The sequence below is a fragment of the Streptomyces sp. NPDC050759 genome (genome assembly GCF_044456945.1).
GTDB lineage: Bacteria > Actinomycetota > Actinomycetes > Streptomycetales > Streptomycetaceae > Streptomyces.
In genome coordinates this window covers 171,729-229,399 of the sequence record NZ_JBITGI010000007.1, presented here as the reverse complement: position 1 = coordinate 229,399, position 57,671 = coordinate 171,729, and the positions used below count along the sequence as shown (strand labels likewise).

At 69.5% G+C, this 57,671-nt stretch carries 47 protein-coding genes and 1 pseudogene (2 of these 48 cut by a window edge); 35 read left to right on the top strand and 13 right to left on the bottom strand.

Annotated features, from left to right (window positions below; translation table 11 throughout):
- The 3 genes in view from ACIBJB_RS22465 to mtnK are tightly spaced (at most 35 nt apart) and all read left to right on the top strand, a layout consistent with a single transcriptional unit that may run on beyond the window.
- Positions 1-1,372 carry the 3' portion of a sugar ABC transporter ATP-binding protein gene (locus ACIBJB_RS22465; RefSeq protein ID WP_398932863.1) on the top strand. It extends 161 nt beyond the left edge of the window, so only the last 1,372 of its 1,533 coding nucleotides appear in the window; the start codon falls outside the window, past its left edge; the stop codon is at positions 1,370-1,372.
- A 35-nt stretch (positions 1,373-1,407) separates the two neighbouring features.
- Positions 1,408-2,454: an ABC transporter permease gene (locus tag ACIBJB_RS22460; RefSeq protein ID WP_398932862.1), complete on the top strand. Its 1,047-nt coding sequence runs from the start codon at positions 1,408-1,410 to the stop codon at positions 2,452-2,454.
- An 8-nt stretch (positions 2,455-2,462) separates the two neighbouring features.
- Entirely contained in the window at positions 2,463-3,632 is a 1,170-nt protein-coding gene (gene mtnK / locus ACIBJB_RS22455) for an S-methyl-5-thioribose kinase (protein ID WP_398932861.1), read from the top strand.
- Positions 3,633-3,720: 88 nt separating this feature from the next.
- Here mtnK and ACIBJB_RS22450 read toward each other — a convergent pair whose 3' ends face one another.
- From ACIBJB_RS22450 to ACIBJB_RS22435, 4 genes are all read right to left on the bottom strand, one after another.
- Positions 3,721-5,337, bottom strand: coding sequence for an FAD-dependent oxidoreductase (locus tag ACIBJB_RS22450; RefSeq protein WP_398932860.1), 1,617 nt, complete (start codon positions 5,335-5,337; stop codon positions 3,721-3,723).
- 43 nt (positions 5,338-5,380) lie between these two features.
- Positions 5,381-6,919 (bottom strand): glycerol kinase GlpK, encoded by a 1,539-nt coding sequence (glpK, locus tag ACIBJB_RS22445; RefSeq protein ID WP_398932859.1) that lies wholly within the window; start codon positions 6,917-6,919, stop codon positions 5,381-5,383.
- A gap of 48 nt (positions 6,920-6,967) precedes the next feature.
- Positions 6,968-7,768, bottom strand: coding sequence for an MIP/aquaporin family protein (locus ACIBJB_RS22440; protein WP_398932858.1), 801 nt, complete (start codon positions 7,766-7,768; stop codon positions 6,968-6,970).
- A gap of 321 nt (positions 7,769-8,089) precedes the next feature.
- Complete coding sequence (locus ACIBJB_RS22435; RefSeq protein ID WP_398932857.1) at positions 8,090-8,863, bottom strand: IclR family transcriptional regulator; 774 nt, start codon at positions 8,861-8,863, stop codon at positions 8,090-8,092.
- A 284-nt stretch (positions 8,864-9,147) separates the two neighbouring features.
- On the opposite strand from ACIBJB_RS22435, the gene metH reads away from it, so the two are divergent.
- From metH to ACIBJB_RS22415, 4 genes are all read left to right on the top strand, one after another.
- Positions 9,148-12,669 (top strand): methionine synthase, encoded by a 3,522-nt coding sequence (gene metH / locus ACIBJB_RS22430; protein WP_398932856.1) that lies wholly within the window; start codon positions 9,148-9,150, stop codon positions 12,667-12,669.
- A 118-nt stretch (positions 12,670-12,787) separates the two neighbouring features.
- Positions 12,788-13,486, top strand: coding sequence for an HAD family hydrolase (locus ACIBJB_RS22425; protein WP_398932855.1), 699 nt, complete (start codon positions 12,788-12,790; stop codon positions 13,484-13,486).
- Positions 13,487-13,920: 434 nt separating this feature from the next.
- Positions 13,921-15,525 (top strand): ABC transporter substrate-binding protein, encoded by a 1,605-nt coding sequence (locus tag ACIBJB_RS22420; RefSeq protein ID WP_398932854.1) that lies wholly within the window; start codon positions 13,921-13,923, stop codon positions 15,523-15,525.
- 82 nt (positions 15,526-15,607) lie between these two features.
- The gene (locus tag ACIBJB_RS22415) at positions 15,608-17,188 is read left to right on the top strand and encodes an ABC transporter substrate-binding protein (protein WP_398932853.1); all 1,581 of its coding nucleotides are present in this window, start codon (positions 15,608-15,610) and stop codon (positions 17,186-17,188) included.
- Between the two features lie 77 nt (positions 17,189-17,265).
- On the opposite strand, the gene ACIBJB_RS22410 is transcribed toward ACIBJB_RS22415, so the two are convergent.
- Both ACIBJB_RS22410 and ACIBJB_RS22405 read right to left on the bottom strand, forming a co-directional pair.
- Positions 17,266-17,937, bottom strand: coding sequence for a response regulator transcription factor (locus ACIBJB_RS22410; RefSeq protein ID WP_020141342.1), 672 nt, complete (start codon positions 17,935-17,937; stop codon positions 17,266-17,268).
- 14 nt (positions 17,938-17,951) lie between these two features.
- On the bottom strand, positions 17,952-18,923 hold the full coding sequence (locus ACIBJB_RS22405; protein WP_398932852.1) for a RecB family exonuclease: 972 nt from the start codon (positions 18,921-18,923) through the stop codon (positions 17,952-17,954).
- Between the two features lie 173 nt (positions 18,924-19,096).
- On the opposite strand from ACIBJB_RS22405, the gene ACIBJB_RS22400 reads away from it, so the two are divergent.
- The 3 genes from ACIBJB_RS22400 to ACIBJB_RS22390 all read left to right on the top strand — a co-directional run bounded on the left by ACIBJB_RS22400 (position 19,097) and on the right by ACIBJB_RS22390 (position 22,678).
- Positions 19,097-20,941: a site-2 protease family protein gene (locus tag ACIBJB_RS22400; RefSeq protein WP_398932851.1), complete on the top strand. Its 1,845-nt coding sequence runs from the start codon at positions 19,097-19,099 to the stop codon at positions 20,939-20,941.
- A 38-nt stretch (positions 20,942-20,979) separates the two neighbouring features.
- The gene (locus ACIBJB_RS22395; protein ID WP_057614329.1) at positions 20,980-21,882 is read left to right on the top strand and encodes a tRNA (adenine-N1)-methyltransferase; all 903 of its coding nucleotides are present in this window, start codon (positions 20,980-20,982) and stop codon (positions 21,880-21,882) included.
- Between the two features lie 217 nt (positions 21,883-22,099).
- The gene (locus ACIBJB_RS22390; RefSeq protein ID WP_398932850.1) at positions 22,100-22,678 is read left to right on the top strand and encodes a hypothetical protein; all 579 of its coding nucleotides are present in this window, start codon (positions 22,100-22,102) and stop codon (positions 22,676-22,678) included.
- A gap of 57 nt (positions 22,679-22,735) precedes the next feature.
- On the opposite strand, the gene ACIBJB_RS22385 is transcribed toward ACIBJB_RS22390, so the two are convergent.
- The gene (locus ACIBJB_RS22385) at positions 22,736-23,041 is read right to left on the bottom strand and encodes a ferredoxin (RefSeq protein WP_398932849.1); all 306 of its coding nucleotides are present in this window, start codon (positions 23,039-23,041) and stop codon (positions 22,736-22,738) included.
- A 244-nt stretch (positions 23,042-23,285) separates the two neighbouring features.
- Here ACIBJB_RS22385 and arc point away from each other — a divergent pair, with 244 nt between their 5' ends.
- The 6 genes from arc (at position 23,286) to prcA (ending at position 29,451) form a co-directional block, all read left to right on the top strand.
- Positions 23,286-25,052, top strand: a complete 1,767-nt coding sequence (gene arc, locus ACIBJB_RS22380; RefSeq protein ID WP_398932848.1) for a proteasome ATPase — start codon at positions 23,286-23,288, stop codon at positions 25,050-25,052.
- A 245-nt stretch (positions 25,053-25,297) separates the two neighbouring features.
- Positions 25,298-26,809 (top strand): depupylase/deamidase Dop, encoded by a 1,512-nt coding sequence (gene dop / locus ACIBJB_RS22375; protein ID WP_398932847.1) that lies wholly within the window; start codon positions 25,298-25,300, stop codon positions 26,807-26,809.
- Positions 26,810-26,964: 155 nt separating this feature from the next.
- The gene (locus ACIBJB_RS22370; RefSeq protein ID WP_007380863.1) at positions 26,965-27,183 is read left to right on the top strand and encodes a ubiquitin-like protein Pup; all 219 of its coding nucleotides are present in this window, start codon (positions 26,965-26,967) and stop codon (positions 27,181-27,183) included.
- A 166-nt stretch (positions 27,184-27,349) separates the two neighbouring features.
- The gene (locus tag ACIBJB_RS22365; RefSeq protein ID WP_398932846.1) at positions 27,350-27,838 is read left to right on the top strand and encodes an endonuclease VII domain-containing protein; all 489 of its coding nucleotides are present in this window, start codon (positions 27,350-27,352) and stop codon (positions 27,836-27,838) included.
- Complete coding sequence (prcB, locus tag ACIBJB_RS22360) at positions 27,790-28,635, top strand: proteasome subunit beta (RefSeq protein ID WP_398932845.1); 846 nt, start codon at positions 27,790-27,792, stop codon at positions 28,633-28,635. The genes ACIBJB_RS22365 and prcB overlap by 49 nt, the downstream gene beginning before the upstream one ends.
- Before the next feature lie 60 nt (positions 28,636-28,695).
- Entirely contained in the window at positions 28,696-29,451 is a 756-nt protein-coding gene (gene prcA, locus ACIBJB_RS22355; RefSeq protein ID WP_355750962.1) for a proteasome subunit alpha, read from the top strand.
- Between the two features lie 68 nt (positions 29,452-29,519).
- On the opposite strand, the gene ACIBJB_RS22350 is transcribed toward prcA, so the two are convergent.
- The gene (locus tag ACIBJB_RS22350) at positions 29,520-30,536 is read right to left on the bottom strand and encodes a LacI family DNA-binding transcriptional regulator (RefSeq protein WP_398932844.1); all 1,017 of its coding nucleotides are present in this window, start codon (positions 30,534-30,536) and stop codon (positions 29,520-29,522) included.
- A gap of 88 nt (positions 30,537-30,624) precedes the next feature.
- On the opposite strand from ACIBJB_RS22350, the gene ACIBJB_RS22345 reads away from it, so the two are divergent.
- The 12 genes from ACIBJB_RS22345 (at position 30,625) to ACIBJB_RS22290 (ending at position 42,927) form a co-directional block, all read left to right on the top strand.
- The gene (locus ACIBJB_RS22345; RefSeq protein ID WP_398932843.1) at positions 30,625-31,884 is read left to right on the top strand and encodes an MFS transporter; all 1,260 of its coding nucleotides are present in this window, start codon (positions 30,625-30,627) and stop codon (positions 31,882-31,884) included.
- A 9-nt stretch (positions 31,885-31,893) separates the two neighbouring features.
- Entirely contained in the window at positions 31,894-33,255 is a 1,362-nt protein-coding gene (pafA, locus tag ACIBJB_RS22340; RefSeq protein WP_020117715.1) for a Pup--protein ligase, read from the top strand.
- A 127-nt stretch (positions 33,256-33,382) separates the two neighbouring features.
- A complete protein-coding gene (locus tag ACIBJB_RS22335) occupies positions 33,383-34,390 on the top strand; it encodes an FKBP-type peptidyl-prolyl cis-trans isomerase (protein ID WP_398932842.1) in 1,008 nt (335 codons plus the stop codon).
- A gap of 88 nt (positions 34,391-34,478) precedes the next feature.
- On the top strand, positions 34,479-34,850 hold the full coding sequence (locus ACIBJB_RS22330) for an FKBP-type peptidyl-prolyl cis-trans isomerase (protein WP_020117713.1): 372 nt from the start codon (positions 34,479-34,481) through the stop codon (positions 34,848-34,850).
- A 176-nt stretch (positions 34,851-35,026) separates the two neighbouring features.
- Positions 35,027-35,980, top strand: coding sequence for a YafY family protein (locus ACIBJB_RS22325; RefSeq protein ID WP_306983960.1), 954 nt, complete (start codon positions 35,027-35,029; stop codon positions 35,978-35,980).
- Between the two features lie 18 nt (positions 35,981-35,998).
- Positions 35,999-37,045 (top strand): helix-turn-helix transcriptional regulator, encoded by a 1,047-nt coding sequence (locus tag ACIBJB_RS22320; RefSeq protein WP_398932841.1) that lies wholly within the window; start codon positions 35,999-36,001, stop codon positions 37,043-37,045.
- On the top strand, positions 37,042-37,332 hold the full coding sequence (locus ACIBJB_RS22315) for a hypothetical protein (protein ID WP_176742418.1): 291 nt from the start codon (positions 37,042-37,044) through the stop codon (positions 37,330-37,332). Before ACIBJB_RS22320 ends, ACIBJB_RS22315 begins: the two co-directional genes overlap by 4 nt.
- Positions 37,333-37,342: 10 nt before the next feature.
- Positions 37,343-37,537 carry a hypothetical protein gene (locus ACIBJB_RS22310; protein WP_398932840.1) on the top strand — a complete coding sequence of 65 codons (195 nt, stop codon included), beginning with the start codon at positions 37,343-37,345 and terminating at the stop codon, positions 37,535-37,537.
- A 258-nt stretch (positions 37,538-37,795) separates the two neighbouring features.
- The gene (gene tatA / locus ACIBJB_RS22305) at positions 37,796-38,083 is read left to right on the top strand and encodes a Sec-independent protein translocase subunit TatA (protein ID WP_069761315.1); all 288 of its coding nucleotides are present in this window, start codon (positions 37,796-37,798) and stop codon (positions 38,081-38,083) included.
- A 48-nt stretch (positions 38,084-38,131) separates the two neighbouring features.
- Positions 38,132-39,082: a twin-arginine translocase subunit TatC gene (tatC, locus tag ACIBJB_RS22300; protein ID WP_398932839.1), complete on the top strand. Its 951-nt coding sequence runs from the start codon at positions 38,132-38,134 to the stop codon at positions 39,080-39,082.
- Between the two features lie 31 nt (positions 39,083-39,113).
- Complete coding sequence (locus tag ACIBJB_RS22295; protein ID WP_398932838.1) at positions 39,114-40,004, top strand: diacylglycerol kinase; 891 nt, start codon at positions 39,114-39,116, stop codon at positions 40,002-40,004.
- A 58-nt stretch (positions 40,005-40,062) separates the two neighbouring features.
- Positions 40,063-42,927, top strand: coding sequence for a DEAD/DEAH box helicase (locus ACIBJB_RS22290; RefSeq protein WP_398932837.1), 2,865 nt, complete (start codon positions 40,063-40,065; stop codon positions 42,925-42,927).
- 93 nt (positions 42,928-43,020) lie between these two features.
- Here the strand turns inward: ACIBJB_RS22290 and atzF are convergent, their stop codons facing one another.
- The 4 genes and pseudogenes from atzF to ACIBJB_RS22270 all read right to left on the bottom strand — a co-directional run bounded on the left by atzF (position 43,021) and on the right by ACIBJB_RS22270 (position 49,784).
- Positions 43,021-44,667, bottom strand: coding sequence for an allophanate hydrolase (atzF, locus tag ACIBJB_RS22285; protein WP_398932836.1), 1,647 nt, complete (start codon positions 44,665-44,667; stop codon positions 43,021-43,023).
- Between the two features lie 61 nt (positions 44,668-44,728).
- On the bottom strand, positions 44,729-48,265 hold the full coding sequence (locus tag ACIBJB_RS22280) for a 5-oxoprolinase/urea amidolyase family protein (RefSeq protein ID WP_398932835.1): 3,537 nt from the start codon (positions 48,263-48,265) through the stop codon (positions 44,729-44,731).
- Between the two features lie 107 nt (positions 48,266-48,372).
- A pseudogene (locus tag ACIBJB_RS22275) lies at positions 48,373-48,963 on the bottom strand (urea amidolyase associated protein UAAP2); the annotation flags it as partial.
- Positions 48,960-49,784, bottom strand: a complete 825-nt coding sequence (locus tag ACIBJB_RS22270; protein WP_398932834.1) for an urea amidolyase associated protein UAAP1 — start codon at positions 49,782-49,784, stop codon at positions 48,960-48,962. The gene ACIBJB_RS22270 and the pseudogene ACIBJB_RS22275, both read right to left, overlap by 4 nt.
- 749 nt (positions 49,785-50,533) lie before the next feature.
- Here ACIBJB_RS22270 and ACIBJB_RS22265 point away from each other — a divergent pair.
- The 6 genes from ACIBJB_RS22265 (at position 50,534) to ACIBJB_RS22240 (ending at position 55,997) form a co-directional block, all read left to right on the top strand.
- The gene (locus ACIBJB_RS22265; protein ID WP_398932833.1) at positions 50,534-51,175 is read left to right on the top strand and encodes a TetR/AcrR family transcriptional regulator; all 642 of its coding nucleotides are present in this window, start codon (positions 50,534-50,536) and stop codon (positions 51,173-51,175) included.
- 273 nt (positions 51,176-51,448) lie between these two features.
- Positions 51,449-53,038 (top strand): sensor histidine kinase, encoded by a 1,590-nt coding sequence (locus tag ACIBJB_RS22260; protein WP_398932831.1) that lies wholly within the window; start codon positions 51,449-51,451, stop codon positions 53,036-53,038.
- The gene (locus ACIBJB_RS22255) at positions 53,035-53,442 is read left to right on the top strand and encodes a roadblock/LC7 domain-containing protein (RefSeq protein WP_007380839.1); all 408 of its coding nucleotides are present in this window, start codon (positions 53,035-53,037) and stop codon (positions 53,440-53,442) included. The genes ACIBJB_RS22260 and ACIBJB_RS22255 overlap by 4 nt, the downstream gene beginning before the upstream one ends.
- A complete protein-coding gene (locus tag ACIBJB_RS22250) occupies positions 53,439-53,861 on the top strand; it encodes a DUF742 domain-containing protein (RefSeq protein ID WP_398932830.1) in 423 nt (140 codons plus the stop codon). The genes ACIBJB_RS22255 and ACIBJB_RS22250 overlap by 4 nt, the downstream gene beginning before the upstream one ends.
- The gene (locus ACIBJB_RS22245) at positions 53,842-54,462 is read left to right on the top strand and encodes a GTP-binding protein (RefSeq protein ID WP_398932829.1); all 621 of its coding nucleotides are present in this window, start codon (positions 53,842-53,844) and stop codon (positions 54,460-54,462) included. The genes ACIBJB_RS22250 and ACIBJB_RS22245 overlap by 20 nt, the downstream gene beginning before the upstream one ends.
- Before the next feature lie 59 nt (positions 54,463-54,521).
- Positions 54,522-55,997, top strand: coding sequence for a cytochrome P450 (locus ACIBJB_RS22240; protein WP_398933043.1), 1,476 nt, complete (start codon positions 54,522-54,524; stop codon positions 55,995-55,997).
- Positions 55,998-56,015: 18 nt separating this feature from the next.
- Here the strand turns inward: ACIBJB_RS22240 and ACIBJB_RS22235 are convergent, their stop codons facing one another.
- Positions 56,016-56,957 carry an RluA family pseudouridine synthase gene (locus tag ACIBJB_RS22235; protein ID WP_398932828.1) on the bottom strand — a complete coding sequence of 314 codons (942 nt, stop codon included), beginning with the start codon at positions 56,955-56,957 and terminating at the stop codon, positions 56,016-56,018.
- Between the two features lie 510 nt (positions 56,958-57,467).
- Here ACIBJB_RS22235 and ACIBJB_RS22230 point away from each other — a divergent pair.
- Positions 57,468-57,671 carry the 5' portion of a hypothetical protein gene (locus ACIBJB_RS22230; RefSeq protein ID WP_398932827.1) on the top strand. 882 nt of this gene lie beyond the right edge of the window, so the window shows 204 of its 1,086 coding nt (coding positions 1-204); its start codon is at positions 57,468-57,470; its stop codon lies off the right edge, out of view.

Here is a 57,671-nt window from a genome sequence, read left to right as displayed (position 1 = left end):
GCTGATCAAGATCCTGTCGGGCGTGCACTCCGGCCACGGGGGCCAGGTGCGGGTCGCGGGGGAGACCGCGGCTCTCCAGTCCCCGCTCGCCGCCCGGCAGTTGGGCATCCAGACCGTGCACCAGCGCATCGGCGAGGGCATCGTGCCGGGCCTCTCGGTCGCCGAGAACCTGGTCTTCGAGGAGCTGGCGCAGAAGCGCGGGAACCCGTTCCTGAACGGGCGCCGGGTCCTGGCGCGCGCCCGCGAGATCCAGGCAGGTCTCGATCTCGGCTGGAGCGATGCGGTGCTGCGCCGCGAGGTGAGCGAACTCGGCATCTCCGACCGCCAGTTGCTGATCCTCGCCCGCGCCCTCGCGACCCGCCCACGACTGCTGATCCTCGACGAACCGACCTCCGCCCTGTCCGCCGCCGAGGCCCGACGCCTCTTCGCACTCGTCGAGAGGATGCGGGACGACGCCATAGCGGTCCTCTACGTCTCCCACCGCCTCGGCGAGATCGACGCGCTCGCCGACCGCCTGGTCGTCCTGCGGGACGGCCGTCTCACCGAGGACCAGGCCGAGCCCTTCGACTGGGACAGCGCCCTGCGCGCAATGCTCGCCCAGGCCCAGGAGGCGACGACGGCACGGCCGGTGCGGGAAGGCGTCGAGGGCGAGGTCGCCCTCTCGCTGCGCGGCGTGCAGCTCTTCGAGGGCCGTTCGCTCGACCTCGACCTGCGCACCGGCGAAGTCACCGGAGTCGTGGGCCTGCTGGGCGCGGGCAAGACCGAACTGGCCCGCGGCCTGTTCGGCGCCGAGCCGTTCGCGGCCGGGTCCGTCCACCTGGACGGCACACCGTACGCGCCGAAAAGGCCCTCCGACGCGATCCGCAAGCGCGTCCACCTCGTCCCCGAGGACCGGCACGCCGACGCGCTCGTCCCCGGCTGGACCCTGGCCCAGAACATCTCGCTGCCGTTCCTGAAGTCGCTGTCCAGGACGGGACTGGTGAACACGGCCAAGGAGGACGCCCTCGGCCGCCACACCATCGAGGCGCTCGGCGTCGTCGCCCGTGACGAGCACAGCACCGTGGAGGAACTCTCCGGCGGCAACCAGCAGAAGGTAGTCGTGGGCCGCTGGCTCGCCCGGACCCCTCGTGTCCTGATCCTGGACGAGCCGTTCCGAGGCGTGGACATCGGCGCCCGCCGGGACATCGGCCGCCGTGCCAGGGCCCTGGCCGCCGAGGGCGCCGCCGTCCTCGTGCTGTCGGCCGACGTCGACGAGGTCCTCGAGATCGCCGACCGGGTCGTCGTGCTCGCCGCCGGAGAGATCCACCTCGACGCCTACGGCGAGGACGCGCAACGCGACCGCGTCATCCAGACCATCTCCGCGTCCGTGTGACCGGCTCCCGCCCCGGCTCCCTGAGGAACTACCCCATGACCACCACCCAGAGCACCGAGGTCCCCACGAAGTCGGCGACCGCGTCGGCGACCTCGACCGCCGTACGCGTCCAGAACGCCGTCATCAAGTACGGCTTCATCTTCGTCACGGTCGCGCTGTTCCTGTACTTCGCGCTGAGCGAGGGCTCCTTCCGCGAGTCGGCGACCCTCCTCGACACCCTCCGCTACGTCTCCGTCGCCGCGATCCTCGGCCTCGGCGTCACCCTCACCATGGCCGTCGGCGGAATGGACATGTCCGTCGGCGCGGTCGCGGGCCTCGGCGTCTCGGTCGCCGCCCAGACGATGGTCGTCTTCAACCAGGTCGGCACGGTCGCCATCCTCGCGGTGCTGGCGGCGGGCGCCCTCGCCGGCCTCCTCAACGCCCTGCTGATCGTCGTACTGAAGATCCCCGACATGCTCGCCACCCTCGGCACCATGTTCGTCATCCAGGGCAGCAAGCTCATCCTGGTCGACGGCCAGTCCATCACCCCCGGCATGACCCTCGACGACGGCACCACGGCCCCCGGCAGGTTCACCGCCGGCTTCCTGAAGATCGACCGCGGCACGGTCCTCGGCATCCCCATCTCGGTCCTCGTCTTCGGCGGCCTGACGGTCGCCGCCTGGGTCTTCCTCGCCCGCACCCGCTGGGGCCGCGTGCTGTACGCCATCGGCGCCAACCCCGAGGCCTCCCGCCTGGCCGGCATCCGCGTCGGCGCGTACCGGGCCCTGGCCTACGTCCTCTCCGGCGTCCTCGCCTCGATCGGCGGCCTGATCCTGGCCGCCCGCATCGGCCAGGGCGACGTCTCCGCCGGAACCTCCCAGCTGCTCGAGGCGGTGGCCGTGGCGCTGGTCGGCACCTCCGTGCTGGGCCGGGGCCGCCCCAACGTCTGGGGCACGGCCCTCGGAGCGGTGCTCATCGGCATCATCACCACCGGCCTGACCATCAAGGGCCTGCCGTACTACACCCAGGACGTCGTCGAGGGCGCGGTCCTCATCCTCGCCCTGGTGTTCAGCTTCACCCTGTCCAAGCGCCGTACGTCCTAAGGAGACACATGGGCTACCGCATCCTGGAGACCGACGACATCCCGGCGTACCTGAGCGAGCGCGGCCACTGGGAGGACCTGGGCGACATCGCCGTCCGGGAGGTCTCCGACGGCAACATGAACCGCGTCTTCCTCGCCTCCTCGGCCGACGGCACCCGCAGCCTCGCCGTGAAGCAGGCCCTGCCCTGGGTGCGGGTGGCGGGCCCGTCCTGGCCGATGAACCCGGACCGCGCCGACGCCGAGGCCCGCGCCTACGAGCAGATCGCCAAGGTCGCCCCCGACGAGATCCCGGCGGTCCACGGCTACGACCCCGAGAACTACGCGCTCGTCATGGAGGACATGTCGGACCTGGAGGTCCTGCGCACCCTCCTGAACGAGGGAGCGTCGTACGGCTCCCACACCTCGGCCCGCATCGGCGAACTGGTCGCCCGGCTCTCCTTCGCCACGAGCGACTTCGGCATGCCGTCGGCGGAGCGCAAGGCGCTGATCGCGGCCTCGGTGAGCCCGGAGCTCTGCAAGATCACGGAAGACGTGGTGTTGTCGGAGCCGTACCTCGAGCACGAGCACAACCACTGGCACGAGGGCGTGGCCGACCTGGCGGTGTCCTTCCGGGCGGACCCGGAGCTCCGCACGGAGGTGGCCGAACTCAGGCACCTGTTCATGACCGGCGCCCAGGCCCTCCTGCACGGTGACCTGCACACCGGCAGCGTCATGGTCGGCACCCGTGACGGCGCCCCCGTGGTGCGGGTCTTCGACCCCGAGTTCTCCTTCGTGGGGCCCATCGGCTTCGACCTGGGCCTGTACTGGGCCAACGCCCTGGTCTCGGAGGAACGGGCCCGCGCGCTGGGCGGCCTGACGGACCACGCCGACCAACTCCGGCTGTCCTGGGAGGCTTTCGAGACGGGGTTCCGCCGCCTGTGGCCGGCCCGGGTGGACACGTTCTTCGACGACGCCTACCTGGACCGCTTCCTGAGGAAGGTCTGGACGGAGTCCCTCGGCTACGCGGGCGCGGAGATCATCCGCAGGATCATCGGCTTCGCCCACCTGACCGACCTGACGACACTGGAGGACCCGGTCCAGGCGTCACGCAGGGCACTGCTCATCGGCCGCGAACTGATCGTGAATCGCCGGGAGTTGACGGACGTGGGAGCCGTGCGGGCGGTCGTAGAGGCTGTGTAGACGGGGCCGCGTCGACTCGCGGCTCTCAAGAAAGGCTCTCAAAAAAGGGCGGCCCCTCGACGAGGAGCCGCCCTTCCCGTGTCACCGCTCACTTCTTGTCGAGCAGATCCTGAACCTTCGCCCGCACGTCGTCCGTGGCAAGCCCGCGAATCGTCAACGTGGTCCTGCGCCGCAGCACGTCGTCCGCGGTCTCGGCCCATTCGTTGTCCCGCGCGTAGACGACCTGCGCCCAGATCTCCGGCGCGTCCGGATGCACCCGCTGACCCAGTTCGGGGCTCTCGTTGGCCAGTCGGGCGATGTCGAAGGCCAACGATCCGTAGTGCGTGGCCAGATGCTTCGCCGTGTCGGCGGCCATGCGCGGGCCCGGTGCCGGGTTGTCCACCAGCAGTCGGTGCGCGATCGCGCGCGGGTTGGCGACACCGGGCAGCGGAAGCTTCTTCGGCAGGGAGGAGATGGGCTCGAAGTCGTCGCCCAGCGGAGCGCCCGGCAGCGCCTCCAGCTTCTGCATGACCGTACGGCCGATGTGCCGGAAGGTCGTCCACTTGCCGCCCGCGACGGACAGCATGCCGCCCCGGCCCTCCGTGACCACGGTCTCCCGCTTGGCCTTCGCCGTGTCACCGGGCCCGCCCGGCAGCACACGCAGACCCGCGAAGGAGTACGTGATCAGGTCGCGGGACAACTGCTGGTCGCGGACGGAGAACGCGGCCTCGTCGAGTATCTGGGCCGTGTCCTTCTCGGTGACCGCGACCTCGGCCGGGTCGCCCTCGAACTCCTCGTCGGTCGTACCGAGCAGGAGCATGTCCTCCCACGGGAGGGCGAAGGTGATCCGGTACTTGTCGATCGGGGTGGCCAGCGCGGCCTTCCACGGAGACGTCCGCTTCAGGACCAGGTGCGCGCCCTTGGACAGACGGATGGACGGAGCCGCGTTCGGGTCCTCCATCTTGCGCAGGTGGTCGACCCACGGCCCGGTCGCGTTCAGCACGAGCCGCGCGTTCACGCCGAACTCGTCACCGGACTGCCGGTCGCGCAGATCCGCGCCCGTCACCCGGCCCTTGGTGAACCTCAGGCCGGTCACCTCGGCGTGGTTGAGCACGACCGCGCCCGCCTCGACGGCCGCGCGGACGGTCATCAGCGCCATGCGCGCGTCGTTCATCTGGTCGTCGCCGTACACGGCCACGGCCTTGAGGTTCTCGGTGCGCAGCTCGGGCACGTCCTGCGCCGCCTTGGCGGGGGACAGGAGGTGACCGACGCCGTCACCGAACGCGGAGAGCGCGGAGTAGGCGAAGACGCCCGCCCCGAGCTTCGCGGCGCCGTGCGGCCCGCCCTTGTACACGGGGAGGTAGAAGGTGAGCGGGTTCGCCAGGTGGGGAGCCACCTGGCGGGAGACCGCACGGCGCTCGAAGTGGTTCTCCGCCACCAGCCGCACCGCGCCGGTCTGCAGATAGCGCAGACCGCCGTGGAGCAGCTTGGAGGAGGCGGAGGAGGTGGCGCCGGCGAAGTCGCCGGCGTCGACCAGAGCCACCCTGAGGCCGGACTGCGCGGCGTGCCAGGCGGTGGAGATGCCCAGGATGCCGCCGCCGATCACGAGAAGGTCGTACGACGCCTTGGAGAGCTGCTCCCGGGTCTCGGCGCGGCTCGGGTGGGAGCCGGAGGCCGGGCGCGTACCGAGGGCAGGCACGGACTGCAGGGTGGACTGACTGGTCATGTGGGGTTCTTACTCCTCGTCAGAGCTGTTGAGGGGGTGTCTCTCAGCTCTCGTCCTCGAGCCAGCCCATGGTCCGCTCGACGGCCTTGAGCCAGCTCTTGTACTCACGGTCGCGCTTCTCCGCGGCCATGTTGGGGGTCCACTCGGCGGCCCGGCGCCAGTTGGCGCGCAGGTCGTCGGTGCTGGTCCAGAAGCCGACGGCGAGACCGGCGGCGTAGGCGGCACCGAGGCAGGTGGTCTCGGCGACCATCGGGCGCACCACGGGGGCGTCCAGGAAGTCCGAGAGCGTCTGCATCAGCAGGTTGTTGGAGGTCATGCCGCCGTCGACCTTGAGGGCCGCGAGCTCGACGCCGGAGTCCTTGGTCATGGCGTCGCTGATCTCACGGGTCTGCCAGGCGGTGGCCTCCAGGACGGCGCGGGCGATGTGCGCCTTGGTGACGTACCGGGTGAGGCCGGCGATCACACCGCGGGCGTCCGGACGCCAGTAGGGGGCGAAGAGCCCGGAGAACGCCGGCACGAAGTACGCGCCGCCGTTGTCCTCGACCGAGAGCGCGAGCGTCTCGATCTCGGCGGCGGTGGAGATCAGGCCCATCTGGTCGCGCATCCACTGCACCAGCGAACCGGTGACGGCGATCGAGCCCTCCAGGGCGTAGACCGGTGCCTGGTCGCCGATGCGGTAGCCGACCGTCGTCAGCAGTCCCGAGTACGAGTTGATGATCTTGTCGCCGGTGTTCATCAGCATGAACGTGCCGGTGCCGTACGTCGACTTGGCCTCGCCCTCGGCGAAACAGGTCTGGCCGAACAGGGCCGCCTGCTGGTCACCGAGCGCCGAGGCGACCGGAATGCCGCCGAGCAGGTCGCCCAGCTTGCCGCCGGTGACCTCGCCGTAGACCTCGGCGGAGGAGCGGATCTCGGGAAGCATCGACAGCGGAACGCCGATGGACTCGGCGATCTTCGCGTCCCACTCCAGAGTGTGGAGGTTCATCAGCATGGTGCGGGAGGCGTTGGTGACGTCGGTGACGTGGTGACCGCCGTTCACACCGCCCGTCAGGTTCCAGATGACCCAGCTGTCCATGGTGCCGAAGAGGATGTCGCCGCGCTCGGCGCGCTCGCGCAGCCCCTCGACGTTGTCGAGCAGCCAGCGGGCCTTGGGGCCGGCGAAGTACGAGGCGAGGGGAAGACCGGTCTCGCGGCGGAAGCGGTCCTGGCCGACGTTGCGGCCGAGCTCGCGGCACAGGGCGTCGGTGCGGGTGTCCTGCCAGACGATGGCGTTGTGGACGGGCTCACCGGTGTTCTTGTCCCAGAGGAGAGTGGTCTCGCGCTGGTTGGTGATGCCGATGGCCTTGATGTCGTCGCGGGTGATGCCGGCCTTCTGGATGGCTCCGGCGACGACTTCCTCGACGTTGGTCCAGATCTCGGTGGCGTTGTGCTCGACCCAGCCCGGCTTCGGGAAGATCTGCTCGTGCTCCTTCTGGTCGACGGAGACGATACGGCCGTCCCGGTCGAAGACGATGCAGCGGCTGGAGGTGGTGCCCTGGTCGATGGCGGCGATGAACGGGCCGGCGGTGTGGGCGTCGGTCACTGTGTGCTCCTGGGGTTCCGTGAGTTGAGGTGAGGTTCTACCGGTGCTTTAAGCAAAAGCGACGTTGTAGATGCCTGCGGCGATCGCACCGCCGATCAGCGGACCCACGATCGGAACCCAGGCGTAGCTCCAGTCGGAGCCGCCCTTGTTGGGCAGGGGCAGGAGGGCGTGCACGATACGCGGACCGAGGTCACGGGCCGGGTTGATCGCGTAGCCGGTCGGCCCGCCGAGGGACAGACCGATGGAGACGACGACGAGCGCGGTGATCAGGGCGCCCAGGGTGCCCAGGCCCTTGCCGTCGCCGTTGAGACCCTGCGTGAGGACGGCGAGCACCAGCACGATCGTGCCGATGACCTCGGTGGCGACGTTCTGCCAGGCGATCCGGATCTCGGGGCCGGTGGAGAAGATGCCCAGCACCGGGCCGGCGCCCTTCTCCTGCGCCTCGACGGCCTTGGCGGTCGTGGCCTGCGCGCCCGGAGCGCCCACGATCTCCTTGTCGGTCAGGTGCGCGTGGAACTGGCCGTAGTAGGCGATCCACACCAGCGCCGCACCGATCATGGCGCCGAGCAGCTGCCCGCCCCAGTAGATCGGGACGTCACTCCAGGAGATGCCGTCCTTCTTGAGCGCGAGCGCCAGCGTCACGGCCGGGTTGAGGTGGGCGCCGGAGAGCGGCGCCGAGGTGTAGACGGCCGTCAGCACGGCGAAACCCCACCCGAAGGCGATGGCGAGCCAGCCGGCGTTGCGTGCCTTGGAGGCCTTCAGCGTCACGGCGGCGCACACGCCGCCACCGAGCAGGATGAGTATGGCGGTACCGATGGTCTCGCCGATGAAGATGTCGGAGCTGGACACCCGCGACTCCTTTGTCCTTCGTCCAGGGGACCGAACCCCGGGTCCCTCCGGAGGTTCGAGCTGCCCTCGGGGATGAGAGCGATGCCGGCCCTTGGCGTTGTCACACTCTAGCGCGTATTGCCGGTAGGTGTTCGACAATGCCGACCGATGGACGGGAGTCTTGCTCCGGGGTTACACGCACGTCAAGAGTTCTGTTGTCGAAAACACGATCGTTATTGACTGCTGTGAGTCAACGATCTTGTTTTGCCGATTTGTGCGGTTACGTCAAGGAACGGCCAAAGGCCGGCACGTCACCCGACGTACCGGCCCTGTCCTCGGTCGTCAGAACCGCCCGGCGCCCAGATCCCGCGAGACCGCGCGGGCGCAGTCCCGCACGGCCGCGATCAGCTCCGGGCGCAGCGCGCCCTCCTCGTCGGGCCGGCACAGCCGCTCCACGGCGCCCGTGATGCCGACCGCGCCGACGGGCATGCGCCGCCGGTCGTGGATGGGCGCGGCGATGGACGCGACACCCTCCCAGGTCTCCTCCACGTCCGCCGCGTACCCACGCGCGCGCGTGACGTCGAGGATCTGCTCGAACTCCGCCAGGTCGCACACGGTCCGCTCGGTGAACGCCTTGCGGTCGCTCTCCAGCGCCTCGCTGTGCGCGACCGGGTCGAACGCCGAGAGCACCTTGCCCAGCGCCGTGCAGTGCAGGGGCTGCATGGCCCCGATCTCCAGCACCTGCCGGCTGTCGTCGGGCCGGAAGACGTGGTGCACGATCAGCACGCCGTGCTGGTGCAGCACGCCCAGATGGACGCTCTCGCCGCTGGAGCGGGCCAGGTCGTCCGTCCAGACGAGCGCCCGCGCGCGCAGCTCGTGCACGTCCAGATAGGTGGTGCCCAGGCGTAGCAGCTCGGCGCCCAGCTGGTACCGCCCGGAGGCATCGTCCTGCTCCACGAACCCCTCCTGCTGGAGGGTGCGCAGGATGCCGTGCGCGGTGCCCTTGGCGAGGCCCAGGGACGAGGCGATGTCCGACAGGCCGAGTCTCCGCTCGCCGCCCGCGAGGAGCCGCAGCATCGCGGCCGCCCGTTCGAGCGACTGGATGTTCCGTGCCATCGCCGTCCTGCCTCCGTCCGCTTCGACACCCGAGTGTTACGGCGCCGCTGCCGCTGTTCGGCAATGTCGAACACTACCGGTCCATGCCGACCTCCCGCTAATGGTCGGTCGGCAACTGTTGCGTCACTGGTATCCCGTTGGTGATCTGCCCGCCAACCTCGTCCGTCCCGTGGACGTGCCGAACATCCCGGCGGGGACCCGGCTACCCTGGCGTGGTGCGCCCGGCGTGGGACGTCTCGCGGGCGCCTGAAGCCGACAGCCGTCGCAACTGAGGGAGCCCTTTCATGGCCTCGTCGCCACTGACCCCTTCCGCCGACAGCCGGACCCGTGTGTCCGCGCTCCGTGAGGCACTCGCCACCAGGGTGGTGGTGGCCGACGGAGCGATGGGCACCATGCTGCAGGCCCAGGACCCCACCCTTGAGGACTTCGAGAACCTCGAGGGCTGCAACGAGATCCTCAACGTGACCCGCCCCGACATCGTCCGCTCCGTCCACGACGCGTACTTCGCGGTGGGCGTCGACTGCGTCGAGACCAACACCTTCGGGGCCAACCACACGGCCGCGTCGGAGTACGACATCGCCGACCGCGTGCACGAACTGTCCGAGGCCGGTGCCCGGATCGCCCGCGAGGCGGCCGACGAGTACGCCGCCCGCGACGGCCGCCCGCGCTGGGTCCTGGGTTCCGTCGGCCCCGGCACCAAGCTGCCCACCCTCGGCCACATCGACTACGCCACGATCCGCGACGGCTACCAGGCCAACGTCGAGGGACTGCTCGCCGGCGGCGCCGACGCACTGATCGTCGAGACCACCCAGGACCTGCTCCAGACGAAGGCCTCCGTACTGGGCGCCCGTCGCGCGCTGGAGGCCACCGGCGCCGATGTGCCGCTTGTGGTCTCCATGGCGTTCGAGACCACCGGCACCATGCTGCTCGGCTCCGAGATCGGCGCCGCACTGACCGCGCTGGAGCCGCTCGGCATCGACATGATCGGCCTGAACTGCTCGACCGGCCCGGCCGAGATGAGCGAACACCTGCGGTACCTCGCCCGGCACTCCCGCATCCCGCTGCTGTGCATGCCGAACGCGGGCCTGCCGATCCTCACCAAGGACGGCGCGCACTTCCCGCTCGATCCCGAAGGCCTGGCCGACGCCCAGGAGAGCTTCGTCCGCGACTACGGCCTCTCCCTGATCGGCGGCTGCTGCGGCACCACCCCCGAGCACCTGCGCCAGGTCGTCGAACGCGTCCGCGACCTCACGCCCGCCGAGCGCACCCCGCAGCCCGAGCCCGGCGCCGCCTCCCTCTACCAGACGGTCCCGTTCCGCCAGGACACCTCCTACCTGGCCATCGGCGAGCGCACCAACGCCAACGGCTCCAAGAAGTTCCGCGAGGCCATGCTGGAGGCCCGCTGGGACGACTGTGTGGAGATGGCCCGCGAGCAGATCCGCGAGGGCGCCCACATGCTCGACCTCTGCGTGGACTACGTCGGCCGCGACGGTGTGGCGGACATGAAGGAGCTCGCCGGCCGTTTCGCCACCGCCTCCACCCTGCCGATCGTCCTGGACTCCACCGAGGTCCCCGTCATCCGCGCCGGTCTCGAGAAGCTCGGTGGCCGCGCGGTCATCAACTCCGTCAACTACGAGGACGGCGACGGCCCCGAGTCCCGGTTCGCGAAGGTCACCAAGCTCGCCCAGGAGCACGGCGCCGCGCTGATCGCGCTGACCATCGACGAGGAGGGCCAGGCCCGCACCCCCGAGCACAAGGTCGCCATCGCCGAACGGCTCATCGCCGACCTGACCGGCAACTGGGGCATCCACGAGTCGGACATCCTCATCGACACCCTGACCTTCACCATCTGTACCGGTCAGGAGGAGTCCCGCAAGGACGGCCTCGCCACGATCGAGGCGATCCGCGAACTCAAGCGCCGCCACCCGGACGTCCAGACCACGCTGGGTCTGTCCAACATCTCCTTCGGCCTCAACCCGGCCGCCCGCGTCCTGCTCAACTCGGTCTTCCTCGACGAGTGCGTCAAGGCGGGCCTGGACTCGGCGATCGTCCACGCGTCGAAGATCCTGCCCATCGCCCGCTTCAGCGAGGAAGAGGTCCAGACGGCCCTCGACCTCATCTACGACCGTCGCGCCGAGGGCTACGACCCCCTCCAGAAGCTGATGGCCCTGTTCGAGGGCGCCACCACCAAGTCCCTGAAGGCGGGCCGCGCCGAGGAACTGGCCGCCCTGCCCCTGGACGAGCGCCTCAAGCGCCGCATCATCGACGGCGAGAAGAACGGCCTGGAGGCCGACCTCGACGAGGCCCTCCAGTCCCGCCCCGCCCTCGACATCGTCAACGACACCCTCCTGGACGGCATGAAGGTCGTCGGCGAGCTCTTCGGCTCCGGCCAGATGCAGCTGCCGTTCGTCCTCCAGTCCGCCGAGGTGATGAAGACCGCGGTGGCCTACCTGGAACCGCACATGGAGAAGGTCGAGGGCGACGAGGCCGGCAAGGGCACCATCGTGCTCGCCACCGTCCGCGGCGACGTCCACGACATCGGCAAGAACCTCGTCGACATCATCCTGTCCAACAACGGCTACAACGTGGTCAACCTCGGCATCAAGCAGCCCGTCTCCGCGATCCTCGAGGCCGCCGCCGAGCACCGCGCCGACGTCATCGGCATGTCAGGGCTGCTGGTCAAGTCCACGGTGATCATGAAGGAGAACCTGGAGGAGCTCAACCAGCGCGGCATGGCCGCCGACTTCCCGGTCATCCTGGGCGGAGCCGCGCTGACCCGGGCGTACGTCGAACAGGACCTGCACGAGATCTACCAGGGCGAGGTCCGCTACGCCCGCGACGCGTTCGAGGGCCTGCGCCTCATGGACGCCCTGATCGGCGTCAAGCGGGGCGTGCCCGGCGCCAAGCTGCCCGAGCTCAAGCAGCGCCGGGTGCGCGCCAGTGCCGTACAGGTGGAGGAGGAGCGGCCCGAAGAGGGGCATGTCCGCTCCGACGTGGCCACCGACAACCCGGTGCCCACCCCGCCGTTCTGGGACACCCGGGTCATCAAGGGCATCCAGCTCAAGGAGTACGCCTCCTGGCTCGACGAGGGCGCCCTGTTCAAGGGCCAGTGGGGGCTCAAGCAGGCCCGCACCGGTGAGGGACCGACGTACGAGGAGCTCGTCGAGACCGACGGGCGGCCCCGGCTGCGCGGCCTGCTGGACCGGCTGCAGACCGAGAACCTCCTCGAAGCCGCCGTCGTCTACGGCTACTTCCCGTGCGTGTCCAAGGACGACGACCTGATCATCCTGGACCAGGAGGGCAACGAGCGCACCCGCTTCACCTTCCCGCGCCAGCGCCGCGGCCGCCGGCTCTGCCTCGCCGACTTCTTCCGCCCCGAGGAGTCGGGGGAGACCGACGTCGTCGGCCTCCAGGTCGTCACCGTCGGCTCCCGGATCGGCGAGCAGACCGCCAAGCTCTTCGAGGCCAACGCCTACCGCGACTACCTCGAACTGCACGGCCTGTCCGTCCAGTTGGCCGAGGCGCTCGCCGAGTACTGGCACGCGCGCGTGCGTTCCGAACTCGGCTTCGCGGGCGAGGACCCCAGTGACGTCGAGGACATGTTCGCCCTCAAGTACCGAGGCGCCCGCTTCTCCCTCGGCTACGGCGCCTGCCCCAACCTGGAGGACCGCGCCAAGATCGCCGACCTGCTCCAGCCGGAGCGCATCGGCGTCCAGCTGAGCGAGGAGTTCCAGCTCCACCCCGAGCAGTCCACCGACGCGATCGTCATCCACCACCCGGAGGCGAAGTACTTCAACGCCCGCTGAGCCGCCGCATCCCGGCTCGCCGAGCACACTGATCGGATAAGTCGTACACTGGTCGGTCCACCGCAGGCCGGTTCCCTTCGTGGGAACCGGCCTGCTCGTCCCTCAAGGAGGTACGTGGATGACCAGCACGGTCCCCGCGCCATTGACCCGTACGGCAGACGGCTCGGCCCTCCAGGCCGTACTCCTCGACATGGACGGCACCCTGGTGGACACCGAGGGCTTCTGGTGGGACGTCGAAGTCGAGATCTTCGCGCGCCTCGGCCACACCCTCGACGACTCCTGGCGCCATGTCGTGGTCGGCGGCCCCATGACCCGCAGCGCGGGCTTCCTGATCGAGGCCACCGGCGCCGACATCACCCTTCCCGAGCTCACCGTCCTGCTCAACCAGGGCTTCGAGGACCGTATCGGCCACGCCCTGCCGCTGATGCCCGGGGCCACCCGGCTGCTGGCCGAGCTGTCCGCGCACCGGATCCCCACCGCCCTGGTCTCCGCCTCGCACCGGCGCATCATCGACCGGGTCCTCACCTCCCTGGGCCCCCAGCACTTCGCCCTCACGGTCGCCGGAGACGAGGTGCCGCGCACCAAGCCGCACCCGGACCCCTACCTGTTCGCCGCCGCCGGTCTCGGCGCCGATCCGGCCAGATGCGCGGTGGTCGAGGACACCGCCACCGGTGTCGCCGCCGCCGAGGCCGCCGGCTGCCAGGTCGTGGTCGTGCCCTCGGTCGCCCCCATTCCGCAGGCCCCCGGACGGACCGTCGTCGGCTCCCTCGAAGAGGTCGACCTGACATTTCTGCGCGGCCTGATCACCCTTCGATGACGGAAATGCCTCGGCTGTTCACCCAGCGTGCAGCGCGGATAACGCGGTAATTCCCCAGGTCCCTGTCGCAGGAATTCGAAGCGCGCCGGATGGCCGAATTCCGGTCCGGCGCCCTCCCGTTACGGGTGTGAGGTTCCCCACTCGGCGGGGCCTCGACAGGTGGCCGAGGCTGTGCCGGACACCCCGCTTCGAAGGGTGCGGACGCGCCCATGTGTCCCGATTGATGAAACCCTGCACCAATCCTTCCCCTGAGGGGTTTTCGGTGCGTCCACACCCGGTTCCGCTGTGTGATGGAGGCCCAACTCCGGTGGCCGCGAACCCTCCTGCAGGTGCGGACTAATCTCCTGGTGAGAACATCGCCCTTACCCCGTGATCCGCCGCACCACCCATGCATGCCGGGTACACGGACTGAACAGCTGTGGAGAAACTCGAGCATGAACCGCAAGACTTTGGTGCTGCCGGCCGTCATCGGTCTGCTCGCGCCGGTGCTCGCCGCCTGCGGCGCCTCCGACAGCGGCAGCGGCGGAGGCGACGCGATCGCTGTGGGCACCACGGACCGGTTCACCGCCACGAAGGACGATCCCGCGCCGCTCGACCCCGCCTTCGCCTACGACGTCGGCACCTGGAACGTCCTGCGCCAGACCGTGCAGACCCTGATGATCCAGCCCAAGGGCGACGGCGACCCCGTGCCCGAGGCGGCCCAGTCCTGCGGCTTCAGCGACAGCGGCAACGAACGCTACGTCTGCACCCTGCGCGACGGCCTGAAGTTCGCGAACGGCGACGCCATCACCGCGGCGGACGTGAAGTACTCCATCGACCGCGCCCGCGCCCTCAAGGCGGACTCCGGCGTCTTCGCCCTGCTGTCCACCGTCGACACCGTGGAGACCAAGGGCGACCGCGAGGTCATCTTCCACCTCAAGACCGCCGACGCCACCTTCCCGTACAAGCTGTCGACCCCGGTCGCCGGCATCGTCAACCCCGACGACTACGCGAAGAACAAGCTCCGCGACGGCTTCGACGTCGACGGCTCCGGCCCCTACACCATGAAGGCCGACGTCAAGAACGACGAGCTCGTCGACGCCGTGTTCACCAAGAACCCCCACTACAAGGGGTCGTTGACGGTGAACAACGACAAGGTCGAACTGCGCTCCTACTCGGACGCCGCCGACATGGGCACCGCCCTCGAAAAGGGCGACATCGACCTCATCACCCGCACCATGTCGCCGCAGCAGATCAAGAAGCTCTCCAACGAGTCCGGCGGCGACGTCGACCTCGTCGAAATGGCCGGCCTGGAGATCCGCTACCTCGCCTTCAACACCAACGCCCCGACCGTGAAGTCCCGTGCCGTGCGCCAGGCGATGGCTCAGCTCATCAACCGCAGCGAACTCGTCTCCAAGGTCTACGGCACCCAGGCCCAGCCGCTCTTCTCGCTGGTCCCGGCCACCATCACCGGGCACACCAACGCGTTCTTCAACAAGTACGGCGACCCGAGCGTCACCAAGGCCAAGTCCCTGCTGACCCAGGCCGACATCACCACACCGGTGAAGCTGACCCTCCATTACACGACCGACCACTACGGCTCGGGCACCAAGGAGGAGTTCGAGGACCTGCAGAAGCAGCTCAACGACAGCGGGCTCTTCGACGTCAGCATCCAGGGCGCGCCCTGGACGACCTTCCGCCCGGCCGAGCAGAAGGGCAAGTACGACGTCTACGGCATGGGCTGGTTCCCGGACTTCCCCGACGCCGACAACTACCTCGCCCCGTTCCTGGACAAGGACAACTTCCTCGGATCGCCGTACGACAACGGCCAGATCCGCAACACCCTGATCCCGGACTCCCGCCGCGAGGCCGACCGCATCGCCGCGGCCGGAAGCCTGACCGAGATCCAGGACATCGTCGCCAACGACGTCCCCGTGCTGCCGCTGTGGCAGGGCAACCAGTACGTCGCCGCACGCGACGACGTCACGGGCACCGCCTACGCGCTCAACTCCTCGTCGACGCTGCAGCTGTGGGAACTCGGCCGAGGCGTGAGCGGCTGACCGTCCGCGACGCCTCCATCCCCCCGGGCCTCGGCGGACGGGCCCGGGGACTCCACAAGAATCGACGACAAGGCACTCGCACGTGAACAAGCGCATCCAGTGGGGGGTCCTGCCCATCGTGGCGGGCCTGGGCGCCGGTCTGCTGACCGGCTGCGGCACGGGGTCGGGGGACTCCGGTTCCGGCGGCTCCTCCGTGGTCATGGGGATGTCCGACGACGTCCTCGCCACCGACCCGGCCTCCGGCTACGACCCCGGCTCCTGGCTGTTGTTCAACAATGTCTTCCAGTCGCTGCTCAGCTTCCCCAAGGGCGGCACGGAACCGGAGCCGGACGCCGCCCGGAGCTGCCAGTTCACCGACACCAAGACCCAGGTGTACGAGTGCACGCTCAAGGACGGCCTCAAGTTCAGCAACGGCGACTCGCTGACCTCCGAGGACGTCAAGTTCTCCTTCGACCGCACGTTGAAGATCAACGACGACGCCGGTCCCGCGATCATGTTCCCGATGCTGGACAAGGTCGAGACACCGGACGAGAAGACGGTCGTCTTCAAGCTCAACACCCCGGACGCCACCTTCCCGAGCAAGATCGCCTCCGGCGCCGGCTCGATCGTCGACCACACGCAGTACGACGCCGACGGCCTCCGCAAGGACGGCAAAGCGGTCGGCTCCGGCCCCTACCAGCTCGACTCGTTCGACGACGACCAGGCCGTGTTCTCCGTCAACGAGAACTACCAGGGCACCGCCGACCCGCAGAACTCCGGCGTCACGCTGAAGTTCTTCCACGGCGACCAGAGCGCCCTGAAGACCGCCCTGACCGACAAGAAGGTCGACATCGCCTACCGCGGCCTGACCGCAGGAGACATCACCGACATCGAGAACGCCTCGCCCGACTCCGGTGTCGAGGTCGTCGAGGGCACCAGCGCCGAGGTCCAGCACCTCGTCTTCAACATGGACGACCCGGTCGCGGGCCGGCTCGGCGTCCGCAAGGCGATCGCCTACGTGATCGACCGCGAAGCCCTCATCCACGACGTCTACCAGGGCACCGCGACCCCGCTCTACTCGATCATCCCGGCCGGTGTCGCGGGCCACAACACGGCCTTCTTCGACACCTACGGCGCCCAGCCCTCCAAGTCCAAGGCAGCCGCCGCCCTCGCCGCCGACAACATCACCGGCAAGGTGAAGCTGACCCTGTGGTCGACACCGTCCCGCTACGGCCCGGCCACCGGCCAGGAACTCAAGACGATCGCCCAGCAGCTCAACGCCAGCGGCCTGTTCGACGCCGACGTGAAGTCCGTGGCCTTCGACCAGTACGAGAAGGACATCGCCGCCGGAAAGTACGGCGTCTACGTCAAGGGCTGGGTGCCCGACTACCCGGACGCCGACAACTTCACGGCCCCCTTCTTCGGCAAGGGCAACGTGCTGGACAACAACTACAGCAACAACGAGATCACCGGCTCGCTCATCCCGCAGACCGCCGCCCAGCCGGACCGCTCCGCGACGGACGACCCCTTCGGCACGCTCCAGGACATCGTCGCCGAGGACGTCCCCGTCCTGCCGGTCTGGCAGGCCAAGCAGTACGCCGTCGTCCGTGACGACGTCTACGGCCTGGAGTACTGCCTCGACGCCTCCACGGTGTTCCGCTTCTGGGAGCTCAGCAAGGGCTGATCCGGCGACGGCCGCAGACACGAAGAGGGCGCCCCCAGTCAGGCGGGGGACGCCCTCTTCGCTCCGTACCGCTCCCGCTACTGCGCGCCGGGACGCACCAGCCCGCTCTCGTACGCGTACACCGCGGCCTGCACCCGGTCCCTGAGCCCCAGTTTGGTCAGGACGTGACCGACATGCGTCTTCACGGTGGTCTCACTGACGAACAGATCCGCGGCGATCTCCGCGTTGGACAGCCCGCGCGCCACCAGCTTCAGCACCTCGACCTCGCGGTCGGTGAGCGTGTGCAGCGTGTCCGGCACCGGCTCGTCGCCGGACGGCAGATGCGTGGCGTACTTGTCGAGCAGCCGACGCGTGATGCTCGGCGCGAGCATCGCCTCACCCGCGGCCACCACCCGGATCGCCTGCACGAGCTCGTTGGCCGGGGCGTCCTTGAGCAGGAAGCCGCTGGCCCCCGCCCGCAGCGCCTCCACCACGTACTCATCGAGGTCGAACGTCGTCAGCACCAGCACCTTGGCCGGGCCGTCCCGCCCGGGCCCGGTGATCTGCCGCGTCGCCTCGACACCGTCCATCCGAGGCATACGGATGTCCATGAGGACCACGTCGGGCTGCAGTGCCCGCACCTGGTCGAGAGCCTGAAGGCCGTCTCCGGCCTCGCCCACGACCGCGATGTCCTGCTCGGCCTCCAGGATCATCCGGAAGCCGGTACGCAGCAGCGGCTGGTCGTCGACCAGTAGGACGCGGATGGCCACGTAAGTCTCCTTCGCTAGTCCGGCCCCATTCTGCCCTGCTCACCGATCGCGGACGTCACCGGCAGTGGGTAGGGCGGGGGAGTGCCGCCGAACTCCGGGCAGTGCTCCTGGTGATCGCACCAGCCGCACAGCTTGGTCGGGCGCGGCCGCCAGTCGCCCGACTCCGTGGCCTGCCGGATCGCCTCCCACAGCGCCAGCAGCTTGCGCTCCACGCGCTCCAGATCGGCCAGGACGGGGTCGTACGTCAGGACGTCACCGCTGCCGAGATAGACGAGCTGGAGCCGGCGCGGGATCACGTTCTTCAGCCGCCACACCACCAGGGCGTAGAACTTCATCTGGAACAACGCGCCCTCGGCGTACTCGGGACGGGGCGCCTTGCCGGTCTTGTAGTCGACGATCCGCACCTCGCCGGTCGGCGCCACGTCGACCCGGTCGATGATCCCGCGCAGCCTCAGCCCCGAGTCCAGCTCCGCCTCGACGAACAGCTCCCGCTCCGCGGGCTCCAGACGCGTCGGATCCTCCAGCGTGAACCACCGCTCGACCAGCCGCTCCGCCTCACCGAGCCACACCGCCAGCCGCTCGCCGTCCGGATCGTCGGCGAACAGCTCCACCACCTCGGGCCGGCTCTCCCTGAGCCGGTCCCACTGGCCGGGCACGAGCGACTTGGCCCGGGGCGCGGTCCGCTCCGTGGCCGGGGCGTCGAAGAGCCGCTCAAGCACCGAGTGCACCAGGGTCCCCCGGGTGGCCGCCTCGCTCGGCTTCTCCGGAAGCCGGTCGATCACCCGGAACCGGTACAGCAGCGGACACTGCATGAAGTCATTGGCACGAGAAGGGGAGAGGGAAGCCGGCGCTATGGCGGTCGGCCGCGCTACCTCCACAGCCCCCTTTGCCCTACCCTCTGCCGTCGGCTCGCCCGTGGCCGGCTCCACCGCCGCCCCCGGGTCGCCGCTCGCGGCTTCCGCCGTGTCCTCGGTGCTCGTCTCCATGACCACAGACCATACGGCCCGCCACTGACAGTGACCCACACGCGGCCGTGACCGCCGTGACCCCTGAGGAAACACAGGGGGTGCCGGGGCGGAACACGTCGCGACCGCCGCATACCATCAACCCGAGACCCTTCCGCACGGCAGGCGGAAGACGCTTCGAACGAGGGGACATCGTGGACGAGAGCGGCGGCGGGAGCGGGCAGCCGCGGTCCGGCAAGGACCGGCCGGCCAAGCCCCACGCAGGGCCCACGGCCCAGACCACCGACCCCACGACCCCCGACCCGCACGAGAACGGAACCCGGGCGTCCGCCACGAACCCCACCAGCACTTCCGCACAGGGCACCGACACACCCCGACCCGACGGCGGCCTCGAGGCCACCCCGGCCGACCAACCCACCCCGGAGCCCGCACCGGAGCCCTCGGCGGACGCCGACCCCGCCCAGGAACCGCCCACGGCCGACGGCCCCGTTGAGGCCGACGCAGCCCCCATGGCGGGTGGTCTCCCGGAGGCGGGCGTTGGGGCCGAGGGGAGTCGGCGCGCGTCGGAGCCGTCGATGGCCGACGAGGGCGCCCCTTCGCCGCGAGCGGCTGACGGCACCCCCGAAACCGGCGCCGGGCCCGAGGGGAGCCGGCGCCCGTCCGGCGCCCCCGCTCCCGCGCCGGAGGCCAACGGGCCGGCAGGCGAGGGCGCGAGCACGGACCGTGAGTCCGGCCGCCCCCACGGCGGTCACCGACAGACCTCACCCCCCGCCGACCCGCACAAACCCGAAGAGCCCGACGCCCACCACACCCCTCCCGCCTTCCACGACGACCACCGCACCCTCGCCCACTCCGGCGCCCCCAAAAGCCCCCCGCCCCAGTCCCCCCAGCCCCGCGGCGGCCTGCTGATGGGCCGCCCCTTCGGTGTGCCCGTCTACGTCGCCCCCAGCTGGTTCCTCGTCGCCGCGCTCATCACCTGGGTGTTCGGCGGACAGCTGGACCGCGTACTTCCGGAACTCGGCGCCGCCCGCTACCTCGTCTCCCTCTTCTTCGCGGTCGCCTTCTACGCCTCCGTCCTCGTCCACGAACTGGCCCACACCGTCGCGGCACTGCGCTTCAAACTCCCCGTCCGCCGCATCCAGCTCCAGTTCTTCGGCGGCGTCTCCGAGATCGAGAAAGAGGCCGAGACCCCCGGCCGGGAGTTCGTGCTGGCCTTCGTCGGCCCCCTGCTCTCCCTGATCCTCGCCGGCCTCTTCTACCTCGCCATGCAGCCCGTCGAACCCGGCACCGTCCCCGGCGTCCTGCTCGCCGGCCTGATGGTCTCCAACCTCATCGTGGCCGCCTTCAACCTCCTGCCCGGCCTCCCCCTCGACGGCGGCCGCATGCTCCGCGCCGTCGTCTGGAAGATCACCGGCAAGCCCATGACCGGCACCATCGCCGCCGCCTGGGTCGGCCGCGCCCTCGCCGTCTGCGTCCTCATCGGCCTCCCGCTGCTCACCCAGTCCGGCGCCCTCGGCTCCTCCGCCGAGGACAACGTCGGCATGGACACCGTCATGGACGCCCTGCTCGCCGCGATCCTCGCCGCGATCATCTGGACCGGAGCCGGCAACAGCCTGCGCATGGCCCGCCTGCGCGAACACCTCCCCGACCTGCGCGCCCGCACCCTCACCCGCCGCGCCGTCCCCGTCGAGACCGACACCCCCCTCTCCGAGGCTCTGCGCCGTGCCAACGCCGCCGGCGCCCGCGCCCTGGTCGTCGTCGACGCCGAAGGCACCCCCCTCTCCCTCGTCCGCGAGGCCGCCATCGTCGGCGTACCCGAACACCGCCGCCCCTGGGTCGCCGTCAGCGGCCTCGCCCAGGACCTCACCGACGGCATGCGCGTCTCCGCCGAGCTCGCGGGCGAGGACCTGCTGGACGCCCTGCGCGCGACCCCCGCCACCGAGTACCTCGTGGTCGAGCAGACCGGCGAGATCTACGGCGTCCTGTCCGCCGCCGACGTGGAACGCGCCTTCGTGAAGGCCATGGCCAGACCGTCCTAGTGGTCGGCGGCCCCTCCCCGGACCGGTAGGCTGTTCACATGTCCGAACCGACCGGTGCCGCCCGCAGGCGCGGGCCCTTCAAGGTCGGGGACCAGGTTCAGCTGACCGACCCCAAGGGCCGCCACTACACGTTCACGCTCGAAGAGGGAAAGAACTTCCACACCCACAAGGGTTCCTTCCCGCACGACGAGCTGATCGGCGCACCCGAGGGCAGCGTTGTCCGCACCACCGGTAACGTCGCCTACCTCGCGCTGCGCCCCCTGCTCCCCGACTACGTCCTGTCCATGCCCCGCGGCGCCGCCGTGGTCTACCCCAAGGACGCGGGGCAGATCCTCGCCTTCGCCGACATCTTCCCCGGCGCCCGCGTCGTGGAAGCCGGCGTCGGCTCCGGCTCGCTCAGCAGCTTCCTGCTGCGCGCCATCGGCGACCAGGGCATGCTGCACAGCTACGAGCGCCGCGAGGACTTCGCCGAGATCGCCCAGCAGAACGTGGAACGCTACTTCGGCGGTCCGCACCCCGCCTGGCAGCTCACCGTAGGCGACCTCCAGGACAACCTGTCCGACACCGACGTCGACCGCGTCATCCTCGACATGCTCGCCCCCTGGGAATGCCTGGAAGCCGTCTCCAAGGCGCTCGTCCCCGGCGGCATCCTGTGCTGCTACGTCGCCACCACCACCCAGCTCGCCCGGACCGTCGAGTCCATCCGCGAGATCGGCTCCTTCAACGAGCCCACCTCCTGGGAGTCGATGATCCGCAACTGGCACGTGGAAGGCCTGGCCGTCCGCCCGGACCACCGCATGATCGGCCACACCGGCTTCCTGCTCACCGCCCGCCGCCTCGCCGACGGCGTCGAGCCCCCCATGCGCCGACGCCGCCCCGCCAAGGGCGCCTACGGCGAGGACTACACCGGCCCCAACGCCGACGGAGGCTCCGGCCGCTAGGGCGGCCCCGTGCCGCAGTCAACGTACAGGCGCCGGGGTGGAGTTCCCGCAGACCAGGGGAACTCCACCCCGGCACCACCGTGTTGAGGGCGCGACGGAAACCGCCGCACGGACAACCAGGACAAGTACCCACCCCGCCGTTCCACCGACCTGTGACGTATGGCACCATGCTGGCCACCCCACCCCCACCGGCACGCCCTCACAGGAGACGCTCCTAGTGCAGCAATCCGCCGTCCCGGAACTGGCACACACGCACACCCGCCCCATCCACTGGGTCGCCACCGCCACCGCCGTGGCGGGCGTCGTGGCCTTCTCCTCGGTCCTGCAGCCCAACCCGGCGACGGCGGCCCAGGCGGCCGGCCCCGAGGCCAGAACCGCCCCCGTGGTCACCACCGCACCCGATCCCGCGGACGTCCACTTCCCGATCGACTGCGGACCCGTCAAGGCGAAGATCCAGAAACAGGTCTCCGGAGACCTCGACGGCGACGGACGGCCGGAAACAGTCGCCGTGGTGCACTGCGACGCCCCCATGGGAACCCCACCCGACGCCGTCTACGTCATCACACGCGCGAAGGGCACCGGTGAACCCCGTGTCGTCGCCACCCTGCTGAGCCCGAAGACCCGCAACACCGTCACCGACTTCACGGTGAGCGACGGCACCGTCCTCGCGACCCTGCTCGGCTACTCCACGTCCGACGTACCCAGTTGCTGCCCGGACGTGAAGGACAAGGCGAAGTGGCAGTGGAAGGACGGCGCGTTCGTCCGCTCGACCCCCGCGGGCACGCACACCGTCTGACCGAAGCGATCACATCTGTGAGAAATCAGACAGTCATTACACGCTGTGGCCTTCCGGTCACTCCGCGTCCGGCCCGTAGATCTCCACCCTGTCCGAAACTCGCCGTACATGGATGCAGTCGCCAGGACACTCCTTCGCGGAGTCGACCACATCGTTGAGAAGCGGCAGCGGTACGGGCGTTGTAGCGCCCCTGTCCTGCAGAAGCTCGTCGCCCGAGCCCTTCACATAGGCCAGACCATCGATGTCCAGCTCGAACACCTCGGGCGCGTACTGGGCACAGATGCCGTCACCGGTACAGAGATCCTGGTCGATCCAGACCTCCAGGGTCTCGCCTTCGGCCCCGACCTCCTGCTGCACTCTCATCTCTCCTGCCGTTTACGCGTCCAGCCGAACGGGAATCCGGCCAGCTCTGACGGGTGTTGAACACTTCGACCCTACCTTCGGCAGCTTTCCAATCTTGTTCGGTGGGTATTCCCCTGGCGTGAGGGAGAGCGCAAGGGTGAAGATCGGACACACCTCGACAGTCTTTGTGATCTAGGGGTTTCAATCGACACCCACCCAGGTAGGGTCTGGAAGCGTCCAGCTCCCCTTGGAGGAGGTGAGGACCGTGGCAGCCCACGACGACGACATGAACCGCGGCATCCGCCCGGGACGAGGGTCCGACGACCCGTCCGGGCAGATTGCCTACCTTGAGCAGGAGATCGCCGTCCTGCGACGCAAGCTCGCCGACTCTCCGCGACACACGAGGATTCTCGAAGAGCGGATCGTCGAGCTGCAGACCAACCTGGCCGGCGTGTCCGCCCAGAACGAGCGACTCGCCAACACGCTCCGTGAGGCCCGCGACCAGATCGTGGCCCTCAAGGAGGAGGTCGACCGGCTCGCACAGCCACCGGCCGGCTTCGGCGTCTTCCTCGAAGCGAACGAGGACGGCACCGCCGACATCTTCACCGGCGGCCGCAAACTGCGGGTGAACGTCAGCCCCAGCGTCGAACTCGAAGAGCTCCGGCGCGGCCAGGAAGTGATGCTCAACGAAGCCCTCAACGTGGTCGAGGCCATGGAGTACGAGAGCGTCGGCGACATCGTCACCCTCAAGGAGATCCTCGAGGACGGCGAGCGCGCCCTCGTGCAAGGGCACACGGACGAGGAGCGCGTGGTACGGCTAGCCGAACCACTGCTCGACGTGGTCATCCGCCCCGGCGACGCACTGCTCCTCGAACCACGCTCCGGCTACGTCTACGAGGTCGTCCCCAAGAGCGAGGTCGAGGAACTCGTCCTCGAAGAAGTCCCCGACATCGGCTACGAACAGATCGGCGGACTCGGAGGCCAGATCGAGGCCATCCGAGACGCCGTCGAGCTCCCGTACCTCTACCCGGACCTGTTCAAGGAGCACGAACTGCGCCCGCCCAAGGGCGTCCTGCTCTACGGGCCCCCCGGATGCGGCAAGACGCTCATCGCCAAGGCCGTCGCCAACTCGCTGGCCAAAAAGGTCGCCGAGGTCACCGGCCAGGCCACCGGCAAGAGCTTCTTCCTCAACATCAAGGGCCCCGAACTCCTCAACAAGTACGTCGGCGAGACCGAGCGGCAGATCCGCCTCGTCTTCCAGCGTGCTCGTGAGAAGGCCAGCGAGGGCACACCCGTCATCGTCTTCTTCGACGAGATGGAATCCCTCTTCCGCACCCGCGGCTCCGGTGTCAGCTCGGACGTGGAGAACACCATCGTCCCCCAGCTGCTCGCCGAGATCGACGGCGTGGAAGGCCTGCAGAACGTGGTCGTGATCGGCGCCTCCAACCGTGAGGACATGATCGACCCCGCCATCCTGCGCCCCGGCCGCCTGGACGTGAAGATCAAGATCGAACGTCCCGACGCCGAGGCCGCCAAGGACATCTTCGCCAAGTACCTCACCGAGCGCCTCCCACTGCACTCCGACGACGTCGGCGAGCACGGCGGCAGCAAGGCCACCACCGTCCAGAGCATGATCCAGACGGCCGTGGAACACATGTACGCCGAATCCGAGGAAAACCGCTTCCTGGAAGTCACCTACGCCAACGGCGACAAGGAAGTCCTCTACTTCAAGGACTTCAACTCCGGCGCCATGATCGAGAACATCGTGGGCCGCGCCAAGAAAATGGCGATCAAGGACTTCCTCGACCACAACGCCAAGGGTCTCCGCGTCTCCCACCTCCTCCAGGCCTGCGTGGACGAGTTCAAGGAGAACGAGGACCTGCCCAACACCACCAACCCCGACGACTGGGCCCGCATCTCCGGCAAGAAGGGCGAGCGGATCGTCTACATCCGCACCCTCATCACCGGAAAGCAGGGCTCCGACACCGGGCGCTCCATCGACACGGTGGCAAACACCGGTCAGTACCTGTAAAGACAGGGCGGCTGCGGGTGCCCTCACCGGGGTACCCGCAGCCGACTGTTTTTCAGGCAACTAACCGGACCAAAGGCGAGCAAGGCAATGACGCAAATGATCTCCCCACCAGCGCAGAGCCGTTCTAGGCTCTTCGGTACCGCCGAGTCGCGCAGTGCGGGGACGGGCACCGCACACGCACCGGAGCGCCAGCGGTACTTGAGCGGCGCCCCCGACCGAGGGCGCCGCCGGGCAAGGAGGGCCGCATGACCGTACGGCGAGTAATGGGCATCGAGACGGAGTACGGGATCTCCGTCCCCGGCCACCCCAACGCCAATGCCATGCTCACCTCATCCCAGATCGTCAACGCCTACGCGGCGGCGATGCACCGGGCCCGCCGGGCCCGCTGGGACTTCGAGGAGGAGAATCCGCTGCGGGACGCACGGGGCTTCGACCTCGCCCGCGAAGCCGCCGACTCCAGCCAGCTCACCGACGAGGACATCGGCCTGGCCAACGTCATCCTCACCAACGGCGCACGGCTCTACGTCGACCACGCACACCCCGAATACAGCAGCCCCGAAGTCACCAACCCACGCGACGCCGTCCTGTGGGACAAAGCCGGCGAACGCATCATGGCCGAGGCCGCCGAACGAGCCGCCCAGCTCCCCGGCGCCCAGCCCATCCACCTCTACAAGAACAACACCGACAACAAGGGCGCCTCCTACGGCACACACGAGAACTACCTGATGAAGCGGGAAACCCCCTTCTCGGACATCGTGCGCCACCTCACGCCCTTCTTCGTCTCCCGCCAGGTCTTCGCAGGCGCCGGCCGCGTCGGCATCGGCCAGGACGGACACGAACACGGCTTCCAGCTCAGCCAGCGCGCCGACTACTTCGAGGTCGAGGTAGGCCTCGAGACGACCTTGAAGCGCCCCATCATCAACACCCGCGACGAGCCCCACGCCGACGCCGAGAAGTACCGCCGCCTCCACGTGATCATCGGCGACGCCAACCTCTCGGAGATCTCGACCTACCTCAAGCTCGGCACCACGGCCCTCGTCCTGTCCATGATCGAGGACGGCTTCATCGCGGTGGACCTGGCCGTGGACCAGCCGGTCCGCACTCTCCACCAGGTCTCCCACGACCCGACGCTCCAGCGCCTGGTCACCCTCCGCAGCGGCCGCACACTCACCGCGGTCCAGCTCCAGATGGAGTACTACGAACTCTCCCGCAAGTACGTCGAAGAACGCTACGGCGCCGACGCGGACGACCAGACCAAGGACATCCTGGCCCGCTGGGAGGACACCCTCAACCGCCTCGAGAACAACCCCATGAGCCTCGCCGGCGAACTCGACTGGGTCGCCAAGCGCGAACTCATGGAGGGCTACCGACGCCGCGACGACCTCGACTGGGACGCCGCGAAACTGCACCTCCTCGACCTCCAGTACGCCGACGTACGCCCCGACAAGGGCCTCTACAACCGCCTCGCGGCCCGCGGCCGCATCAAGCGCCTACTGGACGACAACGAGGTCGAGCGAGCCCGCACCAAGCCCCCTGAGGACACCCGCGCCTACTTCCGCGGCCGCTGCCTGGAGCAGTACGCCGACGACGTCGCCGCGGCCTCCTGGGACTCGGTGATCTTCGACCTCCCGGGCCGGGACTCGCTCCAGCGGGTCCCAACCCTCGAACCGCTTCGCGGAACGCGAAATCACGTCAAGGAGCTCCTGGACCGCTGTCGCACGGCAGAAGACCTGGTCAGGGTGTTGTCGGGCAACTGAGCGGATCCTTTGGCCGGGCGGTCCGACAGGGTGGAAAGTCCGGCCAGAGGGAATCATCGAGATGGCCCCCGTACGTTGTAGGAACTGCGGGGCCGATGTCAGACCCTGCTTGTAGGGTCTGATCAAGAACGTCGAACCGAGCGGGGTGAGGGGTTATGGCGACCAAGGACACCGGCGGCGGACAGCAGAAGGCCACGCGCAACACCGAGGAGGTCGAGGAGCAGACTGCGGAGACGCAGGGTTCCGAGGACCTCAAGGAGCGCCAGGAGAAGCTCAGCGACGACGTGGACTCCGTCCTGGACGAGATCGACGACGTACTCGAGGAAAATGCCGAGGATTTCGTGCGCTCCTTCGTGCAGAAAGGTGGAGAGTAGAGGCTGATAGGTCACTTTGCCTTCGAAGTGAAGGTTGCGGGGGAATTGAGTGGCTGAAGAGCTCGACGCCAAGGAATGCAGGAAGTGTGGACGCGATCTACCTCTTGCGGCCTTTGCGCGTGACAGGAATCGGCGTGACGGCCTCCAGGTGCACTGCCGTGAGTGCGTGGCGGAGTACAGCGCCGCGCACTACCGGCGGCGCCGGGAGGCCATGGGTAAGCCGGTCCGGGAGCAGGTTGACGTCCCGGACGGGCACAAGCTCTGCCGCACGTGCGGAGAGATCAAACCGTGGAGCGAATGGCATCGCAACGCGACGGCCTCGGACGGGTTGTCGACGCGCTGCAAGGCGTGCCGCGCGGCCCAGGGTCGGCGAGACCATTTGAAGCGTCAGTACGGCCTCACCGAAGCCGAGCGTGACGAGTTGATCGCCTCTCAAGGGGGCGTCTGCTGCATATGTTTGGCGGCTGTGCCCGAGCATGTGGATCACTGCCACAAGACGGGTAGGGTCCGAGGCGTACTGTGCTTCAGCTGCAATGCCGCACTGGGGCAGTTCAAGGATCGGCCCGATGCCATAAGGCGGGCTGCTGCTTATGTGGAAGGAATCGCGTGGAAGCCAACACTCGTAGCACCGGGCGTCTACCTGCTGCCTTCCTGACGCCTGGGTCGTCGTCCTTCATGGACTTCCTGTCCGAGCATCAGCCGGAGATGCTGCCGGGCAACCGGCAGCTGCCGCCCATGCAGGGTGTGATCGAGGCGCCGCACGGCACCACGATCGTGGCGGTGACCTTCCCCGGTGGTGTCGTGCTCGCCGGTGACCGTCGCGCCACGATGGGCAATGTCATCGCTCAGCGGGACATCGAGAAGGTGTTCCCGGCGGATGAGTACTCGGCCGTCGGGATCGCCGGCACCGCCGGTCTCGCCGTGGAGATGGTGAAGCTGTTCCAGTTGGAGCTGGAGCACTTCGAGAAGGTCGAGGGCGCCCAGCTGTCGCTGGAGGGCAAGGCGAACCGGCTGTCCACCATGATCCGTTCCAACCTCGGCATGGCGATGCAGGGGCTGGCCGTGGTGCCGCTGTTCGCGGGGTACGACGTGGACCGCGGCAGGGGGCGGATATTCTCCTACGACGTCACCGGCGGCCGTTCCGAGGAGCACAATTTCGCCGCCACGGGTTCCGGCTCGGTCTTCGCGCGCGGTGCCATGAAGAAGTTCTTCCACGACGGTCTGACCGAGGCCGAGGCCACGATGCTGGTGGTGCAGGCCCTGTACGACGCGGCCGACGACGACTCGGCGACCGGTGGTCCCGATGTCGCGCGCCGGATCTACCCGATCGTCACCGTGATCACCGAGGACGGCTTCCGCCGGCTCAACGACGACGAGTCCTCCGAGATCGCCCGTTCGATTCTCGAGCGGCGGCTGGAGCAGCCCGACGGCCCGCGGGCCGCGTTGCTCTAGGCGCCACCCGTCTTGTTCAAGGTGATCGCAGTGACTTCCACAGAAAGGGACGGATAACCGGTGTCGACGCCGTTCTATGTCTCCCCCCAGCAGGCGATGGCCGACCGGGCCGAGTACGCCCGCAAGGGCATCGCCCGTGGTCGCAGCCTGGTCGTGCTGCAGTACGCCGACGGCATCGTGTTCGTCGGCGAGAATCCGTCCCGCGCGCTGCACAAGTTCAGCGAGATCTACGACCGGATCGGCTTCGCGGCCGCCGGCAAGTACAACGAGTACGAGAACCTGCGGATCGGTGGCGTCCGGTATGCCGATCTGCGTGGTTACACCTATGACCGTGACGATGTGACCGCCCGTGGTCTTGCCAACGTGTACGCCCAGACGCTGGGCACGATCTTCTCCTCGGCCGGTGAGAAGCCGTACGAGGTGGAGCTGGTCGTGGCCGAGGTCGGTGAGACGCCGGACGGTGACCAGATCTACCGGTTGCCGCACGACGGTTCCATCGTGGACGAGCACGGCTCGGTGGCGGTGGGCGGCAATGCCGAGACGATCAGCAGTTATCTGGATCAGCGTCACCAGGACGGTATGAGTCTGGCGGATGCGTTGAAGCTGGCCGTGCAGGCGTTGTCCCGTGACACGAATGGCAGTGAGCGGGAGATTCCCGCGGAGCGGCTGGAGGTCGCGGTGCTGGACCGGACGCGTCCGCAGCAGCGCAAGTTCAAGCGCATTGTGGGGCGTCAGCTGGGTCGGTTGTTGGAGGCCGGCGGTGCGTCCACCGAGGCGGAGAGCGCGGATGAGGCGGAGGGTTCCGAGGACGAGTAGTCCCGGGGCGTTCCGCCCGATCACCCTTTCTGTGCCCCGGCCGATCTTGAGGCCGGGGCACAGGGCGTTCAGGGGGCGCTGGGCGGGGCTGTGGAGCCTCGTACGACCAGGTTGACGGGGATGTCCCCCGCCTGCGGTGTGCGGCCTTCCAGGACGGCCAGGAGGGCTTCCATGCCGCGTTCGCCGAAGAGCTCGGCGTCCAGTCGTACGGTGGTCAGCTCCGGGTCGATGGCGGTGGCGAGGCCGAGGTCGTCGAGGCCGGTGACGGAGATGTCGTCGGGGATGCGCAGGCCGAGTCGTCGTACGGCTTTGTAGGCGCCGGCGGCGAGTTTGTCGTCGTCGCAGACGAGGGCGGTGGGTCGGGGTCCTGGGGTGGCGAGGGCGGTCTCTGTGGCGGTGAGGGCGTCGTCGATGGAGATGGGTGCGTGGGCGGTGCGTAGGGAGGTGTCGGGGACCGCGTCGAGTCGTGTGGCCAGTTCGCGTGCGCGGATCTCGAAGGTCCAGGAGGGTACGTCGGCCGCGAGGTGCAGGAAGCGGCGGTGTCCGAGTTCCAGGAGGTGGGTGGTGACCTGGCGGATGCCGTCGGCGATGTCGAGGTTGACGGTGGCGGCGCCGAGGCTGCCCGAGGGGTCGCTGTCGAGCATGACGAGGGGGAGTTGGTCGCCGCGGATGGCGGTGAGGGCGTCGGCGGCCATGGAGGAGGCGATGACGCCGTCGAGGGCGGCCTGGGCGGAGGCGAAGGGGTCGCGGGCGGGGCCGATGCCTTCGGGGGAGGGGTAGAGGACGACGCCGAAGCCGTGGTCGGCGGCGACGCGTGCGGCGCCGGTGTAGACGCCGGCGAAGAACTCGGTGGTCAGGGCGGGGACGACGAGCAGGACTGTGCGGGTGTGGCCGAGGCGGAGGTTGCGGGCGGCGAGGTTGGGCCGGTAGCCGAGGTCGCGGGCGGCTTCCCGGACGCGTTGGGCGGTGGTTTCGGAGACCCGGCCGCGCCATTTGTCGCCGAGCACGAGGGAGACGGCGGCCTGGGAGACCCCGGCCGCGTGTGCGACGTCGCGGCTGGTCGGTCGCGTGCTGCTGCGTGCCACCGTGGGTCCGCTCCTTCGTATGGACGTCCGGACAGCGCACATGGTACGTATGGGAGTCGGGGTTATACGTATGACTTGGAGGCGGGACATGGCCGCGGGATACCTGGAGATCCTCAGGGCGAGGCACGCGGCGCGCCTGCTGACGGGAACGCTGGTGGGCCGGTTGCCGAACGCCACCGCGGCGATCGCGATCGTGCTGTTCGTCCGGGCGCAGGGCGGCACGTACAGCCTCGCGGGGGGTCTTGCGGCCGTGTACGGCGTGGCCAACGCCGTGGGGCAGCCGGTGCTCGGGCGGCTCGTCGACCTTCAGGGCCAGCCCCGTGTCCAGCTGCCGTCCGCCGTGCTGTCGGCCCTCGCGATGGCTCTCTTCGCGTTCAACGGCACCGACCCGCTCCCGCTCGCCTACGCGGCCGTGGCCGCCGCCGGGCTTTTCACGCCGCCCCTGGAGGGCGGCCTGCGGGCTCTGTGGCCGAGTGTGCTGCGCAGGGAGGACCAAGTGCACACGGCGTACGCGATGGACGCTGTGGCGCAGGAAGTGATGTTCACCGTGGGGCCCTTGCTGGTGACGTTGTGCGCGTCGCTGTGGTCGGCGCAGGCGGCCTTGCTGGTGCTGAACGTCATCGGGGTGCTGGGCGCTGCCTCGGTCGTGGTGTCGCCGCCCTCGCGCGCGTGGCGTTCCGCACCGCGTGAGGCGCACTGGCTCGGCGCGCTGCGCTCGCCGGGTCTGCTGGCGCTGCTCGGTGCGTTCCTGTTCGTCGGCATCGCGCTCGGGTCCATCACGGTGGCCTCCGTGCCGTACGCGGACGAGCACGGTGGGGACGCGGTGTACGGCTGGCTGATGGCCGGGATCGGTCTGGGTGCCCTCGTGGGCGGCCTGGCGTACGGGGCGCGGCGGTGGGCGGGTGAGCCCGCGCGGCGACTTCAGGTGCTGGTGGGCTTCCTGGCGGTGTGTTATCTGCCGCTCACTCTGATGCCGGGCGCGGTGGCCATGACGCTGCTGGTGGTGCTCGCGGGTGTGTTCCTGGCGCCCGTCATCGCGTGCGCCTTCGTCCTGGTCGACCGGCACGCACCGGCCGGGACGGTCACCGAGGCTTTCTCCTGGCTTGTCACGACATTCACGGTCGGTGCCTCGGTCGGAACGGGGCTCGCGGGCCCGGTCGTCGAGCGGGGCGGGGCCCTGTGGGGCTTTGCCGTGCCGGGTGTCGCGGGGGGCGTGTCGCTGCTGGTTCTGCTGGTCACGGGAGGCGTCCTCACAGCTCCCGCGGGGCGGGCGGTGGTTGCGTCTTCATCGGAAAATGATCCAAACCGTGCTGCCGAACCCCGTTTCAGCTCGGGGGATCGGGCGTAATGTTCACTCATGGACCGCCGCATTTTCGGGCTGGAGAACGAGTACGGCGTCACGTGTACGTTCAGGGGACAGCGACGCCTGTCTCCCGACGAGGTGGCGCGGTACCTCTTCCGCCGTGTCGTGTCATGGGGCCGCAGCAGCAATGTCTTTCTGCGAAACGGTGCCCGCCTCTATCTCGATGTCGGGTCACATCCGGAATACGCGACACCCGAATGTGACAATGTGACCGAACTGGTCACGCACGACAAAGCAGGCGAGCGCATTCTCGAAGGACTCCTGGTGGACGCCGAACGACGCCTGCACGAGGAAGGAATCGCGGGCGACGTCTACCTCTTCAAGAACAACACGGACTCGGCCGGCAACTCCTACGGCTGCCACGAGAACTATCTCGTCGCACGCCACGGGGAGTTCTCCCGGCTCGCGGACATCCTCATTCCCTTCCTTGTCACGCGCCAGCTGCTGTGCGGCGCGGGCAAGGTTCTGCAGACCCCGCGGGGCGCCGTGTACTGCGTCAGCCAGCGGGCCGAGCACATCTGGGAGGGCGTCTCCTCGGCGACGACCCGTTCCCGGCCGATCATCAACACCCGCGACGAACCGCACGCCGACGCCGAGCGCTACCGCCGCCTGCATGTCATCGTGGGCGACTCGAACATGTCCGAGACGACCATGCTGCTGAAGGTCGGCGCGACCGACCTGGTGCTGCGCATGATCGAGGCGGGCACCGTGATGCGCGATCTGACCCTGGAGAACCCGATCCGGGCGATCCGTGAGGTCAGCCACGACATCACGGGCCGGCGCAAGGTGCGTCTGGCCAGCGGCCGGGAGGCCTCCGCCCTCGAGGTGCAGCGCGAGTACTACGAGAAGGCCGTGGACTTCGTCGAGCGGCGCGGGATCCGTACCGGCACCGTCGACCAGGTCCTGGAGCTGTGGGGCCGCACGCTGGACGCGATCGAGGCGGAGGACCTCGACCGGATCGGCACCGAGATCGACTGGGTCATGAAGTACAAGCTCATCGAGCGGTACCGGGCCAAGCACAACATGACCATGTCCCACCCGCGGGTCGCGCAGATAGACCTCGCGTATCACGACATCCACCGTCGTCGTGGGCTGTACTACCTTCTGGAGAGGAAGGGCCAAGCCGCCCGTATCTGCAACGACTTGAAGATCTTCGAGGGCAAGTCGGTTCCGCCGCAGACCACTCGGGCCCGGCTGCGCGGTGACTTCATCCGCAGGGCTCAGGAGCAGCGCCGGGACTTCACCGTCGACTGGGTTCACCTCAAGCTCAACGACCAGGCGCAGCGCACGGTGTTGTGCAAGGACCCGTTCCGTTCGGTCGACGACCGGGTCGAGAAACTGATCGCCGGAATGTGATCGGCGCGTTCCGCATGAGTGTCGGAACGCAACACGGGCGCCGTACGTTTCACGTGCGGCGCCCTTCTCACGCCGTAGAGTTGCGCGCACGCCATCAACAAGATCGACCGATTACGAGGCCCCCACCGTGCGCCGACGCTCACTCCTCATTGCCGTTCCCGCAGGACTGGCCACACTCGCCGCATGCGGTGACGACAAGTCCGACTCGAGCAAGGCGAGCGGCAGCGCGTCACCCTCGGCGTCGTCCTCGGCCTCGCCGGCGCCGCCGCCGCCGAAGATCGTCGACGGTCCGCTGCCGGCGATCACGGCGGGCACGAAGTTCGGTGAGAAGCCGACGGTCGCCAAGGGCAGCGGCGATCCGTCGAAGGATCTCGCGGTCAAGACGGTCATCGCGGGCGGCGGCACCACCATCGCCGAGGGCGACTACATCCAGGCCCACTACCTCGGCCAGATCTGGAGCACGGCCAAGGTCTTCGACAACTCCTACGACCGTAAGACGGCGTTGGTCATCCAGCTCGCGCAGAACAGCATCATCGACGGCTGGCGGTACGCCCTGACGGGCAAGAAGGCCGGCAGCCGGGTCGAGTTCTCCATCCCGCCGACCTGGGGGTACGGCAAGGAGGGCAACGCGCAGGCGGGTATCAAGGGCACCGACACGCTGGTGTTCGTCGTCGACGTCCAGGACACGTTCAACGCGAAGAGCTCCGCCAAGGGCAAGACCGTCGCGCAGGGGGACGCGGACCTGCCCAAGGTCGGCACCAACACCGACGGCAAGGCCCCCTCCATCGAGATCCCCAAGGCGGACGCGCCCACCAAGCTGGTGTCGGAGTACGTCATCGAGGGCGACGGCGACAAGGTGGCGGCCGACAGCACCCTGCTCGTGCAGTACAAGGGCGTGGTGTGGGACTCCGGCAAGGAGTTCGACTCGACGTACGGCCGCAAGCAGTTGGCGTCGTTCTCGCTCCAGCAGGTCGTCAAGGGCTGGGCGCAGGGTCTGACCGGCAAGAAGGTCGGCAGCCGGGTGCTGATCTCCATTCCGCCGAAGCTGGGCTACGGCGACAAGCCGCCGGCCGGCAGCGGTATCGAGAAGGACTCCACGCTGGTCTTCACCGTGGACATCCTGGCGAAGATGTGACGCACGGGGGACATGCGCGAGGGTCCCGGCCGCGGGGATGTAAGACTGGTCCCTGTTGCCTTTCCGTGAACCAGCAGGAGCGAGTGACGTGAGCATCGACAAGCCCGAGATCGACTTCCCCGGCGGCGAGCCCCCGGCGGACCTGGAGATCAAGGACATCTGGGAGGGCGACGGCGAGGTTGCGCAGGCCGGCCAGACCGTCACCGTCCACTACGTGGGCGTGGCCTTCAGCACCGGCGAGGAGTTCGACGCCAGCTGGAACCGTGGTCAGCCGTTCCGCTTCCCGCTGGGTGGCGGCCGGGTCATCAAGGGCTGGGACCAGGGCGTGCAGGGCATGAAGGTCGGCGGCCGCCGCCAGCTGACCATCCCCGCCCACCTCGCCTACGGCAACCAGAGCCCGACCCCGGCGATCAAGCCCGGTGAGACCCTGATCTTCGTGGTCGACCTGCTCGGCGTCTGATCGTCGTACCGGAGTCATAAGGGATCGCGTCGCGGTCGGATCGTCGTACGGTTTCCGACCGGACCTGATCAACCGGGGTCCATGCCTGTCCGGGCATGGGCCCTCGGCTTTTGCCTTGCTCCTTCGGGGCGGTACGGTCATCGTCCGTAAGCACCATAGGGAGGCGAAGGGCGTCGATGGCCATTGCCAAGGCCGAGCGGCTGATGAACCTGGCGCTGTGTCTGCTCGGGACGCGACGGCCGCTCAGCAAGCGTGAGCTTCGGGAGTCCATCGAGGCCTACCTGGAGGCGAATTCCGACGACTCCTTCAACCGCATGTTCGAGCGCGACAAGGACGATCTGCGTGAACTAGGGCTCGTGATCGAGACCGTTGAGAACCTGGACGGCGAAGTCGGCTACCTCGCCCGCCGCGACAGCAACCGGCTGCCGCCCGTCACCCTCGACGCCGAGGAGGCCGCCGCCCTGGGGCTGGCCGCCAAGGTGTGGCAGCAGGCCCGGCTCGCCGGCGCGGCCAGCGGTGCCCTGCAGAAACTGCGCGCGGCGGGGCTGCCGGAGGACTTCGACCCGTATGAGGCGCACGGCGCTCTGGAGCCGCGCATCCCGGTGCACGAGGCCTCCTTCGAGCCGCTGATGCTCGCCTGCCGGGACCGCCGTCCGGTCGTCTTCGACTACCGCAAGGCCACCGCCGCCCGCCCCGAGCCCCGCCATGTCGAGCCGTGGGCGCTGGAGTGCTGGCGCGGCCACTGGTACCTGGCCGGATTCGATCGCGACCGGGGTGCCGAGCGGGTCTTCCGGCTCTCCCGGATCACCGGCAAGGTGCGCTCGCGCGGCACGCGCTATACGGCCCCCGTCCCCGACGTCGTGACCGTCCGTGAGACGGTCGCGAGCTGGGCGGGGGAGACCGCCGACCGCAGCGCGCGGATCCGGCTGCGGACGGGCGCCGGGTACCCCTTGCGGGCGAAGGCCACCTCGGTGCGGGAACTGGGTGACGGCTGGGACGAGTTGGAGATTCCGTACGGCCATGGCCTGGACGCCTGGCTGGTGGAGTTCGGCCCGGACGTGGTGGTCCTGGAGCCCGCCGAGTTGCGGGCCGACGTGGTGGACCGGCTGCGTGCCGTGGCCAAGGGCTGAGGGGGAGCGGAAGAGATCATGGCAGGCAAACCGGTCAGGCCGACGAACGCCATCGACCAGACCCGGCGGATGCTCTCCCTGGTGACCTATCTCAGGGAGCGCCCCGGCGCCCGGGTCGAGGACGTCGCCCGCGCCTTCGGGATCACCGAGGACGAACTGGTCTCCGACCTCGATGTGCTGCCCATGTGCGGCACCAGCTTCCGTGGCGGAGATCTGCTCGACATCGACACCGACGGCGAGCGGATCTGGTGGCACAACCCCGATGACGTGGCCGAGCCGCTCAGGCTCGCCGCCGACGAGGCGACCGCGCTGCTGGTGGCCGCCCGCGCGGTGTCCACGCTGCCCGGCCTCAGGGAGAGCGACCGGCAGGCGCTGCTGCGGGCGACCGCCAAGGTGGAGACCGCGGCCGGCGAGACGGCGGGTGCCAGCGCGCGGCTGTCGGTGACCTTCGAGTCCGAGGGCGGCGTGTTCGCGGACGTCGACCGGGCCATCTCCGAGCGCCGGCGCCTGTGGATCCGCTACTACTCGCCCGCCCGCGACGAGCTCACCGAGCGCGAGATCGACCCGATCCGCCTGGTCAGCGTCGGCCACACCTATGTGGAGGCCTGGTGCCGCCGCTCCGAGGCGCGGCGCACCTTCCGGCTCGACCGGGTCGCCGAGATCAAGATCCTGGACGAGCCGTCCGCGCCGCCCGAGGTCGAGCTCAGGGACCTGTCCGAGGGGCTGGTGCAGCCCGCGGCCGAGGACCCCGAGGTGGTCGTCGAGGTGGGTCCCGGCGGCCGCTGGGTCGCCGAGTACTACCCGCACGACAGTGCGGATGAGCTTTCCGACGGCGGTCTGCGTATTACCCTGCGCACCCCCGACCCGGCATCCCTGCGGCGGCTGGCGCTCCGGCTCGGCCGCGACGGCCGTATCGTCTCGCCGCGCGACCTCGCCGACAGCGCCCGCGAGGCGGCCCGTGAGGCGCTGGCGGCCTATGACGGGGTCGAGGCGCAGGACAGCCCCAGGGCGTCGGGGACGCGGGGGCAGGACGGTCGGTACGACAGGCAGGAGCAGGGGCTTTGAGCGAGTCGGCGACGTCTGGTGCGGGCATGACGGTGGCTGCCGCCTTCGCGGGGATGAGAAGCGCGGCTCCGGTGACCTTCAAGGCGAGCTGCCCGGACTGCCGGGAGCGGTTCGAGCTGGCCGCCGCCGCCCTGCGCCTCGCCATCGGCGCGACCAGCCGCGCCACCTTCTACTCGTTCACCTGTCCCGAGTGCGGCGCGGCCGTCCGCAAGCCCGCCGGGGAGCGGATCGTGGAACTGCTGACCGGCGGCGGGGTCCGGACCCTGCGGCTGCACTCCACCCTCTAGGCTCGGTGCCATGTTCTGGCCGATGTTCGCGGTGGCAGTGGGTTTCGTGGGTCTCGCCGTCCTGGGTGTGCTCGCCGTCCGGGTCTTTCTGGAGGCACAGCGTCTGGGGCGCCAGGTCACGGACTCCGCGCTGCGTATCAGCCGGGCCGCGGAGGACCTGGAGCGGGCCGCGGTGAGCACGGCCCGTTCCGCGGACTCACTGTGAGTACGGCTGAGAGTTGGGTGTGAGTCGAGCGGCGCATGCGTTTTGGGCCACTTCGCCCTGTCACCTCGGCCGGGTCGGCAGGTACGCTGCTGGTCGCGGTCCGGATAACGAGGCTCGGCCGCGAACCGGGAGTACGCACAGGGATTGCCAGGCGTTCACCCCTGAGCGTTACGATCGCTGTCAGCACGACTGATCGGACACATGTCCGACCGGTCGGACAGCACCCCACAAGCCGCCTCGGTGAGAAGGTAAAGACTTATGTTCGGAAGGCTCGGCGCCCCCGAGATCATTCTCATCCTCGTCGTCATCATCCTGCTGTTCGGCGCGAAGAAGCTTCCCGACATGGCGCGCTCGCTGGGCAAGTCCGCCCGCATCCTCAAGAGCGAGGCCAAGGCGATGAAGGACGAGGGCAGCAGCACGGCCACCCCGGCCGGCCCGCCCAACACCGACGAGCAGAACCCTGCTCAGCGCACCATCCAGGCCGCGCCCGGCGACGTGACGAGCTCGCGCCCGGTCACCGAGCCGACGGACACGACCAAGCGCTGACGCGGGGCCGGTGACCTCCGGCCCGCCCGCACGAGATGGGAACGTGGGTTGCTGAAGTCTGCCCGCAGAGAAGAGAGGGATCCCGAGGGGCGGATGCCTCTCGCGGATCACCTTCGTGAGCTCCGCAACCGGCTCGCGAAGGCGATGCTGGCCATCGTCATCGTCACGGTGGTGGCCGCCTTCTTCTACAACGACATCATCAACTTGATCACCAAGCCGATCCTCGACTCGGTCGGCTGTGACAAGTCCTTCGCGGAACTGGCCAAGTCGACACAGTCGACCAAGCCGTGCGCCGAGATCACGATCAACGGTCTGCTGACGCCCTTCACACTGGCCCTGAAGGTGTCGCTGATGGCCGGCGTCGTCGCGGCCTCACCGGTCTGGCTCTACCAGCTGTGGGCCTTCGTCGCCCCCGGCCTGCACCGGCACGAGAAGAAGTACGCCTACGCGTTCGTCGGCACGGGCGCCCCGCTCTTCCTCGTCGGCGCCTACTTCGCCTACTCGGTCCTGCCGACCACGGCCCAGGTGCTCATCGGCTTCACCCCGGGGGGCACCGCCAACCTGCTGCCGTTGGACGACCTGCTCGACCTCGTCCTGCGCATGGTGCTGGTCTTCGGCCTCTCCTTCGAGCTGCCCCTGCTGCTGGTCTTCCTCAACCTCACCGGGTTGATCACCGGCAAGCGGATGCTCGGCTGGTGGCGCGGCATGATCATGGCCATCACCGTGTTCGCCGCCATCGCCACACCGAGCACCGACCCGCTGACGATGCTGGCACTCGCCGCGCCGATCTGGATCCTCTACTTCGCGGCGACCGCCTTCTCCCTGCTCAACGACCGGCGCAGGCGCCGCCGTGAGGCCGAGGGCCCCGACGACGACGAGGCCTCCGACCTGGACCTCACCCCCGAGGACATCGGCGAGGTCGAGACCGTCTCCGCGAGCCGGGCGCTGCCCGAGCAGTCGGGCACGGACCGGGTCAACGGTTATGACGACGTGACCTGACGACCGGGAAGCGGCTCGTAAGGTCACTTCCGTGACCAGCGAGATCACCCTCTTCGTCAACCCCACCGCGGGCCGCGGCCGGGGCGCCCACGCGGCGCAGCCGGCCGCTTCCGCGTTGCGGGCGGCAGGCTTCGCCGTGCGGACCGTGCTCGGCGAGGACGCCGCCGACGCCCTCGCACGCGCGCGTGCCGCCGTCAAGGAGGGCACGGGGGCACTGGTCGCCGTCGGCGGCGACGGAATGGCGAACCTCGCCCTCCAGGCCGTGGCCGGCACCCGCACCCCGTTCGGTCTGGTCGCCGTCGGTACCGGAAACGACTTCGCCCGCACCCTGGGCCTGCCGGTGCGCGATCCCGCCGCCGCGGGCCGGCTGATCGCCGACGCCCTCAAGGAGGGCCGGGTCCACGACACCGACCTGGGCCGGGTCGGTCACCACTGGTTCGCCACCGTCCTCGCCTCCGGCTTCGACTCCCGGGTCAACGACCGCGGCAACCGCATGACATGGCCCGCGGGCCGCCTCAAGTACGACCTCGCGATGCTCGCCGAACTGGCCGCCTTCCGGCCCGTCCCGTACCGGATCACCCTCGACGACGGCCGGGTCCGCGAGGTCGAGGCGACCCTGGTGGCCGTCGGCAACGGGTCGTCGTACGGCGGTGGCATGCGGATCTGCCCGGGCGCGGACCTCGCCGACGGGCTCTTCGACATCACCGTGGTCGGGGACTGCAGCCGCACGACCCTGCTGCGGGTGTTCCCGAGCGTGTACCGGGGCACCCACGTCGACCACCCCAAGGTGACCGTGGAGCGGGCCGCGCGGGTCGAGATCGCCGCAGAGGACGTCACGGGCTACGCCGACGGCGAGGCGCTCGGGCCGCTGCCGATGAGCGCGCGCTGTGTCCGCGGGGCGGTGTCCGTGGTGGGCCCCTGAACTGCGATGGGCCCGTGAACTGCGTGAAGAGCAGGTTCCGCAGGCTCCGATCCGGATAATGATCGTCGTGTTGTCAGTGCCGCCGGGTACGCTCGAAAGCACGATGACAGAGGACCTCTCCCCGGCCGAGCGGTACGCGGCAGCCCGCCTGCGGGCAGCCGAGCAGGCCACCGCGCTCGCGGGCTTCCGCGAGATGTACGACTTCGGTCTCGACCCCTTCCAGATCGAGGCCTGCCAGGCTCTCGAAGCGGGCAAGGGCGTGCTGGTCGCCGCGCCCACCGGCTCCGGCAAGACGATCGTCGGCGAGTTCGCCGTCCACCTCGCCCTCCAGCAGGGCAAGAAGTGCTTCTACACGACACCGATCAAGGCACTGTCCAACCAGAAGTACGCGGACCTGAGCCGCCGTTACGGCGCCGACAAGGTCGGCCTGCTCACCGGCGACAACAGCGTCAACTCCGATGCCCCCGTGGTCGTGATGACCACCGAGGTGCTGCGGAACATGCTGTACGCGGGCTCACAGACCCTCCTCGGACTCGGATACGTGGTCATGGACGAGGTGCACTACCTCTCCGACCGCTTCCGGGGCGCCGTATGGGAAGAGGTGATCATCCATCTCCCCGAGTCGGTGACCCTGGTGTCGCTGTCGGCGACCGTGTCCAATGCCGAGGAGTTCGGCGACTGGCTCGACACCGTCCGCGGCGACACCCAGGTGATCGTCTCCGAGCACCGGCCCGTGCCGCTGTTCCAGCACGTGCTCGCCGGGCGCCGGATGTACGACCTGTTCGAGGAGGGCGAGGGCAGCAAGAAGGCCGTCAACCCCGACCTCGCCCGGCTGGCCCGCATGGAGGCCCAGCGGCCGTCGTACCAGGACCGCAGACGCGGCAGGGCCATGCGCGAGGCCGACCGGGAGCGCGAGCGGCGGCAGCGGTCGAAGGTGTGGACGCCGAGCCGGCCCGAGGTCATCGAGCGCCTCGACGCCGAGGGCCTGCTGCCCGCCATCACGTTCATCTTCAGCCGCGCCGCCTGCGAGGCGGCCGTACAGCAGTGCCTGTACGCGGGACTGCGGCTCAACGACGACGAGGCGCGGGGCAAGGTGCGCGCCCTCGTCGAGGAGCGCACCGCGTCCATTCCGCACGAGGATCTCCACGTCCTCGGGTACTACGAGTGGCTGGAGGGCCTGGAGCGCGGCATCGCGGCCCACCACGCGGGCATGCTGCCGACCTTCAAGGAGGTCGTCGAGGAACTGTTCGTGCGCGGCCTGGTCAAGGCCGTGTTCGCGACCGAGACACTCGCCCTGGGCATCAACATGCCCGCGCGCTCGGTGGTGCTGGAGAAGCTCGTCAAGTGGAACGGCGAACAGCACGCCGACATCACTCCCGGCGAGTACACCCAGTTGACGGGGCGTGCCGGGCGGCGCGGCATCGACATCGAGGGTCACGCCGTGGTGCTGTGGCAGCGGGGGAGCAGCCCGGAGCACCTGGCGGGACTGGCCGGCACGCGCACCTACCCGCTGCGCTCCAGCTTCAAGCCGTCGTACAACATGGCGGTCAACCTCGTCGAACAGTTCGGCCGGCACCGCTCGCGTGAGCTGCTCGAGACGTCGTTCGCGCAGTTCCAGGCCGACAAGTCGGTCGTCGGGATCTCGCGCCAGGTGCAGCGCAACGAGGAGGGCCTCGACGGCTACAAGGCCTCGATGACCTGCCACCTCGGTGACTTCGAGGAGTATGCGCAGCTGCGCCGCGAGCTCAAGGACCGCGAGACCGAGCTGGCCCGGCAGGGAGTCGCCCAGCGGCGGGCCGAGGCAGCCGTGGCACTGGAGAAGCTCAAGCCGGGCGACGTCATCCATGTGCCGACGGGCAAGTACGCCGGTCTCGCGCTGGTGCTGGACCCGGGCCTGCCCGCCGGGCGGTCCAACGGCCACCGGGGCTTCGAGCACCACGACGGCCCGCGGCCGCTGGTGCTGACCGCCGAGCGGCAGGTCAAGCGGCTTGCGTCGATGGACTTCCCGGTGCCGGTCGAGCCGTTGGAGCGGATGCGGATCCCGAAGTCCTTCAACGCGCGCTCGCCGCAGTCCCGTCGGGACCTGGCCTCCGCGCTGCGTGCCAAGGCGGGTCACATCCCGCCGGAGCGGGCCCGTAAGCAGCGCTCCCAGGCGGCCGACGACCGCGAGATCGCGCGGCTGCGGACGGCGATCCGGGCGCATCCCTGCCATGGGTGCAACGACCGTGAGGACCACGCCCGTTGGGCCGAGCGGTATCACCGGCTGCTGCGGGACACCTCGCAGCTGGAGCGGCGCATCGAGGGTCGTACGAACACGATCGCCCGCACCTTCGACCGGATCGTGGCACTGCTCACCGAGCTGGACTATCTGCGGTCCGACGAGGTCACCGAGCACGGCAAGCGGCTGGCCCGGTTGTACGGCGAGCTCGATCTCCTGGCCAGTGAGTGCCTGCGGGAAGGGGTCTGGGAGGGTCTCGCCCCTGCCGAACTGGCCGCGTGCGTCTCGGCGTTGGTGTACGAGTCCCGGGTCGGCGACGACGCCATGGCGCCCAAGGTGCCGTCCGGCAAGGCCAAGGCGGCGCTCGGTGAGATGGTGCGGATCTGGGGGCGGCTCGACGCCCTCGAGGAGGACTTCCGGATCAACCAGACCGAAGGGGTCGGGCAGCGGGAGCCGGATCTCGGGTTCGCCTGGTCCGCGTACATGTGGGCCAGCGGGAAGGGGCTCGACGAGGTGCTGCGGGAGGCGGAGATGCCTGCCGGGGACTTCGTGCGGTGGTGCAAGCAGGTGATCGACGTGCTGGGGCAGATCTCGGCTGCGGCTCCGGTGTCGGGGGGGAGCGGGTCTTCGTCCGTTGCGAAGAACGCGCGGAAGGCTGTTGATCTGTTGTTGCGGGGGGTTGTGGCGTACTCGTCGGTGGGGTGAGGTTCGGGGGCGGGTGCGGGTGCTCTGTGGCTGGTCGCGCCCACGCGGCGGAGCCGCATATCGATGCGGCCCCGCGCCCCTGGGGTGGCTGACCTACTCCTTGTTCAGATATGAACGCCAGCTGCCGTACTGCGTGATGTCCTCCGCGTTGGTCAGCGCGGCAGGTTCGCAGAGGAAGCCTGGGACCTGGGTTCCGTCCGACAGCTCTACTCTGCCCAGTGTCATCGGGCGAGGGAGGGCCATCAGGAGGCGGCCCAGGCCCTCCGCCGACAGGCGCCACACCTCTGCCTCGATCTCCGCGCCGCCCTCGCCGACGTGGACCAGGCCCGGCTTCGGTGGGGTCGTCCGCAGGGCGTGCAGGCGGTAGACCGGCGCCGTTGTGGTCGTACGGTCCAGGCGGGCGCCCAGCGCGAGGAGTTGGGGGTTCAGCGGTTGGCCCGTCAGGTGCGCGCCGACCACCGCGAGCCGGGTCTCCGGCTGGAGCAGGCTCGCGATCCTCGCCAACCGCTCATCGGTGTAGGCCGGGCCGACCAGCATCACGCCGAACGGGAGTCCGTTCAACTCGCCCGCCGGGACGGCGGCCGCGGCCAGGTCGAAGAGGTTCGTGGAGTTGGTGAAGCGGCCCAGGCGGGCGTTGGCTCCCAGGGGATCGGCGGCCACCTCGGCGAGCGTGGGATGGCCGGGGGTGGTGGGCAGGAGGAGGGCGTCCGCGTCGGCCAGTTCGGCCAGCGCGCGCGTGCGGAGCGCGGCCAGGCGGTCCATGTCGGCGTAGAGCTGGTGGGCCGGGAGGTCGCGGGCCCGGGTGATGATGCCGGCGACCGTGGAGTCCAGGGAGTCGTCACCTGCTTCTATCGCCTTGTCGACAAATGCTCCTACCGCTGTGTAGCGCTCGGCCACGAAGGCGCCCTCGTAGAGCATCGCCGCCGCCTCGGTGAAGGGCGACAGATCCAGCTCGCGGAGCGTCACGCCCGCCGCCGCGAGCTGCTCCACCGCTGCCTCGTACGCCTGAACCCAGCCCTCGTCGAGTTCGCCGAGCTGGTCGCGCGCGGGAACAGCGATCCGCCACGGGCCGGGGCGGCGTCCGGGGAGGGGCGGGGCCGTGCCGGTCGTCATGTGGGACAAGGCCTGCTCGGCCTCCGGCAGGGTGCGGGCGAACACCGTCACGCAGTCGATCGAGGCGCAGGCCGGGACGACTCCGGCCGTGGGGACCAGACCGCGGGTGGGTTTGAGGCCGACGATGCCGTTGAAGGCGGCCGGGACCCGGCCCGAGCCCGCCGTGTCGGTGCCGAGGGCGAAGTCGACGATGCCCAGGGCCACCGCGACCGCCGAGCCGGAGCTGGAGCCGCCGCTCACCCTGGCCGGGTCGTACGCGTTGCGGACCGCGCCGTGCGGGGAACGGGTGCCGACCAGGCCCGTCGCGAACTGGTCCAGGTTCGTGGTGCCGAGCACGATCGCGCCCGCCGCCCGGAGACCGGCGACGACCGGGGCATCGGCCTCCGGACGGTAGGCGTACGACGGACAGCCCGCCGTGGTGGGCAGGCCGGCCACGTCGATGTTGCCCTTGGCCGCGAACAAGCGTCCTGCGAGAGGGAGTTGCTCACCCTTCGCGAGCCGTTCGTCGATCGTCCGGGCTTCCCGCTCGACCTCCTCCCGCGGGCGCAGGTCGATCCAGATCTCGGGGCGGTCCACGGCCTCGACGCGGTCGTAGGCGGCACGGACCCGGGTGACGGTGGTGGACATGGCTCGCTCCTCTTTCACTGTGCGACCGGGTTTCACTGTGCGGCCGGGGCCAGGACGGGTTTCACCGTGCGGGCGGGGCCAGGACGAGCAGTGCCGTCCCCGCCTCCACCTGGTCGCCCGGCCGGGCCAGGATCTCCGCGACCACGCCGTCCGTCGGCGCGTGCACCCTGGACTCCATCTTCATCGCCTCCAGAGCGAGGAGTGGTTGCCCGGCGGCGACCTCGTCACCCGGCTCGACGTTCAACTGCCATACCGAGGCGGCGAATTCGGCTTCGATGAGACGTCCTCCCGCAGGGACCGTCACCTCGGCGGCAGGGGCGGCCGGTGCGGACGTCTCCGCCGCCCGCGCGAACTCGCCCGCCGCCTCCCACGCGTCCCGCTCCGCGGAGAAGGCCGCCTGCTGAAGTGACCTGAACTCCGCTATGGACTCGGCGTGTTCGGCGAGGAAGGACTGGTACTCGGCGAGCGAGAAGGTGCCCTCCTCAATCCGGGGAACGAAGCGGCCGGACGTGATGTCGGCCCGCAACTCCAGGAGTTCGTCCGCGTCCACCGGATACCAGCTGATGCGGTCGAAGAAGCGCAGCAGCCAGGGCGAGCCCGGCTCGAACGCGCCGCGCTGCTGCCAGGGCGACCACACCTGGGTCGTACGGCCCACGAACTGGTAGCCGCCGGGGCCCTCCATGCCGTAGATGCAGAGATACGCTCCACCGATCCCGACCGAGTTCTCGGCCGTCCAGGTGCGCGCCGGGTTGTACTTCGTGGTCACCAGGCGGTGGCGCGGGTCGAGCGGGGTGGCCACCGGGGCGCCCAGGTAGACGTCGCCCAGGCCCAGGACGAGGTACTCCGCGTCGAAGACGGTGCGGTAGACGTCGTCCACCGACTCCAGGCCGTTGACGCGGCGGATGAACTCGATGTTCCAGGGGCACCAGGGCGCGTCGTCCCGAACGCCCGCCATGTAGCGGGCGATCGCCTCGCGGGTGGCGGGGTCGTCCCAGGAGAGGGGGAGGTGGACCGTGCGGGAGGGGACGACCAACTCGTCGGACGGGGGGAGGGATGCGGTGATCTCCCGGACGACGGTGAGGAGTTCGTGCTGGGCGATGCGGCTGGGGTCCGTCTGGATCTGCAGGGAGCGGATGCCGGGGGTGAGGTCGGTGATGCCGTCGGGGCCCTGCTCGGCCACCGCGTCCATCAGCGCGTGCACCCGCATGCGGAGCGCCAGGTCCAGTTGCATGGGGCCGAACTCGACCAGCAGGTTGTCGTCGCCGCTGCGGCGGTACGTCACATCACCGTCGCGGGCGAGGACACCGCCGTCCACGATCGCCGGGCGGGGCTCGCCCGAGGCGTCCACCGGCATGAAGCGCACGGTGTCGCCCGGGCGCAGCTGACCCAGCTTCCAGCGCTCGGTGCTGATGACGGTCGCCGGGCACACGAACCCGCCGAGGGAGGGGCCGTCCGGGCCCAGCAGCACCGGCATGTCGCCCGTGTAGTCGACCGCGCCGACCGAGTAGGGGGTGTCGTGGATGTTGGAGGGGTGCAGGCCGGCCTCGCCGCCGTCGCTGCGGGCCCAGCGGGGCTTGGGGCCGACCAGGCGGACACCGGTGCGGGCCGAGTTGAAGTGGACCTTCCAGTCGGCGGCGTAGAAGTCGCGGATGTCGTCCTCGGTGAAGAACTCCGGGGCGGCGTGCGGGCCTTCCACGGCGCCGATGTGCCAGGTGGAGGTGTAGGAGGGGCGGTCCTCGACCGGTGTTCCTCCAGCCGGAGGCCTTGTGACCGACGTCTCCTCCGCCTGGTGGCCTCCGTGCAGGACGTCACCCGTCCGCAGGGCCCGGCCGCCGTGTCCGCCGAAGCGGCCCAGTGTGAAGGTGCTCGCGCTGCCGAGGAAGGCCGGGACGTCGAGGCCGCCCGCGAAGAGGACGTACGTCCGCAGACCGTGTTCGGCGGGTGTGCCCACCTCGAGGACACCGCCCGCGGGCACGGTCACCGGCTCCCACTGGGCGACCGGGGCGCCGTCGACGGCGACCGGGGCGGGGGCGCCCGTGACGCAGACGGTCGTGGCGTGGGTGAACCTCAACGACGGGCCCTGCAAGGTGCATTCGAGGCCGGGGGCACCTTCCGGGTTGCCCAGCGCCGTGTTGCCGAGCCGGAAGGAACGGTCGTCCATCGGGCCGCACGGGGGTACGCCGACCTGCCAGTAGCCGGTACGGCCCGGCCAGTCCTGCACGGTGGTGAGGGTGCCGGCGGCCACGACCTCGATGCGTGGGGTCGGGTCCTGGACCCCGGAGAGGGTCGCCGTGGAGTGGGTGGCCGTCTTGAAGTCGGTGTTCGCGAGCGCCGCCCGGACCAGGCCCAGGTTGGTCTCGATGCCGTCGACGCGGGTGCGTTCCAGGGCTTCGTCCAGCCGGCGGAGGGCGTGGGCGCGGTCGGGACCGTACGCGATGATCTTCGCGAGCATCGGGTCGTACGACGTCGTCACCTCGGTGCCGGTCTCCACCCAGCCGTCGACCCGGACCCCGGTGGGGAACTCGACCCGGGTCAACAGCCCGGCGCTGGGCCGGTGTTCACGCGAGGGGTCCTCGGCGTAGATGCGTGCCTCGACGGCGTGGCCGTGCGGCGGGTCCGGCTCGCGTACGACGTCCCGCTCGCCGCGGGCCAGGCGGAGCATCCAGGCGACCAGGTCGACGCCGTAGATCTCCTCGGTGACCGGATGCTCCACCTGGAGACGGGTGTTGACCTCCAGGAAGTAGGCCTCCTCGCGGGCGGCGTCGTAGACGAACTCGACGGTTCCCGCGGAGCGGTAGCCGACCGCCGCGCACAATTCGCGTGCGCTGTCCGTGAGTTGTGCGCGGACGTGCGAGGGGAGACCCGGTGCCGGAGCCTCCTCGAGGACTTTCTGGTTGCGGCGCTGGAGGGAGCAGTCGCGATCGCCGAAGGTGACGACCCTGCCCTCGCCGTCGCCGAAGACCTGCACCTCGACATGGCGGGCGTGCTCGACGAGCCGTTCCAGGAAGACGCCGGCGGAGGAGAAGGAGGCGGCGGCGACGCGCTGCACCCGGTCCCAGGCGTCGGTCAGTTCGTCGGCGGAGTGGCAGGCGGACATGCCGATGCCGCCGCCACCGCCCGTGGCCTTGAGCATGACGGGATAGCCGATGGCAGCCGCGGATTCGAGGGCCTCCTCGAGAGAGGGCAGCAGTCCCGTGCCCGGTGCCAGCGGCACTCCGGCCGCCTCGGCCGCCGCGCGTGCCGTGTGCTTCGCGCCGAAGAGCTCCAACTGCTCGGGCGTCGGACCCACGAACACGATCCCCGCGTCCTCGCAGCGGCGGGCGAAGGCGGCGTCCTCGGACAGGAAGCCGTAACCGGGATGGATCGCGCCCGCGCCCGAGTCCTTGGCCGCCTTCAGTACCAGGTCGGTGTCGAGGTACGACTCCTTCGCGGGTGCGGGGCCGAGGCGCACGGCCTGGTCGGCGAGGCGGACGTGCGGTGCGGCCCGGTCGGCGTCGGAGTACACCGCGACCGTCCGCAGGCCCAGCTCACGGGCCGTGCGGATGATCCGGACGGCTATCTCGCCCCGGTTGGCGACGAGGAGGGTGTCGAAGGTCATTCTGCGGCCCCGATCGTCGTCTCAGCGGTCCCGGGTGTCGTCTCAGGGGTCCCGGGCGTCGTCTCATCGGTCCCGGGCGTCGCCTCAGGGGTCCTGGTCATCGTCTCCGCGGCCCCGATCGTCATCTCCACGGGTGTCGGGTCGAAGCCGTTGCAGGGGTTGTTGATCTGGGGGCAGTTGGAGACCAGGACGAGGACGTCGCGCTCGGCGCGCAGGGTGAGCGAGAGGCCCGGGGCGGAGATGCCGTCGACGATGCCGAGGGTGCCGTCCTTCTCGACCGGCACGTTCATGTACCAGTTGATGTTGGAGACGAGGTCGCGCTTGCCGAGGCCGTGCTTCGCGCCCTCGGCGAGGAAGTTGTCCACGCAGGCGTGCTGCGACCAGGTGTGATGGCCGTAGCGCAGGGTGTTCGACTCCTTGGAGCAGGCGCCGCCGACGGTGTCGTGGCGGCCCACGTCGTCGGCGGTGACCGTCATCAGCGGGGTGTGCTCGCCGGACATCAGCACGCTGCCCGTGGTGAGGAAGATGCCGCCCTGCGCCTGGATGGTGTCGGGGGCGCTGTAGCGGACCGCCGTGTCGTGGGCGTCGTAGACGAGGAAGTCGACGGCCTGGTTGCCGTGCAGGTCGGTGATGGTGAGCGTCTCGCCCTCGCGGAGGACACGGGACCAGGCGGCGCGGGCCGGAACCACGGTCTTCATGCGCGTCCCTTCGAGGCCAGGAATTCGGCGGTGTTGAGGAAGGCGCGGCGGCCTTCGGGAGTGGCGTCCCAGAGGGCGTCGCCGGCGCGGGTGGGTTCGGCGCGCCAGGCGAGGACCTCCAGGGGGGTGCTGACGTAGTCGGGCCGTGGGTCGGCGGGGTGCGGGACGTTGGCGATCAGTACCGTCACGTCCTGTTCGGCGCGAAGCGTGACACTGCCGCCGGGGCCCGCCGAGCCGGTGAAGTCGAGCGTGCCGTCCTCGCGGATGCGGACACCCTGGAAGAAGGAGAGGGACGGGGGGAGGTCGCGGGGTTCGAGGCCGTTCTTCGCGGCGGCCAGCTTGAAGAGCTCACGGCCGGCGGGGGAGGGGCTCTGGGGGGTGCCGTCGCCGTAGCGCCCGGTGTTGCTGACCAGCGTGGAGGTGCCGCAGAGCGCGTCATGACGGCCGGAGGTGTCGGCGACGACGCTCGCGAGCACGCGGCCCTGGTCGGACAGCAGCAGTTGGCCCTCGCCGAGGTAGGCGTTCCACTGGACCTTGACCGTGTCGGCGACGTTCAGACGCTCCCAGGGGCGACCCTCCGCGTACAGGAGGAGGTGGGCGCAGGCGTCTCCGTGCGGGTCGGTGAGGCGCAGTTCGGTGCCGCGGGCGAGGACGCGGTGGGTGTAGTTGCCGCCCGCGACGGTCTCCGCCCACACCAGACGGCCCGCCTCGGAGGGCGGATCCGGCCAGTCGCCGGCCGGGACGACGGGCATGGCCTCGGCGCGGGTGCCCTCCTGGGCGCGGGCGTGGTCTCGGGCTCCGTACGTGGTCTGCGTGGCCATGGCGGGACCTCCGGCTCCGGGGGTTATTTCTGTCGCTCGACAGAAATTAGGCGCGGCGCGGGTCGGAGGGATTGCTCGGGCGTTGCCAGGGGGTTACCGGGGGCTCACAGGGGTGTCGGCGGGTGTGGGGCGGTGGGGGGTGGTCGCGCCCGCGCGGGAGCTGTAAGTCGATAGAGCCTGGGCCCCGGGGGAGGTTGGGGTGTGCCGGGGTGTCGGCGGACGGCTGCCGCGTGTGAATCACGGGGAGATCCCCGCGGCGCTGGGTAGGTCGGAGTGTGCGGGGGTGTCGGCGGCCGGTCGGCGCCTGTGGATCAGGCGGAGACCACTGCGGCCCCGGGGAGGTTGGGGCGTGCCGGGGTGTCGGCGGCTGCCCGAGCGCCTGCGGATGACGCGGAGATCCCCGCGCCCGTTGGGGGGCGTGCCGGGAGGTCGGTGGCCGGGTGGGGCCTGTGGATCGCCCGGAGATCCCTGCGCCGCTGGGGAACATGCCGGGAGGGGCCGTCCGGCGTCTGTGGATCGCCCGGAGACTCCCGCGCCCCGGGGGTTGGGGCATGCCGGGACGTCGGCGGGCGCCCGGCGCCTGTGGATCGCCCGGAGATCCCCGCGCCCCCGGGGGTTGGGGCATGCCGGGGTGTCGGCGGTCGCGCGGCATGCGCCCCGGGGTTGGGGCGTGCGGGGGTGTCGGTGGCCGGGTGGCGCCTGTGGATCGCCTGGAGATCCCCGCGCCCCCGTGTGCGAGGATCGAACGCATGGGTACGACAGGCGGTGCGGGGGAGTCCGGGCGACGGGTCGGCAGGCCGCGGGCCGCTCGGCGGCCGGACAGCGGGCTGTCACCGCGTGACGAACTCCTCGTCGCCGCAGCCGAGTTGTTCACCTCCCTGGGCTACGCCGCCACCAGCACCCGGGCGGTCGCCGAGCGCGCGGGCATGCGGCAGGCGTCCATGTACCACTACGTCTCCGGCAAGGAGGAGCTCCTCGCCGAGCTCCTGGAGTCCACCGTCACGCCCTCGTTGGCGTACGCCCGCGAGCTGCTCGCCGATGACACGGTCCCGGCCGAGAACCGGCTGTGGGAGCTGTGCCGCGCGGACACCGAGGTGCTGTGTGACGGGCCGCACAATCTCGGCGGCCTCTACCTGCTGCCCGAGGTGCGTGCCGAGCGGTTCGCCGGTTTCCATGCCGTGCGTGCCGAACTCAAGGACGCCTACCGGCAGTTGCTCGCCGCCACGCCGGCGGGCGGCGCCCTCGCCAAGAGTGAGCTCGACCTGCGCACGGACCTGTTGTTCGGCCTGATCGAGAGTGTGATCCTCATCCACCGCTCCGACCCCGAGCGCCCCGTCTCGGTCTTCGCGGAGGCCACCGCGGACGCGGCCCTGCGCATCGCCGGGATCTGAGCCCGGTACCCGACCGGAAGTCGATCTTCACCCGTCACGGTGAGGGTGTCTCGTACGCCAGTACGCCTTAACTGCCCGTGTTCGAATGATGCCAGAGCGTGCAAATGGGCCGAGGTTACTCCAGTCGCAATGCCCGTTTCAGGTGCTTGCTGAATATGACACGGCGATGATCCGGTCGGACTAAGCTCGCCCGCAGCGCACCGAGTTGATGTGTATTCGTGCGCTTGTTCCCTATATGTGCGACTCCCCGTCGATACGTCTCAGAGGGCCCACATGGTGAGTGTTCAATCCCCCCCAGGACGCCGTGAACTGCCGTATGCGCGCGTGCTGTTGCTCCCCGCCATAGTCATGGCCGCGGCGACCGGGGCCGCCGTCGCGGCAGTGCAGCAGCCCGCCAGGGCCGCTGTCGGCTGGTGCGGTGCCATCGCCACGCTGCTGGTGATCGCGGTGGCGGCCGAAGCCGTCCGGCGCGGTCGTGAACTGCGGGACCAGCGTCTCGAGCACGTCCGTCACACCGCGGACCTGAAGCGGCGCATCGCCGACCAGGACCAGGAGCTGACCCGGTTCGCCAAGGAGATCGCGCCCACCGCGCTGGACTGGCTGCGCCGCGGAATTTCCCCCGGAGAGGTGATTCGCCAACTCGGCGACGCCGACCCCGCGTGGGCGGACCTCCCCGAGGCGCAGATCCGGCTGCTCAAGACGGTGCTCAACATCGTCGACACCGAGGAGATCATGCGTGACGCCGCGCAGCGCTCCTTCGTGAACATCGCGCGTCGCGTCCAGGCCATCGTCCACCAACAGGCCAATGAACTGCGGGAGATGGAGGAGGACCACGGCCGCAACCCCGAGGTCTTCGACGACCTCCTGCGCATCGACCACGGCACCGCGCTGATCGGCCGCCTCGCCGACTCCATCTCCGTCCTCGGCGGCGGCCGCCCCGGACGCCAGTGGCCGGAGCCGGTCGCGCTGTACAGCGTGCTGCGCGGCGCCATGTCCCGGATCCTGGAGTACCGGCGCATCGACCTGTCCTCGATCGCCAAGGTCAACGTCAAGGGCACCGCCGTCGAGCCGGTCATCCACGCCGCGGCCGAACTCCTCGACAACGCCACGCGGTACTCCCCGCCGCAGAGCAAGGTGCACGTCACCGCCACCGAGGTGCAGACCGGCGTCTGCATCGAGATCGAGGACGCGGGCGTCAGCCTCAGCGAGGAGGCCCGCCTGAGGGCCGAGGGCATGCTGGAGCGGGCCAAGGCCGGTGTGGACTTCCAGGATCTGGGCGAGTCGCCGCGTCTCGGCCTCGCCGTCGTGGGCCGCCTGTGCGCGGCGTACGACATGCAGGTCTCCCTGCGTGCCTCCGCGTACGGCGGTGTGCGCGCCATCCTCGTCGTGCCCAGCGACATGCTCACCGACGAGCCCGGCGTCGGACTCGCCCACGGCATCGGCGCCACCGCCGTGCCCAAGGCCGAACTGGGCGCCCTGCCCGGCCCCAAGCGCACGATCAAGAAGCGCCGCCCCACCAGCCCCAAGTTCACGACACCGGTCTCCATGGAGGACGACGTCCCGGAGGTCACCGAGTGGACGGCCAACGGGCTGCCGCAGCGCCGCAGCCGGGTCAAGACCTCGCTCACCCAGCGCTACGCCGAGCAGGCCGAGATCGAACGCGCCGAACGGGAAGGCCGTCCGACGATCTGGTCGACGTCCCAGCGCGAGCCGGAGCCGGAGCAGACGCCGGACGACACCCCGCCCGGCCTGTGGGTCCAGGCCTTCATGGACGGCCTCAAGCGGCCCACCTCTTCCGCAGTCACCCAGCCGACCGACGAACCGGCCCGTACCGAGGCCGAAGACGAGGGGAACCTCAAGTGATCCAGCAGCGAGGCAACTTCGACTGGATGCTCCAGGACCTCGCCAAAGGCGTACCGGGCATCCAGATGATCGTGGTGCTCTCCGCCGACGGCCTGCGCATCGCCCGGCACGGCGGAGACCCGGACACCGCCGACCGCGTCGCCGCCGCCTGCGCGGGCCTGCAGAGCCTGGCGGGCGCCGTGGCCGGGGAGATCCCCGGCAGCGACGGCAAGATGAAGATGGTCCTCATCGAGATCCACGGGGGCTACTTCTATCTGATGGCCGCCGGCCCCAACGCCTACCTCGCGGTGCTCTCCGACATCATCACCGAACCCGGCCACATGAGCGCCCGCATGAGCGACCTGGTCGTCCGCATCGGCGCGCACCTCACCAGTCCGCCCCGGCGGAACGGGCAGACCGTATGACTCCTCCACAACGCCGACGGCGATTCCCGAAGGCCAGTCCGGAACCGGCTCCACCACCCCCGCAGGAGGGCCAGAACCCACCCGAGGGACCGAAGAAGAACCCCGAGCGGCTGTACGTCATCACCGGCCCCGACGGAGCCGAGCGCTCGGAACTCGACCTGGTCACCTTAATCGTGGCGCACGCCGACCCGCCGCCCTCCGCCACGCCTGAGCAGGCGGCGCTGCTCAGGCTCTGCACGGCCCCCCTGTCCGTGGCCGAGCTGTCCGCCTATCTCAGCCTGCCGTTCAGCGTGGTGACCGTCCTGCTCACCGAGCTGCTGACGGCCGAACTGGTGACGGCCCGTGCCCCGGTCATCCGCCAGGCGCTGGCCGACCGTTCCCTCCTCGAAGCGGTGATGCATGGACTTCAAAGGCTCTGACACCATCCCCGGTCCGCGAACAGAGGACCACCTCCCGCAAACCGCCGAAGCCGCGGTGAAGATCGTCATCGTGGGCGGCTTCGGCGTGGGCAAGACGACCATGGTCGGCTCGGTCAGCGAGATCAAACCGCTGACCACCGAGGAGACCATGACCCAGGCCGGCATCGGGGTCGACGACAACTACGGCTCCGAGACCAAGACGGCCACCACCGTGGCCATGGACTTCGGCCGCATCAGCATCACCGACCAACTGGTCCTCTACCTCTTCGGCACCCCGGGCCAGGAACGCTTCTGGTTCCTGTGGAACGGCCTGTTCGAAGGCGCACTCGGCGCGGTGGTCCTGGTGGACACCCGACGCCTCGAAGTCAGCTTCGACGTCATGGACCGCCTGGAGGAGCGCGGCGTGCCCTTCGTCGTCGCCGTCAACACCTTCCCCGACGGCCCCCGCCACGCCATCGAGGACCTGCGCAACGCGCTCGACCTGAGCGAGGAGATCCCGATCCTCGAATGCGACGCGCGACGGCGGGCGTCCAGCCGGGACGTGCTGATGACGCTGCTGCAATTCCTGCACTCCCTGGCGACGGAGAAGACACCGGCCTGAGCCGTCCCGTCGCATGCCCTCCCGTACGACAGATGAACTTCAGCTTCGGAGCGACCATCGTGACGCCTGAACCCTTTTCCCCGGCCGGTACGGACCACTCCACGGCCGCCCCGCCTCCCGGCTGCCCCGCGCATGGCGTCGGACTCGGCGGGCTGCGCAGACTGTACGGCCCCGGCGCGGAGGACCTGGGGGCCGTGTATGAGGAGCTCCGCTCCGAACACGGCGCCGTGGCTCCCGCGCTGCTGCATGAAGATGTGCCGATCTGGGTCGTGCTCGGTCACAGCGAGAACATGCACATGGTGCGTACTCCGTCGCACTTCTGCCGTGATCCCCGGCAGTGGAGCGCCCTGCACGACGGCACGATCAAGCCCGATCACCCTCTGATGCCACACATCGCTTGGCAGCCCATCTGCTGCCATGCCGAGGGCGACGAGCACCGTCGGCTGCGCGGCGCGGTCACCAGCGCCATGTCGACCATCAACCACCGAGGCATCCGCCGCTACATCAACCGTGCGACCCAGGACCTGGTCAACAAGTTCTGCGGAAGGGGCCGGGCCGACCTGGTCAGTCAGTTCGCCGAACATCTGCCGATGGCCGTGCTGTGCCAGATCTTCGGCATGCCCGACGAGTACAACGACCGGATCGTCGAGGCCGCCCGCGACCTGCCCAAGGGCACCGAAACTGCCATCGCGAGCAACGCTTACATCATGGACGTGCTGATGCGGCTGACCGTCCGCCGTCGGGCCGAGCCCAGAGACGACTTCACGAGTCACCTCATCAGCCACCCGGCGGGGCTCGATGACGAGGCGGTCGGTCAGCATCTGCGCGTCGTCCTGATCGCCGCGTACGAGGCCACAACCAACCTCCTCGGGAACGTACTGCGGAGGGTCCTCACCGATCCGGGTTTCCGCGCCCAGCTCAACGGGGGGCAGATGACAGTGCCTCAGGCGGTCGAGCAGTCTCTCTGGGACGAGCCGCCGTTCAGCACCATTCTCCCGTACGTCGCCAAGCAGGATTCCGAGCTCGGTGGCCAGCGGATCCGCAAGGGCGACGCTCTCCTCTTCGGTATCGCCCCGGGCAACGTGGACCCGCGCGTGCGCCCCGACCTCGAGGCCAACATGATGGGTAACCGTTCCCACCTCGCCTTCGGTGGCGGCCCTCACGAGTGCCCGGGGCAGGACATCGGCCGCGCCATCGCCGAGGTCGGCGTCGACGCATTGCTCCTCCGCCTGCCGGATGTCCAACTCGCCTGCGAAGAGGACGATCTGAGGTGGCGGGCGACCATCTTCAGCCAGCACTTGGTGGAGCTGCCGGTGAGGTTCGAGCCCCGCTCTCCGCAGGAAGTCATCAGTGGCCTCGACCACTCCGTGCCTGCACAGCGTCCCGACAGCCCGCAACCCGACGTGCCACAGCAGCAGTCGGGGCGTGCACAGTTCGTCGATCAGACCGCCGATTCGCCACTCATGCCGACGCCCGAAACAGTCAGTCGGCCGAGTGTGTTTCAGCGCCTGCTGCGCTGGTGGCGTGGGGAATGAGCCGACCGCGCGACCGGGTCAACCGGCCCACTCGTCGTGCGACGACCAGGCCGTCAGTACGCGCCGACTGACGAACCGATGGTGGACCCCCGTGACTGGATCGGTGAACTCCAATGACCGCGCGAGCAGTTGCAGCGGACGTCGGAAGTCGCCGACCGTCACGGGGTCAGCTACCACTGGATAGAGGGGATCGCCGAGGATCGGCACCCCCAACGCGCTCATGTGCACTCTCAACTGGTGCGTCTGCCCGGTGTACGGCGTCAGCCGGTACCGGGCCCGCGTGCCGTGGTGTTCCAGCAACTCGATCCGGCTGGAGGCGTTGGGCTCACCCACGACCTCGCGAGCCGCGAGCGATCCGCGTTCCTTGACGATGCGGCTCCGTACCGTTCGCGGCAGGCTCAGCGTAGGGTCATAGGGGGCCACCGCCTCGTACCCCTTCACCACCTGCCTGTCGCGGAACAGGGCTTGGTACGCCCCGCGCTCCTCCGAGCGGACGATGAACAGCACCAATCCCGCTGTCAGCCGGTCCAGTCGGTGCGCAGCCCCCAGGGACGGCACATCCAGCTGGCATCGAAGTCGTGCCAGAGCTGTCTCGGCGATGTGGCTACCGCGAGGTGTGGTGGTCAGGAAGTGCGGTTTGTCAGCCACCACCACGTGTTCGTCCTGGTAGACGACGGTCACCGGGAACGGCACCCGCTCTTCGTCGGGCAACTCTCTGTGGAACCACACGTGCATGCCCGGTTCGTACGTCCTGTCCCGGGTCACCGGACTTCCCGAGGCATCCACGATCAGCCCCGCGTCGAGCATCCCGTCGATCACTCCTTCTCCGGCCGCGAGCCGCGTCACGAGGTGATCTCTCACGGTCGCCCATGCGTCGCTGGCTGGTAGTCGCACACGTACTGGATCCACCCCCTTGCGCTGCGGCAGGGGAGAGGGCGGGGGCGGAGTGCGTCGTCTCATCACGATCAAGCGTACGAGGGGGCCTGACAGCGTGGCATGGTGCTGCTCGACAGCGTGACCACAGGTGCCCACACCACAGGTCACAGCTCTCATTCGAGACCCTGAGATCAGCCAAGCCGCGCGTCGAGCGCTCCCCAACGCGCGCTCTTCCTGCGGAGTTTACGCCTCCAAGGAGGTGAGATCTGGGCCGAGGGCCTCTTGTCGATTACATTTAGGTGCTGGGTGAATGACCCGTGGTGACTGGTGACCGTTTATGCCAGACCGGGTAGGGATCCTGACTGCGTCGTGGTGCAGGGCGTGGTCGCCGCTTTTGTTCGGGAGGCGAAGCAGTCAACACGTGGTGTGCAGCGCGCCTTGACGCAGGCCGAGCAGGGCCTCGCCGCGACCTGGGAGAGCTGGAAGTGCGCACTCGGCCTGAATCCGGACCACTCCGACGCGCCGCCTCCCGCGACAACTGGATCACCGTAGCGCCTCGGACACATCCCCTGGTTCTCCATGGAGGCAGTGACTGTGACAACCATCGACGCATCACCGTATGAACAGATCCGCGTCAGGATTCCGCCGCTGTACTGTCCTCTGGAGACCGACGTTCACCCCGATGCCGACAAACTCGCTCAGCGCAGCATCGAGTGGATGACCCGGCTGGGATTCTGCGACGAAGACACCCAGCTCTCCCGGATCGTCGGGACGCAGTCGAACCAGTGGGTTTCCCGC

Bases quoted from the DNA above. Each gene is read 5' to 3' on its own strand.
- ACIBJB_RS22460 (WP_398932862.1), top strand. From the start codon at position 1,408: ATGACCACCACCCAGAGCACCGAGGTCCCCACGAAGTCGGCGACCGCG.
- mtnK (WP_398932861.1), top strand. From the start codon at position 2,463: ATGGGCTACCGCATCCTGGAGACCGACGACATCCCGGCGTACCTGAGC.
- ACIBJB_RS22450 (WP_398932860.1), bottom strand. From the start codon at position 5,337: ATGACCAGTCAGTCCACCCTGCAGTCCGTGCCTGCCCTCGGTACGCGC.
- ACIBJB_RS22435 (WP_398932857.1), bottom strand. From the start codon at position 8,863: ATGGCACGGAACATCCAGTCGCTCGAACGGGCGGCCGCGATGCTGCGG.
- metH (WP_398932856.1), top strand. From the start codon at position 9,148: ATGGCCTCGTCGCCACTGACCCCTTCCGCCGACAGCCGGACCCGTGTG.
- ACIBJB_RS22425 (WP_398932855.1), top strand. From the start codon at position 12,788: ATGACCAGCACGGTCCCCGCGCCATTGACCCGTACGGCAGACGGCTCG.
- ACIBJB_RS22420 (WP_398932854.1), top strand. From the start codon at position 13,921: ATGAACCGCAAGACTTTGGTGCTGCCGGCCGTCATCGGTCTGCTCGCG.
- ACIBJB_RS22405 (WP_398932852.1), bottom strand. From the start codon at position 18,923: ATGGAGACGAGCACCGAGGACACGGCGGAAGCCGCGAGCGGCGACCCG.
- ACIBJB_RS22395 (WP_057614329.1), top strand. From the start codon at position 20,980: ATGTCCGAACCGACCGGTGCCGCCCGCAGGCGCGGGCCCTTCAAGGTC.
- ACIBJB_RS22385 (WP_398932849.1), bottom strand. From the start codon at position 23,041: ATGAGAGTGCAGCAGGAGGTCGGGGCCGAAGGCGAGACCCTGGAGGTC.
- dop (WP_398932847.1), top strand. From the start codon at position 25,298: ATGACCGTACGGCGAGTAATGGGCATCGAGACGGAGTACGGGATCTCC.
- ACIBJB_RS22370 (WP_007380863.1), top strand. From the start codon at position 26,965: ATGGCGACCAAGGACACCGGCGGCGGACAGCAGAAGGCCACGCGCAAC.
- ACIBJB_RS22345 (WP_398932843.1), top strand. From the start codon at position 30,625: ATGGCCGCGGGATACCTGGAGATCCTCAGGGCGAGGCACGCGGCGCGC.
- pafA (WP_020117715.1), top strand. From the start codon at position 31,894: ATGGACCGCCGCATTTTCGGGCTGGAGAACGAGTACGGCGTCACGTGT.
- ACIBJB_RS22325 (WP_306983960.1), top strand. From the start codon at position 35,027: ATGGCCATTGCCAAGGCCGAGCGGCTGATGAACCTGGCGCTGTGTCTG.
- ACIBJB_RS22320 (WP_398932841.1), top strand. From the start codon at position 35,999: ATGGCAGGCAAACCGGTCAGGCCGACGAACGCCATCGACCAGACCCGG.
- ACIBJB_RS22310 (WP_398932840.1), top strand. From the start codon at position 37,343: ATGTTCTGGCCGATGTTCGCGGTGGCAGTGGGTTTCGTGGGTCTCGCC.
- tatA (WP_069761315.1), top strand. From the start codon at position 37,796: ATGTTCGGAAGGCTCGGCGCCCCCGAGATCATTCTCATCCTCGTCGTC.
- ACIBJB_RS22290 (WP_398932837.1), top strand. From the start codon at position 40,063: ATGATCGTCGTGTTGTCAGTGCCGCCGGGTACGCTCGAAAGCACGATG.
- atzF (WP_398932836.1), bottom strand. From the start codon at position 44,667: ATGTCCACCACCGTCACCCGGGTCCGTGCCGCCTACGACCGCGTCGAG.
- ACIBJB_RS22280 (WP_398932835.1), bottom strand. From the start codon at position 48,265: ATGACCTTCGACACCCTCCTCGTCGCCAACCGGGGCGAGATAGCCGTC.
- ACIBJB_RS22270 (WP_398932834.1), bottom strand. From the start codon at position 49,784: ATGGCCACGCAGACCACGTACGGAGCCCGAGACCACGCCCGCGCCCAG.
- ACIBJB_RS22265 (WP_398932833.1), top strand. From the start codon at position 50,534: ATGGGTACGACAGGCGGTGCGGGGGAGTCCGGGCGACGGGTCGGCAGG.
- ACIBJB_RS22260 (WP_398932831.1), top strand. From the start codon at position 51,449: ATGGTGAGTGTTCAATCCCCCCCAGGACGCCGTGAACTGCCGTATGCG.
- ACIBJB_RS22250 (WP_398932830.1), top strand. From the start codon at position 53,439: ATGACTCCTCCACAACGCCGACGGCGATTCCCGAAGGCCAGTCCGGAA.
- ACIBJB_RS22245 (WP_398932829.1), top strand. From the start codon at position 53,842: ATGGACTTCAAAGGCTCTGACACCATCCCCGGTCCGCGAACAGAGGAC.
- ACIBJB_RS22235 (WP_398932828.1), bottom strand. From the start codon at position 56,957: ATGAGACGACGCACTCCGCCCCCGCCCTCTCCCCTGCCGCAGCGCAAG.